The sequence below is a fragment of the Pseudoalteromonas sp. APC 3355 genome (assembly GCF_030407615.1).
GTDB lineage: Bacteria > Pseudomonadota > Gammaproteobacteria > Enterobacterales > Alteromonadaceae > Pseudoalteromonas > Pseudoalteromonas distincta.
The window spans coordinates 173014-230684 of the sequence record NZ_JASDDB010000003.1 but is presented as its reverse complement, the minus strand read 5'-3'; the positions used below and the strand labels follow the sequence as shown (position 1 = coordinate 230684).

At 38.4% G+C, this 57671-nt stretch carries 47 protein-coding genes and 1 pseudogene (1 of these 48 running past the window's edge); 13 read left to right on the top strand and 35 right to left on the bottom strand.

Features of this window, described 5'->3' with window-relative positions:
- Window positions 1-200 precede the first annotated feature (200 nt).
- From QMA08_RS07475 to QMA08_RS07460, 4 genes are all read right to left on the bottom strand, one after another.
- Complete coding sequence (locus QMA08_RS07475; RefSeq protein WP_290174158.1) at window positions 201-1175, bottom strand: transposase; 975 nt, start codon at window positions 1173-1175, stop codon at window positions 201-203.
- Between the two features lie 153 nt (window positions 1176-1328).
- Window positions 1329-2342, bottom strand: coding sequence for a patatin family protein (locus tag QMA08_RS07470; RefSeq protein ID WP_024609084.1), 1014 nt, complete (start codon window positions 2340-2342; stop codon window positions 1329-1331).
- Window positions 2343-2625: 283 nt separating this feature from the next.
- On the bottom strand, window positions 2626-3615 hold the full coding sequence (locus tag QMA08_RS07465) for an LLM class flavin-dependent oxidoreductase (protein ID WP_290174081.1): 990 nt from the start codon (window positions 3613-3615) through the stop codon (window positions 2626-2628).
- A gap of 141 nt (window positions 3616-3756) precedes the next feature.
- Complete coding sequence (locus QMA08_RS07460) at window positions 3757-4500, bottom strand: siderophore-interacting protein (RefSeq protein WP_290174080.1); 744 nt, start codon at window positions 4498-4500, stop codon at window positions 3757-3759.
- 295 nt (window positions 4501-4795) lie between these two features.
- Between QMA08_RS07460 and QMA08_RS07455 the strand changes: the two genes are divergently transcribed.
- The 3 genes from QMA08_RS07455 to QMA08_RS07445 all read left to right on the top strand — a co-directional run bounded on the left by QMA08_RS07455 (window position 4796) and on the right by QMA08_RS07445 (window position 6956).
- Window positions 4796-5215 carry a MarR family winged helix-turn-helix transcriptional regulator gene (locus QMA08_RS07455; protein WP_290174079.1) on the top strand — a complete coding sequence of 140 codons (420 nt, stop codon included), beginning with the start codon at window positions 4796-4798 and terminating at the stop codon, window positions 5213-5215.
- An 80-nt stretch (window positions 5216-5295) separates the two neighbouring features.
- The gene (locus tag QMA08_RS07450) at window positions 5296-5709 is read left to right on the top strand and encodes a S24 family peptidase (RefSeq protein ID WP_010552918.1); all 414 of its coding nucleotides are present in this window, start codon (window positions 5296-5298) and stop codon (window positions 5707-5709) included.
- Entirely contained in the window at window positions 5697-6956 is a 1260-nt protein-coding gene (locus tag QMA08_RS07445; RefSeq protein ID WP_182681936.1) for a Y-family DNA polymerase, read from the top strand. Before QMA08_RS07450 ends, QMA08_RS07445 begins: the two co-directional genes overlap by 13 nt.
- Window positions 6957-6976: 20 nt before the next feature.
- Here the strand turns inward: QMA08_RS07445 and QMA08_RS07440 are convergent, their stop codons facing one another.
- From QMA08_RS07440 to QMA08_RS07420, 5 genes are all read right to left on the bottom strand, one after another.
- Window positions 6977-7438 (bottom strand): hypothetical protein, encoded by a 462-nt coding sequence (locus QMA08_RS07440; RefSeq protein WP_004334802.1) that lies wholly within the window; start codon window positions 7436-7438, stop codon window positions 6977-6979.
- 438 nt (window positions 7439-7876) lie between these two features.
- Entirely contained in the window at window positions 7877-8395 is a 519-nt protein-coding gene (locus QMA08_RS07435; RefSeq protein WP_004334799.1) for a DUF4240 domain-containing protein, read from the bottom strand.
- Entirely contained in the window at window positions 8395-8586 is a 192-nt protein-coding gene (locus QMA08_RS07430; protein ID WP_004334795.1) for a YwbE family protein, read from the bottom strand. The genes QMA08_RS07435 and QMA08_RS07430 overlap by 1 nt, the downstream gene beginning before the upstream one ends.
- 68 nt (window positions 8587-8654) lie before the next feature.
- Window positions 8655-8936 carry a hypothetical protein gene (locus tag QMA08_RS07425; protein WP_039487752.1) on the bottom strand — a complete coding sequence of 94 codons (282 nt, stop codon included), beginning with the start codon at window positions 8934-8936 and terminating at the stop codon, window positions 8655-8657.
- A 15-nt stretch (window positions 8937-8951) separates the two neighbouring features.
- On the bottom strand, window positions 8952-9164 hold the full coding sequence (locus QMA08_RS07420) for a hypothetical protein (protein WP_004334789.1): 213 nt from the start codon (window positions 9162-9164) through the stop codon (window positions 8952-8954).
- 100 nt (window positions 9165-9264) lie between these two features.
- Between QMA08_RS07420 and QMA08_RS07415 the strand changes: the two genes are divergently transcribed.
- The 6 genes from QMA08_RS07415 (at window position 9265) to QMA08_RS07390 (ending at window position 16850) form a co-directional block, all read left to right on the top strand.
- Window positions 9265-10011 (top strand): ion transporter, encoded by a 747-nt coding sequence (locus tag QMA08_RS07415; protein WP_290174078.1) that lies wholly within the window; start codon window positions 9265-9267, stop codon window positions 10009-10011.
- Window positions 9944-11068: a site-specific integrase gene (locus tag QMA08_RS07410; RefSeq protein WP_290174077.1), complete on the top strand. Its 1125-nt coding sequence runs from the start codon at window positions 9944-9946 to the stop codon at window positions 11066-11068. The genes QMA08_RS07415 and QMA08_RS07410 overlap by 68 nt, the downstream gene beginning before the upstream one ends.
- The gene (locus QMA08_RS07405) at window positions 11068-13167 is read left to right on the top strand and encodes a hypothetical protein (protein WP_290174076.1); all 2100 of its coding nucleotides are present in this window, start codon (window positions 11068-11070) and stop codon (window positions 13165-13167) included. The genes QMA08_RS07410 and QMA08_RS07405 overlap by 1 nt, the downstream gene beginning before the upstream one ends.
- An 8-nt stretch (window positions 13168-13175) precedes the next feature.
- On the top strand, window positions 13176-15182 hold the full coding sequence (locus QMA08_RS07400; RefSeq protein ID WP_290174075.1) for a hypothetical protein: 2007 nt from the start codon (window positions 13176-13178) through the stop codon (window positions 15180-15182).
- Window positions 15179-15796: a hypothetical protein gene (locus QMA08_RS07395; RefSeq protein WP_121638551.1), complete on the top strand. Its 618-nt coding sequence runs from the start codon at window positions 15179-15181 to the stop codon at window positions 15794-15796. The genes QMA08_RS07400 and QMA08_RS07395 overlap by 4 nt, the downstream gene beginning before the upstream one ends.
- Before the next feature lie 247 nt (window positions 15797-16043).
- Window positions 16044-16850: an ion transporter gene (locus QMA08_RS07390; RefSeq protein WP_290174074.1), complete on the top strand. Its 807-nt coding sequence runs from the start codon at window positions 16044-16046 to the stop codon at window positions 16848-16850.
- Window positions 16851-17022: 172 nt separating this feature from the next.
- Here QMA08_RS07390 and QMA08_RS07385 read toward each other — a convergent pair whose 3' ends face one another.
- The 15 genes from QMA08_RS07385 to QMA08_RS07315 form a co-directional block, all read right to left on the bottom strand.
- The gene (locus QMA08_RS07385) at window positions 17023-18045 is read right to left on the bottom strand and encodes a PIN domain-containing protein (RefSeq protein ID WP_290174073.1); all 1023 of its coding nucleotides are present in this window, start codon (window positions 18043-18045) and stop codon (window positions 17023-17025) included.
- A gap of 37 nt (window positions 18046-18082) precedes the next feature.
- Complete coding sequence (locus tag QMA08_RS07380) at window positions 18083-18865, bottom strand: SprT family zinc-dependent metalloprotease (protein WP_290174072.1); 783 nt, start codon at window positions 18863-18865, stop codon at window positions 18083-18085.
- A gap of 20 nt (window positions 18866-18885) precedes the next feature.
- Window positions 18886-22194 (bottom strand): HsdR family type I site-specific deoxyribonuclease, encoded by a 3309-nt coding sequence (locus tag QMA08_RS07375; protein WP_290174071.1) that lies wholly within the window; start codon window positions 22192-22194, stop codon window positions 18886-18888.
- Window positions 22191-22814, bottom strand: a complete 624-nt coding sequence (locus QMA08_RS07370) for an SLATT domain-containing protein (RefSeq protein ID WP_290174070.1) — start codon at window positions 22812-22814, stop codon at window positions 22191-22193. The genes QMA08_RS07375 and QMA08_RS07370 overlap by 4 nt, the downstream gene beginning before the upstream one ends.
- A 7-nt stretch (window positions 22815-22821) precedes the next feature.
- Entirely contained in the window at window positions 22822-24102 is a 1281-nt protein-coding gene (locus tag QMA08_RS07365; RefSeq protein ID WP_290174069.1) for a nucleotidyltransferase, read from the bottom strand.
- An 8-nt stretch (window positions 24103-24110) separates the two neighbouring features.
- On the bottom strand, window positions 24111-24344 hold the full coding sequence (locus tag QMA08_RS07360) for a DUF2188 domain-containing protein (RefSeq protein ID WP_290174068.1): 234 nt from the start codon (window positions 24342-24344) through the stop codon (window positions 24111-24113).
- A gap of 15 nt (window positions 24345-24359) precedes the next feature.
- Complete coding sequence (locus tag QMA08_RS07355) at window positions 24360-25613, bottom strand: restriction endonuclease subunit S (RefSeq protein ID WP_290174067.1); 1254 nt, start codon at window positions 25611-25613, stop codon at window positions 24360-24362.
- Window positions 25603-27120 (bottom strand): type I restriction-modification system subunit M, encoded by a 1518-nt coding sequence (locus tag QMA08_RS07350; protein ID WP_290174066.1) that lies wholly within the window; start codon window positions 27118-27120, stop codon window positions 25603-25605. The genes QMA08_RS07355 and QMA08_RS07350 overlap by 11 nt, the downstream gene beginning before the upstream one ends.
- Before the next feature lie 27 nt (window positions 27121-27147).
- Window positions 27148-27732: a restriction endonuclease subunit S gene (locus QMA08_RS07345; RefSeq protein ID WP_290174065.1), complete on the bottom strand. Its 585-nt coding sequence runs from the start codon at window positions 27730-27732 to the stop codon at window positions 27148-27150.
- A 734-nt stretch (window positions 27733-28466) separates the two neighbouring features.
- Window positions 28467-30227: a UvrD-helicase domain-containing protein gene (locus QMA08_RS07340; protein ID WP_290174064.1), complete on the bottom strand. Its 1761-nt coding sequence runs from the start codon at window positions 30225-30227 to the stop codon at window positions 28467-28469.
- Window positions 30227-32170 carry an AAA family ATPase gene (locus QMA08_RS07335; protein WP_290174063.1) on the bottom strand — a complete coding sequence of 648 codons (1944 nt, stop codon included), beginning with the start codon at window positions 32168-32170 and terminating at the stop codon, window positions 30227-30229. Before QMA08_RS07335 ends, QMA08_RS07340 begins: the two co-directional genes overlap by 1 nt.
- 91 nt (window positions 32171-32261) lie before the next feature.
- Window positions 32262-33038: a polymorphic toxin-type HINT domain-containing protein gene (locus QMA08_RS07330; RefSeq protein WP_290174062.1), complete on the bottom strand. Its 777-nt coding sequence runs from the start codon at window positions 33036-33038 to the stop codon at window positions 32262-32264.
- A 51-nt stretch (window positions 33039-33089) separates the two neighbouring features.
- Window positions 33090-36080 (bottom strand): DEAD/DEAH box helicase family protein, encoded by a 2991-nt coding sequence (locus QMA08_RS07325; RefSeq protein WP_290174061.1) that lies wholly within the window; start codon window positions 36078-36080, stop codon window positions 33090-33092.
- A 125-nt stretch (window positions 36081-36205) separates the two neighbouring features.
- Window positions 36206-36685 carry a tyrosine-type recombinase/integrase gene (locus QMA08_RS07320; RefSeq protein WP_290174060.1) on the bottom strand — a complete coding sequence of 160 codons (480 nt, stop codon included), beginning with the start codon at window positions 36683-36685 and terminating at the stop codon, window positions 36206-36208.
- A 458-nt stretch (window positions 36686-37143) separates the two neighbouring features.
- Window positions 37144-37392 carry a helix-turn-helix transcriptional regulator gene (locus QMA08_RS07315; protein WP_290174059.1) on the bottom strand — a complete coding sequence of 83 codons (249 nt, stop codon included), beginning with the start codon at window positions 37390-37392 and terminating at the stop codon, window positions 37144-37146.
- Between the two features lie 141 nt (window positions 37393-37533).
- Between QMA08_RS07315 and QMA08_RS07310 the strand changes: the two genes are divergently transcribed.
- The 4 genes and pseudogenes from QMA08_RS07310 to QMA08_RS07295 all read left to right on the top strand — a co-directional run.
- Window positions 37534-38052 (top strand): hypothetical protein, encoded by a 519-nt coding sequence (locus QMA08_RS07310; protein ID WP_290174058.1) that lies wholly within the window; start codon window positions 37534-37536, stop codon window positions 38050-38052.
- A gap of 3 nt (window positions 38053-38055) precedes the next feature.
- Window positions 38056-39546, top strand: a complete 1491-nt coding sequence (locus QMA08_RS07305) for a DEAD/DEAH box helicase family protein (RefSeq protein ID WP_290174057.1) — start codon at window positions 38056-38058, stop codon at window positions 39544-39546.
- A 16-nt stretch (window positions 39547-39562) separates the two neighbouring features.
- Window positions 39563-39889 carry a hypothetical protein gene (locus QMA08_RS07300; RefSeq protein WP_290174056.1) on the top strand — a complete coding sequence of 109 codons (327 nt, stop codon included), beginning with the start codon at window positions 39563-39565 and terminating at the stop codon, window positions 39887-39889.
- Window positions 39890-40115: 226 nt separating this feature from the next.
- Window positions 40116-40376, top strand: a pseudogene (locus QMA08_RS07295) (ion transporter); the annotation flags it as partial.
- 83 nt (window positions 40377-40459) lie between these two features.
- Here QMA08_RS07295 and QMA08_RS07290 read toward each other — a convergent pair.
- The 11 genes from QMA08_RS07290 to QMA08_RS07240 form a co-directional block, all read right to left on the bottom strand.
- The gene (locus QMA08_RS07290; RefSeq protein ID WP_290174055.1) at window positions 40460-41617 is read right to left on the bottom strand and encodes a DUF748 domain-containing protein; all 1158 of its coding nucleotides are present in this window, start codon (window positions 41615-41617) and stop codon (window positions 40460-40462) included.
- Between the two features lie 229 nt (window positions 41618-41846).
- Window positions 41847-43736 carry a bifunctional diguanylate cyclase/phosphodiesterase gene (locus QMA08_RS07285; RefSeq protein WP_290174054.1) on the bottom strand — a complete coding sequence of 630 codons (1890 nt, stop codon included), beginning with the start codon at window positions 43734-43736 and terminating at the stop codon, window positions 41847-41849.
- 338 nt (window positions 43737-44074) lie between these two features.
- Entirely contained in the window at window positions 44075-45214 is a 1140-nt protein-coding gene (gene asd, locus QMA08_RS07280; RefSeq protein ID WP_004334779.1) for an aspartate-semialdehyde dehydrogenase, read from the bottom strand.
- 203 nt (window positions 45215-45417) lie between these two features.
- Window positions 45418-48114 (bottom strand): TonB-dependent receptor, encoded by a 2697-nt coding sequence (locus QMA08_RS07275; protein WP_290174053.1) that lies wholly within the window; start codon window positions 48112-48114, stop codon window positions 45418-45420.
- 64 nt (window positions 48115-48178) lie between these two features.
- A complete protein-coding gene (locus QMA08_RS07270) occupies window positions 48179-52267 on the bottom strand; it encodes a hypothetical protein (RefSeq protein WP_290174052.1) in 4089 nt (1362 codons plus the stop codon).
- Between the two features lie 296 nt (window positions 52268-52563).
- The gene (locus tag QMA08_RS07265) at window positions 52564-53892 is read right to left on the bottom strand and encodes a hypothetical protein (protein ID WP_290174051.1); all 1329 of its coding nucleotides are present in this window, start codon (window positions 53890-53892) and stop codon (window positions 52564-52566) included.
- 44 nt (window positions 53893-53936) lie between these two features.
- Window positions 53937-54542, bottom strand: coding sequence for an energy transducer TonB (locus tag QMA08_RS07260; RefSeq protein WP_290174157.1), 606 nt, complete (start codon window positions 54540-54542; stop codon window positions 53937-53939).
- A 12-nt stretch (window positions 54543-54554) separates the two neighbouring features.
- Entirely contained in the window at window positions 54555-54968 is a 414-nt protein-coding gene (locus QMA08_RS07255; RefSeq protein ID WP_004334764.1) for a biopolymer transporter ExbD, read from the bottom strand.
- Window positions 54969-55021: 53 nt separating this feature from the next.
- Window positions 55022-55549, bottom strand: a complete 528-nt coding sequence (locus QMA08_RS07250) for a MotA/TolQ/ExbB proton channel family protein (RefSeq protein ID WP_290174050.1) — start codon at window positions 55547-55549, stop codon at window positions 55022-55024.
- A gap of 3 nt (window positions 55550-55552) precedes the next feature.
- The gene (locus QMA08_RS07245; protein WP_039487736.1) at window positions 55553-56920 is read right to left on the bottom strand and encodes a MotA/TolQ/ExbB proton channel family protein; all 1368 of its coding nucleotides are present in this window, start codon (window positions 56918-56920) and stop codon (window positions 55553-55555) included.
- A 10-nt stretch (window positions 56921-56930) separates the two neighbouring features.
- On the bottom strand, window positions 56931-57671 hold the 3' portion of the coding sequence (locus tag QMA08_RS07240; RefSeq protein WP_004334751.1) for a DUF3450 domain-containing protein. Its footprint extends 12 nt past the window's final position; only the last 741 of its 753 coding nucleotides appear in the window; its start codon lies beyond the right edge, outside the window; the stop codon is at window positions 56931-56933.

Below are 57671 nucleotides of genomic sequence, written 5' to 3'. Positions count from 1 at the left end.
TTTAAATGACACCCATTTAAATTTTTTAAAAACTGAGGGACTAAACACTTAAAAATTATTTATTGTGTCTCTTATATCCGGTTAATTCTTTAGCTACATCAACTAATTGATTAGAAGCTTCTGTTTATCTAAATCGCAGATGAGTTAAAACCTTGAGTACATTCAGTCTAAACTTTGATAAGTTGTATTAAATAGTAAAACTAAGCAGTTAAAGCTTGGCTATTTCTGATATTGGGTCGTCGTTTGAAATGTTGATTATTGCAGTAGATTTCTATATTTTCGGCTTTACCAACAGCACCATGAAACATCTTAGTAAAGCGGGTTGTTAGTTTAAGCCAGTTTTTTTCGGTTATGTTTAATGTTTTTAATATAGGCGTTGTACTTTGATTTATATAACCTGGTTTGTCTGCCCTTATACACTTTCCTGTTTGCTCTACTAATTCTAGATAGTTTTTAAACTCAAATGGTAAACCTTTACTTATCTTTTGTGAGAGCTTTCCTACAAATTTAGCTAAAAACTTTGGCTGATTACCTGCTATTGCATGTTCAATTCGTTTTTTAATACTGGTGAATGATGATGTTTGAATGCTCTGTGAAACTTTTGCCCTTATAGGATTTAAGTCAACATACGCCATGCAAGCTAATAGTGCAGGCTCATCCAGTAAAGCTTGAGATTTAAAGCGCCCCTCCCAAAAACGGCCTGTACAACCGTCTTCTTTATTAGCTTGCCTTGCTATATTCTCGTTTAACGAACGCATAAACCAAGAAATATCTTTTAAACGATTTCTAAATTTCACTATACTATGTTTTAGTAACATTTTTTCTATATCTGATAGCGATTCACCGTCAAGATAACGCTTTGATATATTCGTCCCTTTAAATGCTTTATGCCACCTTATACAAACAGCTCTATCTGTAAGCCTATTTGCTTTTTTATCATCTATATAAAGTACTAAATGTGTATGGTTACTCATTACCGCGTAAGCACAAATATCAATACAAAATACCTTCGCCAAAAATAATAAACGTTCCTCTACCCAATCTCTACGATGCTCATAGCTTTTGCCTGTTTGTGTATCAATTCCACATAGGTATGCACGTCTCACACACCGAGAAAGACAGTGATAGTAACGTGTATTGGAGAGGCTTATTTGTCTTTTTCGTGCAGTAGCCACAGGCATTATGCTCACTTTAAAATTTTATAAAGTATAGCCGAGGTTAATAAATGTACAAATTAGGGTGGGTGTCATTTAAATAAAAGGCATTTAAATGAATAATACTGCAACTTTAAGTCGCAGTATTATTCATGATTTGGGTATCCGATTGGCTTAATTGTAACGATACTCGCTTTGTGAGTAGTTATGCGTATTGCTGATCTCAAATTGGCTTTGCTGCGCTAAATAAGACCGACCTGCAGCTAAGCCTAATTTATGATCAAAACGTAAATCGTTATTTGAACTACCTAATAATTTGCTATGCAGTTTTTCGTCTGCAAAAATTTGTATTATTTCCACATCACTTGGTGGATTTGCAATAAACTCAAGCTCATCTAAATACGCTTTTTCGTGCTGTATTAAGTAGTCCAATGTTTTTGGGCAATAACCTGATGCTATAGCAAATGTTCTTAGCTTTTGTACCCATGCAGATTGCGCTTGAAAATTAGCGTCAACCGTTCTTATTACAACAATTTTACGAGCACCTCGGTTGTAAGCTTCACGCACGGGAAGTGGAGCGGCTAAACCGCCGTCTAGATAAAAATCGCTCTGTGCTTGTTCTTCAACAAGATGTGTTTCATTCGCTGCTTTTGCGTTTAACCAAGGTGTTAACTTTACACCTTGTTTGTATAAAAACGGGAGTGCGCTAGAAGCCTTTAACAAATCACGCCATTGACCACTATCACCTGTAGGCGATAAGTAATAAGCTTTTCTGTCTCGTGCGTTTGTTGCTGTTATAAGTAGTTCACGCTCACCTAAACTAGTTTTCGCTGTTTTGAAATCTATAGCTCTGTTTACTTCAGTGGTTTTGTCAAAGTACCAATCTAAATCAACTATATGCTTACCCACTAATCCGCGACCAAGCTGAAAAAAGCGCTTATTACGCGAAAGCCCTCTAATCAGGCGTTTAGCGTAGCCTTTTTGACGCGCTAAGTAGCTAGTTAAGTTTTGCGAACCCGCTGAAGTACCAATGAATAAATCAAAAGGGTCATAGCTTTGCTCTAACCACGCATCAAGTACGCCAGCTGTGAATATCCCTCGCTGCCCGCCACCTTCAGCAATCAGAGCAACTTTTGGCTGCGCTGTTTTGTTAACTGAATTAGCTGTTGCGGTGTTTAGAGAGTTCACGGTGTACCTGCCTTTAATTTTATGATGTCTGGTTTAATAGCTACATTATAAAAAACAAAAGTGATATCTTAAAATTGATTATTTAAATCAGTTCAATTGAAAAAACAGAACGGTATGTAAAGCAAAATATGTACTAAAAATAGCAATCAAATTTACTTTGAATATTTAAATAACAAATACAGACATCACTTAAAGTTAATAAAATGAGTAAACTAATTTAACTTTTGATGATGTCTATAATCTTAACAAGCCCAGAGTGTACGCTTCCTTAACTAACTATATTTTAGTGTTTTATTTCCATTAAAATTTCGAGTGCACGGTGGCGTTTTTCACTATCGAATACATCATTGGTAAATATAAACTCATCAACTTCTAGCTGTTTAGCTATCATCTCTAACTTGTGTTTAATACTTACATGTCCGCCGACTACGCTTAGGCTTAAAAAGTTCTCTACATGGGCGCGCTCTTGTTCGCTCCATAACCCGTCCATGCTTTCAACAGGTGGTTTTAGCCACAGCTCGTTACCGCGTATAAGTTCGAGCACACGTTGCTTAGAAGTAGTCGACAAGTATTGCGCTTCATCGTCGGTGTCTGCTGCCACTAAAGGCAGTGCAAGCATTACGTATGGCTTATCAAGTACGCTTGATGCTTTAAATTCGCGCTTATACAGCGCTATTGCCTCGTGCACAAAACGCGGTGCAAAATGCCCTGCAAATACATACGGTAACCCTTTTTGCGCCGCTAGTTGCGCGCTAAATAAACTCGAGCCTAATAACCAAATAGGAACGTTTGTGTCCTCTCCCGGTATAGCACGTATAGGATGCGTACCATTGTAAGGACCTAACAATGTTTGCAGCTCAGTTACTTCACCTGGGAAGTTTTCTGCGCGACTCATATCGTTATTTAGTGCACGACTCGTTACAGGGTCGCTACCTGGGGCACGCCCTAGTCCTAAATCTATTCGCCCAGGATATAAGCTCTCTAATGTACCAAATTGTTCAGCAACAACTAATGGGGAGTGGTTTGGCAGCATAATACCGCCTGACCCAACGCGTATCTTTTTGGTATTACCTGCAATGTGACCAACCAAAATTGAAGTGGCCGCACAAATTATACCTGGCATATTATGATGCTCAGCAAGCCAAAAACGGTTAAAGCCAAGCTCATCTGCACGTTGGGCGTATTTAGTACTTTTATGAAGAGTGTTAGTAACGCTGTCCCCTTTAATCATGGGGGCAAGTTCTAATAACGAAAAAGGAATGGAATTCAACAAAATAGCAGCTCCTAAAAATGCATGCTAACAATGTATTACATCATTAGCATAAAACACTTAAATGGGTCTGCTATTAGGTCAATTCAAGTTACGCAGTGGTATTAAAGCAAAATAGGTATATGTTATTTTGCTCTAAGGTATTCAAGCAAGCTGTGCATCACGTTGGCGCAGCTCTTTATAGCCTTCTGAATCCACGCCTTTTTTCCAATACCCTGAGGAAACAATATTACCGCGTGGTATATTAAATTGCTCTGTTAACAATGTCTTTGCTTTACGAACAAGCCCAGCTTCCAATGCCATAAATACAATGGGAGGCTCTGCTGTAATGTGCAAATTTTGAAGCGCGCTAAGTAGCGCTTCGTCAGCATTGTCGGTAACAAGCCAATTAACATCGCGGCTTGTTTCTAAATCAATAATGTCTTTTTCGGTGGGTACATGTACAAAGGCATCAATTTTTGAAAATAAAGGTAATTGCTGTATATACCCCTTTATTGCATTTACCGATGTTAAATCCCCTAGCAACACATAATGCGAATGCCCATAATTATCTAGCTTTTTAGGGCCTGGGCCTGCAATACCTACCTCATCACCTACTTTTGCAATTTTAGCCCAGTCAGTTGCCGGACCTTGGTGCATATTTATAACAAAATCAAGTGTTAACGCGCCTGTTTGTGCATCTACATGCCTTATTGTGTAAGATCGCATACACGCTGTTTTTAAGTTAAAATCTACTTCACCATTTTTTGGGATCAGTACTTTTACATAGTTACCAATGTGCTGTGAGGTTAAGTCGTTAAAATCATCAGAGCCTACAACAATGCGTTGTAGGTGTGGTGTGATTTGCTGCGTACTTAATATGTTAGCTTTGCGAATTTGTTTACCCATGCATTACCTCGTTTTACAAAACTTGGACTTTAATACCAACCTGCATAAATCTTTGATCAATTTAACGAATTAAATTGCACTATAACGTTGTTAAAAATTTTTTATTTAGAACAACTAGATACAAAAATTTTAGCCTAGTTCTAGCGTAATTTTCTTAACGTTAAATAGACCCCATATATAAGCAGATTGGTATAATAATTGGCTGCTATAAAAGCAGACATTGCACAACGCCCCATTGGTTGATAAAATCAACTATAGCAAATTAATTGACTTTGTCAACTATATTGAGAGTTTTATGAATACACCTTTATCAAATACGCTATTTGAATTGATGCAAAATTACCGCGTTACAATTCGTGAAGCAATTAACGCAGGCGAACTTGGTATTAATGCTATGCACGTACGCTGCATACATATTATTGCGAGCGTAAATAACTGTACGGCTAACGATATTGTTACTAAAACGCAGCGCGACAAAGCGCAAATAGCACGTTTAATTAAAGATCTTATTGGCTTAAATTTAATAAATAAACAGGCAAGTGAGCACGATAAGCGCTGCTTTATTTTGTCGCTCACAGAGCAAGGCAAAGTTCTTTTTGATAAGTTATTAGCCTCAGAGCAGAAAATAAATAATCAAATGTGTAAAAACTTAAATCCTCAGCAAATCAAAGACTTTTTAGATGTTGCACAACAAATGATCAAAAACATGGATTGATCAGCCATACATTCTTGGCATAACTTACACAAAACGCATATACTGTACACTTATACAGTATATTCGTTTTAGGTTGTATTATGTTTGTCATTCCCATTTATATAGAAGCAGGCGTGTGTGGTTTTGAATCCCCCGCAGCGCAGTACACCGAGCTAGGTGTAACCCTTGATGAGCTTTTAATAAAGCATCCAGATGCTACGTTTATTGGTATTGCATCGGGTAACTCTATGCAAGAAGTCGGAATTTTTGAAGGGGACTTATTAGTTATTGACCGTGCAGAGCCTGCAGAAAATGGTGACGTTATTGTTGCTAACTTAAATGGTCTTTTTGTATGCAAGCTGCTTGATAAAACCAATGCACGGCTGCTTTCAGCGTCTTCTTTACATAAGCCTGTACAACTCACCTCTGCAGACGAGTTTCAGCTCGAAGGCGTAGTAACGCTATCAATAAGAATGCACAGGCAAAGCCCAGAGTTATTAAAATGTATGCCTTAGTTGATGCTGTGTCGTTTTATGCCAGTGCCGAAAAAGTATTTGACCCTGCTATTCGATCCAAACCCGTGGTTGTACTTACCAATAACGATGGCTGTGTATGCGCTATTTGCCCTATTGCTCGGCGCTTAAATATTCCTAAATTTGGCCCGTACTTTAAAGTTAAGCATTTACTTGAGCAAAACAACGTTGTTATTCGCTCTAGCAATTACGAGCTTTATGCTGATTTAAGCGACAAAATGATGAACATCATCGCTCGCTTTTGCGATACACAGCACATATACAGTATTGATGAATCGTTTTTGCACTTTGATGGCTACACATCATTAATTAAAGACTGGCATGAATACGGTCATACAATAAGGCGCACAGTATGGCGCGAAACAAAACTTCCTGTAGGTGTTGGTTTTGGCCCGACCCCTACTTTAGCAAAAGCCGCTAACCATGCCGCTAAAAAGCTCAGTGGTTTTAATGGTGTAGCAGTAATAAATAGCGAACAAACTCGCCAAGCTATTTTACAAAGAATGAGCTGCGAAGATGTCTGGGGAATAGGCCGGCGGCTAGCTAAAAAACTTAAAATAATGAATATACACACCGCCTGGGATCTTGCTCAGCAAAACCCTAGAGCAATGCGCCGTGCATTTAGTGTGGTTGTTGAACGCACAGTAAGCGAGCTTAACGGGATAACATGCTTAAACTGGGATGATGTACGACAAGACAAGCGGGAGATTTATTCGACCCGTAGTTTTGGAGAGCGCATATGTGAGCCAACAGCACTTAAAACAGCGCTAATTAACCATGTAACCACAGTGGCTAATAAATTAAGAGCGCAACGTTCGCTCACTCACCAGCTTTATATTTTTGCAGCCAGTGGCGCGCACGAAAATAAATATTATAAAAAATCGTTTGTGTATAAGTTCCCCTCACCCACTAACGACACCTGCGTGATGGCTAATGCTGTATCTGAGGTATTTAATAAGATTTACCAACCCGGTATACGGTTTTATAAATGTGGTGTAGGCGCGGTAGAGCTAATATCAGAACAGTTTCAGCAAAATGACTTATTTAATAAAAGCCCTGATAATCCAAAACTTATGCAATGCTTAGACACAATTAACAATCGATACGGAAAAGGAATGCTAAGCCTTGCAAGTAGTAAATTAAATGACCGGTGGCACATGAACCGTGATTTTTTGTCGCCGCAGTACACTACGCGTTGGCGCGATATCCCTAAAATATACTGCGAATGATTTGCTACTTACTAGATGCTTTATTTACTCTCATCTGCTTTTTTAAATGTGCACTCTACATTGGGTTCGCTCAATGTGTATTTGAGTGTGTTATCAGCTAAAAATTTGATACTTTGACTGATTGTTTTTTCGTTTGCTGGGCTTTCACAACGACTCATTCTTAAGCCGTTTTCAAGGCCATCACTTTTATATTTAAGCGTGCTGGTTATAAAGCAAAAGTTTGGTTTTTTAATGGTTCGGGTACCATTGTGGAGCGATCCAAATACAATTTGCTCACCAAGTTTAAAACCCGCACTTAAATCACTTTCATCTGTCAAACTCAAATTGCTGTTAACGCATAACCCTGAGTTGCTCGACACAACTTCGTAGGCACCTAATTTTGACTTTAAAAGCGGTATAAATCGTGTTTTATTACTCGGCTCAGAAAAAGCATTTGCACTTGTAAAAGCGACAGTTAATAAAGCGAGTGTTAAATATTTCATTTCGTGGGTGTATCCTCGTGAGTCAGCGTGTTAAATAATAGCAAAATGCCTAATCACTTAGCTTTTATAACTTTTAACAACTATAACAGAGATTTACTATAAAAGGAGAGAAGTCGTATTCAGGAACCAAGACACGAGCAGCTAAGGGAGCTTTGCTCGACTATACTGATTCTTACATGTGTGTAAGCCAGTAAGATAACGCAAGAGCAATTACCGTTCCCATTAGGTTACAAACCTCGTGCCGCAAATAAATCCCTTAGATTGAACACATTTAAATCCACAAAGATTCCTCCTAGATACTGCATTACAAACCATTTTGCTGTTAAGTACTTTAGTTAATACGTACTTAAACAACAAAACGATTTATATCAATGCGCTTACTTGTAGGGAAATTGAACTCATTAAATTGTTTAAATAGCGCACAAATTACTGTTTGTTTTATTGCCAGTACTTTGCAAATAATAAAGGGTAGCTTTGCTTTAAGAACTTAGGTTTGTCTTTAAAACGTTTACCTTTAGGTTCATCACTGCCTGATGGAATAAACGGTAATTCGTCTTCGCTGCGTTCTTCAAATAATAAACCGGCTATTAAATCATACTCATCAATATACGGGTAAGGCTGCTCGTTTAAGTAATAAACAGGTGTACACTGCGCTAACGAATCAGCATTTTCTAAAGCGTTTTCGAATACTGTTTTACCGCGCGAAATTAACCAACATCTAAACTCGCTAAAACCGTAATCGTCGTTACATCCAGCCATCACAAAAGCGGCACCAAACAAATCCCAGGTAAAACATTTACGCATATGTATGCCAAAGTGTTTATCAAAATCAATAAGGTGCTGATCGCTTAAATCATTAAGTTTAGTTTTTAGGTTATCGCTCACACTTTGCGGATCGAGCCCTAAATCAGGCGTTGTTACCAAATCCCAAAAAGCCTGCTCTGTTAACGTTGCCATTATAAAATCTCTTTTACTCGGCCAACTTGACCATCTTCTAAACGTACTTTAATACCGTGTGGGTGATTTGGTGATTTTGTTAAAAGGCGCTCAACCACACCCTCAGTTAATGTGCCGCTGCGTTGATCTTCTTTTAATACAATATTTACTGTGGTACCTGGTGAAATTTGCGAACGCGAAGGAACAGCCATAATTTAAACCCTAAAAATAATTTATCTAATTATAACGTCCATGTGATGTCATACCAACTAAACCGCTGTTAATTGGCTAAAAATGAGATGTGTGCTGGTTTTGCGTTCAACTTAATAGCTGCTAGCTGGCTAAGTATAATCTGCGTTAACTCATCAAGTTGCGGTTTTGCATCTTCACGGGCTATCTCATCAATAAAGTAACATTGTACTTTTAACGTGTTTACTTCGTTATTTAAATCAACTGTATGCGTTAGATAATCAAAACCAATTACCATTTCTTTTATTGCTTCGCATGCATTAGTAAGCGCTAAGCGAATTTGCTTATCGCGCTGTTTTTGAGTTTTAGTCATAAATATAAAGGTTACTTATTTAGTCTGAGCTTGTTGCTGTTTTTTAAACTCTTCGTAGTTAGAGTCTTGTTTATCTAGGCATTCGTAATATTCTTTGTCAGCTTTATAGTTACACTCATCAAGGCGCGCCGATTGTAATTCATGAAAACGTGCATCAGAGCTGCAGCCAGCCAAAACACATGATCCAATAATAAGTAATGCGCTGCTTTTTAGTTTATTGATAAACATTAAATTTCCTTACACTTTCTATATCGAAAAAGCGTTAAATTATTACGATACTATTGTATATTAGCGCCATAAAATCTTAATATCCAAAGGATCTATTACTATGATGTCGCAGTTACAAAAGTTGTTTCAGCGTATAGACAATAGCAAGATATTTCAATCATTTGTTATAGCTGTAATTATTGTTTCTGCCCTTACAGTAGGTGCACACACTTACTCACTACATCCTACCGTAGAGCTTGCTCTAAATTGGATGGACGTTGGCATTACTGCATTCTTTTTAATTGAACTAATAATCCGCTTTGTTGCAAGCAAAGGCATTAAAGACTTCTTTTCTAAGGGATGGAATATATTTGACACTATCATAGTATTGGGCAGTTTATACCCTGCTGCTGGCTCTACAATGTTAATAGCTAGGCTGTTGCGCATATTTAGAGTGTTACGATTGGTTTCGATGATCCCAGAGCTGCGCTTATTGGTTAACTCATTGCTCAAAGCCATTCCGCAAATGGGTTATATAGCCCTGCTCATGTTTGTTATTTTTTATATATACGCTGCAATGGGTAGCATGATGTTTGCTGAAATCAACCCTGTTCTTTGGCAAGACGTCTCAATATCAATGCTTACCTTGTTTAGAATAGCAACGTTTGAAGATTGGACCGATTATATACTATTGTCTTTTCTTGTGCTTTATGTTGACAATAGGCTTTTCTTTGGTCTACATTTTTTATGTCAACAAAAGAATAGGTTATATAAATTAATTGCTAGTAGAGAGGAAGATAGTGAGAGTCGTCCAAGTAAAAGGGATAAAATACGCGGGGGGTGGGATCAACCTAAGTACAGTTGTTGATGATGATGGTATTCCCTTATTAGCACCTTCCTTATATCTTCTTCATGTCGCTAGAAACGGTAGAACTTCCGATAACAGAACCACAACGAAATCCTATGCACAAGTCTTGAAAGACTTCTTTGAAGTATTAAAAGCTTCTGATGAACTAAGCTATGCGGATGTGACGGACGCCCATATGACCGCCTATTTCAATGCTTATCGCGGGCAAAAAAGAGGCAATAAAAAAAGTACGATAGAATATCATGCCACAGTTTTAAACAATTTCTACGCTTACATGAAAAAGATAGGTATATCGGATGCAATTGATTATTTGTCTTTTACTTACGATGACAGTGAAGCACAGAGAAACGTTAAAGATCTTCTAATGGGAGAAATACTCACTATCTACATGGATGAAAAGGAGTTTAAAGATAAAGTATTAGCACAAGTGAAAGCTCAGAATCCATTCATAAGAGAGCGTGACGAATTAGCACTGAAACTTGGCTATTATGCTGGATTTAGAACCCATGAACTAGTTTCGTACAACAATTTGTATGCCCCTTCCTTAAGACGTCAGTTCCCAGAAAAGGATAAGGACGATATACGAGCAGATGAACTAGAAATTATAGGTAAGGCCAAAAAGTTGCGAACAGTTCACATATCGCCTGAACTTGTATCTGGGATCAACAAATTCTTATGGGGTAGAGGTAAGAGCCTCAAAGGGAGTTTGATGGCGAAAGCTAATGGAAAACCGCTTACGGACATAAATTATGGCAGCAGATTGTTTTCACGCATAAAGACCGCTAATTTGGCTGAATTAAATAGCAATAAGAATAACTGGAAAGCTAGGGTTTTCCACTCTCTTAGAAAATGCTACGCAACCAATAGCGTTAGCTTTTGTTACGATGAAAATAAAGATCCTATGGTGTTTATCCCTCAGTGGCTAGGCCATAGCGATGAAGGGACAACAAAAGTCTACATATTCTATGATGCAGTAATATCTAATCGCATCGACGTAATGAATACGCTGTCATTAAACAATTCAGAATATGCTCAAAAATATAAGAGCAAATCCTAATGAAGCTAGTCGTAGATAATACCGGAAAAGATGAGAAGCATGTAATTTTAGTTGATGGCAAAGTTAAATGGGAACTGCCGGATGACATGCATTTTCAAAACTTTTTATTACTTTATATAGACTACACGAAACGTAAGAGTTTTCGCGATCTGTCTCATGAAACCAAGCTTAATATAACAAGGGTATTAGTAACTTTTCTTAACTACACGATTGTATTAATAAGGAAGTATGGCGCTGTGCCATCTGATATATTCTCCCGATATACCTATCATATTAAAAGCACGACCAATAAAACTGGTAATACGTTAAACAGCACTGTTACTGCCATGATTTACATTTTAAAATTATATGGTGGTCAAAAGGAAAAAGTGTATGACTGTGAATACTGGATTCCAGAATTTTATGTAATGATCACTAAAGCTCCAACCTTTACGTGGGAAGAACCCAACCCAAAGCAATCTTTATCAACTAAGTATGATCTAGGGTTTACTAGCACAGAAATGGTTGAATCCTTATTGCTGCTATGTTGCTACATCATCAATACGTTTGATGAGAAGCGTAAGTTGTTGTTGCAAAACAGCAGTCTAGAAAAAGCGGTTTTGGAATCGTTTCAAATAAGTTCAAACAACTATCCGACATACGCCCTAATATCCGATCTGAATCACCCAAAATATAACGTGTCAAGAAGGCTTTATGGAGAACTCGCGAGGGCAATTATTGCTACTGATGATAACTGGCTAATCGAAAGGTTTATGCATGACAATCCCTACCCAGATGAATTTTTACCAGATGAATCTGATATCAAGATTAGACGTAAGGAATGGCTAAAGCGATGGGTCAACAAACGTACAGGGCATATTAAAACCCTAGTTACGATAAATAAAAAGAAGTATAGGATTCAAACCATGAAAACCTATTGCATGAACGACTTACACGGATTGAGCCATGAAGTTGTTTTTGCCATGCAATGTATCTTAGGTTGCCATAGAATTCAAAGTTCCGGCGTAGATAGAATGAACCTCAATGATGTTATTTCAAACAATAAGGGCGTGCAATTTAAATATTTTAAAGGTCGAGGCAAAAAGAAATATGCTACGCCAGTATTAAACAAGGGCACCCTGCCCTACAAAACTGTTCAGATATTTTTAGAACACTTCAAACAGCAACACTCAGGCGTCAACCCGAAGCTTATTCAATACCATAAGTTGCGTGGCAAAACCGATGGTAAAGGCCAGATTGGTGCAAAGAAAGAGGGACGTTTAGATCATTTTTTTATTGATTTGCTCGATGAAAATACCGAAGTGCATAAACACATGAAAGCCGAGCTTAAGGAGGAAGCTGCACCAATTCTAGCTTTTCTTAAAAAGATCTTAGCAAATAATTTGATGGCTATGAAAAATTCTCCTTCTTATGGTGGCGACAAGAAAATGCCCCATGTTTCTTTAAATATTGATTTAATCGCAAGAGCACGCATCGAGATCGAAGATGGGAAAAGTGGTGCCGCTGAGCCAAAAGAAAACTCAGAATATGACAAACCCACCTTTGAAGAAAAGGCCGAGAAAGAGGTTGGTGCTATGCTGACAGCACACAGTCTCGAAACTAAACAAAGTACGTATGAAAATCGTTCACGCAGCCCAGAAAAAATCAAATCAATGCGTCGTTTTGCGGCACAAGTTGGTGATGCGATGGAGCAAGATGCGCGCGCTGTTGAAGAGCTATTTAATAAAACTAAAGTGCTCAATCTGAAGGCCGTTGCGAAGTTACTCGGTATTGAAGATACGATTAAAGAACAAAAGGATTTGTATGGCATCATAAACCAGGAACTAGGTGACGTAATAGGCGATATTGGAGACGTTGACATTGACGGTAAACGTATCGTAATTCAAACACCGTTAACAGCGGCGCTTATTTTGTCAAAAATTAAACATATTGAAAATGAAATACCAAGATTAAAACTAGATAGCGAAAAGAAAACATTAAAAGCTCAATTGCACCGAGCATACCTCGACATGCTATTAGCAGAGTTCTCTAGCTCGATAATCAAGGAAGGTGAACTAATGTCTAAAAAGTATAATTTTCCTTTTTCATCAATGGTATAGGATAGAAAATGTTTAATACAAATGTAAAAAAAACTCTTGTCCCTGATACTCCTTTATTAAACGACCAGTCGCAAGATGTATTTTATTTATTTTCTTATCCGAAAAACCTAAGTGAAGAAAGTAAAGTTCATGAAATTGATTTTACCGATGCACGACATAAGGTATCAAAAGAGGACTTCGGTCTTCTGAAAGCTTTGTGGATTGAAATGTCCGGTGGAGTTGACCCTGTAACACGGGAAATCACAGGAAAACTAAATACAATCAGGGCATATGCTTCTAATTTGATGAGGCTCTTTGTATGGAAAGAGTCTCATTACCCTGATACACCATTGAGGCAATGGACTGAAGCACACTGTCGAGAATTTATCGTTGATGTTTTGTTCAATCGTATTGCTTTTCACACCGAAGGTAGCAGGGCAGAAAAAAACAATGCTACTAAAGAAATTGTTGGTAGAGGCCCTGTTGAAAGTGCATGTGAAATTTTGAGGAAATCTCAACGACTTTATGCTCTGGGTTTAGTTCATGATGGGTTGGCCTCTTCATTACCTGCTAGCTTCATTCAGGACACTGTTGAAGAGCATCTAGTAGCTAATGGAATTAACTTTTCAAAATGGATAGACGGTGAAGGTTGGAGTTCAATTCCATTCGCGGCACATATGTTTAATTTGGCGCACGCGATTAACGTTATAGAAAGTAATGACTGTCGTATTTTGAGAGCATTTTTCAAACATCAGCAAAGCGAGTTATGTGTTTCTCACAACACTTTGTTTTTTTCAGGTAGATATGACAAACCCAGCTCTTATGATGATTATTGTGCATCGCCAGATGTTACATCTTCTATTGGTGAAAAGAGAAAGACAAAGAGAAAGCGAAAGAAAGAATTTATTCTTAAATACAGCACTTTAAAACGAGCACTTGAACAGGCGGCTGGTAAGCCTGTCAACACATTTCCGTATACTTGGGAGGAGATGACAAAAATATATCGTAAAGTCTTTAATGCTTGTTTAACAATAATTGTGGCACTAACAGGAGCAAGAATAAGCGAGATGAAAAACTTTTTTGCAGACGATTATCAGCAGGAAAGTGATGGTGTCTGGACATTTAAGAGCGATATAGTTAAAACCAATCATGGTGTTCCTGCTTTAAGGAGTATGGGGGGATTAGTCGCTAAGGCAGCAGATGTAATGTGTGATATGTCCTACATCCCTAAACGTAATCGCCCTGACGGGAAGCGCTTCCCTATTTTTTCGATGACACATCAACCTAGATTCTCAAATGGCACTAACGCAAGTGTTGCAAGTGAGAACACCTTAAGAACTAGCCTTCAAGATAATTATAACGATGCAATTGATAAATTTGGCGAGGAGTTAGCTGAACTTTGTGAAAAAGTTCACCCCCATATGTTTCGCCATACGTTCGCTGAATTTGCGATTCGTCGCTTTGATGGCCGTGTTTTTGAAGCTATAAGGCAGCACTTTAAGCATACATATCAGAGTAAATACACAAAAGAATATGTCGGTGGGAAAGATAGAGAGTCCATAAAGAAAGGTGCTGAGCGACGCTACATCAGAGAACTGATAGAGAGAATGGCTTTGGATGTTAATGATTCATTTTCAGGAAGCTTGGCTTTGGCTATTCAGCGAAAGGTCAAAGATTGTATGGTAATTGAACCATCTGAAGTGGAGGCAGTTTTGACAGAGTTTGAAGAAAAAATTGTGGATATTACCGTTCATGAATATGGCATGTGCATGGTGTACACTGAAACTCAGTCTTTATCAAAATGCTTAGATAAGGAAACTGGCTTACCGCAAATTGAAAATGGTTGTTTCGAGCTTTGCTCAGGATGTGTTCATTATGTTAGCAGTGCTAATAGTCACAGAGAAGAGATCATTCGTATTGTTTTGTCACATAAAGACTTTCTTGAAAAATTTCCTTTTAAAACTAAAGCACACAAGCTGAGTGAAGCAGCGGTCAGAAATAGCGAAAAAATCTTAAAGCAAATGAGGCGAACATGATTAATCTAAATGACTTTTCTATCGAAAATGAAGATGACCCCCAATTAGATACTGAACTTCCTGACTACCCTGGTGATACCTCCTGGATGAACGAGCTGACGCCTAAACAAAGTGCGGTAGTCAAGAAAGTTACAGCTAGGTTTATTGAGGCTAGAGATACAATCATGGCCTCTGAAAAACCAAAGAGTTTGAAGATACGTGAACGAACAATTATAGCTACCAAACTTGCTGAAATGGCAGTGGTTGATAAGTCAAATATCAGAAAAGATAGAATGGATATTATGCCCTTCAAAAAATATCTTGAACACTACAATGATACGCTGAACGCTATCTGGCAACAACGTTGCAATACTTGCAATTCAGGACGACGGCTATCAAGAAAGGAGCTTGAAGTTAAAAAAGGTGAATTGGAACTGAAGTATGAGCAAGAGTTAAACAAGAACTTAGTTGAATATTTTCAAGCTGCTTTGCATTCGGAGGTGGCTCAAAATCAGATTGAGACAGCGCAAAAGCTTAGAGAGCTGAAGATCGATTATGAAAAAGCACAACAAACAATAGCTAATTTACGCTCTCAACTGCGAGAAATGACTATGCAGGTAAACAGAAAAAATTAAGAATTAGTTAGTTTATGCGTCGAGATTAAAGGAAAGTAAATCTAAAAAGCTCATATTTTCTAGGCATTTATATTAAATTCTTTTGACAAACATATCACATATTCTTGAACTAAATATTAATAAATCCCCCTTAAAAAGTGATTGAAAATTTCGAGTCAACATAAAAAAATAATTGCTAGTCCAATATAGGTCATTACTTCTATATAATTAACAAAATTTACTAGCTTAGATAAAAGTTGAACACTTAATGTACGAAAACATAAAAATAAAGCTGAATAAGCTCAAAAATAACAAAGCATTTGAATTATCAGTTGTAGCTGTAATCATTATCTCGGCACTAGAGATTGGGGCAAAAACATTTCAACTGCCCGACAGTGCTATTTCAGTAACTCATATTTTAGATATATTCATAACATTATTCTTCCTCTTTGAGATTTCAGTTCGATTTATAGCTGATGATGATAAACGTAACTTTTTTAAAAAGGGCTGGAACATATTCGACACCTTAGTTGTTTTAATCAGTTTGATACCTATTAATGATAGTGAAATGGCTCTTCTAGCTAGATTAATTCGCGTATTTAGAGTTCTTAGGATGATATCGGTAGTACCCGAATTACGAGTTCTAATTAACTCATTGATCAAAGCTCTACCTCAACTAGGCTATGTCATATTATTAATGTTTATTATTTTCTATATATATGCGGCCATCGGTAGTTTTATATTTAACGAAATTAATCCTAAATTATGGGGTGATATTGCAATATCTATGTTGACTCTTTTCAGAATAATGACATTCGAGGACTGGACTGATATTCAATATGAAACGATGGAAGTGTATCCAATGTCATGGATATTCTACTTATCTTTTATCTTCTTCACAGCGTTTGCTTTCTTAAATATGGTGATTGGCATTGTTGTTAATGTAATGGAAGACGAACACGCTAAAATGCGCCAAGAAACACAAGAGGCTTCAAACATTCCAACAATTGTAGATTTACATAAGGAAATTCACGAATTAAAGCAAATAATTAAACGTAACTTTCCAGACTCTTAATCAAAAAAATACAGGCTGTAGGTATGAGCTAGTACAACTAAATAGAAAATTTTAGATGTAGTAGCTCATGTGTAAAAGCGCAAACGATGCTAGCTCAGACTTGATCTTGCAGTTACCTATTTTGATATAGTGCTTGTCAGTTCAAGTACCGCTAATTTTTGCGAATACACATTTATGTATCCAGCATATCCCATTCGTCTCCCAGTACCCATCTTAATGCCGATAACTTGCCATTTATCATTCCCCATTCAAAGTCATCTTTTGGAATAAGGTCTGAATATTCCTTTTCTACTAATTTAGCAGAGGACTTTGCCCGTACTAAAACATCTTCGTGTATGACTCTAGAACCTGAAGCATCTGAATCAGAAGGTACTATTTCTATTTCACCTGAGCTAATTCTATTCAGTAAATTTAAATGTCGGTTGTACCAGATTTTCCTATCAAACTCTGTCATGTAGTCCAATATTTCAGAAAGAGATCTAGTTTCGTTTCCTTCCCAATTTTGCTCAAATTCATATTCCTCCAATAAAGCGTCATCGATTTTATTAACTGCGGAAACTAGATCTAGAAAGTAATAAGAATAGTCATCAAAAATATCAGAAAAATCTTCATGAGGTCGGCGTCTATCTGTAGCGCTAAATTCAGTGTAGTTTCCTGAAATAAAATAAAAATTACTATCTTCTAAATAATCATCATTGCTTTGAATACTTCTTTTAAAAGTACCAAATGACTCAATCAATAATGCATCAGCGAAGTTGTTCTTAGAGTTATGAAACGGCGCTTTTTTTTCCAGTGCTCTTTGTACTACTTTGAGTTTGATATCATCCGTAATTTCAAACTGAATACATTTATCCATAAAACTAATCAACCTGTTAGCTATTCTGTCGGTTACATCAGACATTATTGGAAGTTTTGCATTTATCTCATTTAGCTCAGTTAAAATTGCTACTTGGTTGGCAGTACCATACTCATTAACTACATGCTTAACTTGCTTAAATTCATGGTCAAGCCGTTGACGAGCACTTTTAACAACGCGCTCTTTATTTCTGAGAAACTCATCTTTTACTAGTTGCGGAACTACAAAATGCACATCACCGCTTTCATGAAGATCTTCTAATGCTGTAACAATATAATTTGCATTTCGATCTTTGGCTAAATTTAGCCAAACACACGTATCAATAAAAAAATAATTCAATTTTTAACTCCATTTTAAATCGTTTTGCTAGCTAAATTCACTCATTCAAATACAACTCCGCCATGCCATCTAACTTAGCCTTAACTTCTTTCCAATTAGGCATCACTTGCGTTAATAAGCGCCAGAATTTATCGCTGTGGTTGTGCTCAGCAATATGGCAAAGCTCGTGTAAAATCACGTAATCTATGCACTCCTTTGGAGCTTTAACAAGGTGTGGGTTTAGCATCAAGTTGCCCTTAGTTGAGCAGCTTCCCCATTGTTTAGCCATCGCCATAATGCGAAACGAAGGTAACCCGTCTACCCATGATGCTTTGGGTAACATTGCTTGTAACCTTTCATGAAAAATAGCGTTGGCACGCTGGATGTACCACTTATCTAAAAGTGCTTTAATTTTAACAACCCGATCATCAAAATCTTTTTTCAAGGTGACCGTTAGTTTGCCTTGGTGAAGCTTCACACTTGGTACTTGTTCAGCGTCAACAATTACCTTTAAAACATAGCGTCTACCGAGATAAAACTGAGTTTCACCGCTAATGTATTTCCGTGGCATTACATACTCATGTTGAGCAGAAAACTCACAAATGCTTTCCCAGATCCATCGAGCACGCTTTAGCATAGCCTCTCGAATTGAATCTGGTGTCGCGTCATGCGGTACAGTTGCAACTACACGTTGGTCAGGGTGCACTTTTATGATGACTTTTCGTGCCTTTGGCTTGGCATCATTTTTTTCAAAGGTACGGCGAATGATGTCATAGTTAATAACCTCGTCACCGTAAATGAACACGCCTTGTTCTTGCGTAGTTTTTTTAATTTCACTCATTTAAAACAACAGCTTCATTATCATTGACGAGAAAGCCCTAATCGCGTGATCTTCAGCACTTCTTCAATAAGCTTTTGAGCATTCTCAATACCAAAATCCGCGAATAGCATAGGTAGTAGTTTTACGTGGATAGCGTTTTCAATTTCACTAGGATTTATTGAATACTCTGCTACAGCAGTCTTAACTACTTCGTCAATATCGAAGGCATATTTCACAAGTTTATCTTCATCAATATCACTGCCAGTGTGATCGTCTTTTTCGAATAATTGTTTAAATAATCCAAAATAAGCCTGCGCATGTTTGTTTAGCTTGCCATCTTTATCAGTAAACGCACTCGGCATACCTTCAACCTTGCGTTCTTTCACCTCTTGCTCAAAGTCGGCAAATAGCATGTATTGCTTCACAGGCGCATCAAACATGGCCTTTGTTTCATCTATCGCTTTTTTGAGTAAATTCGAGAAATACTCTTGTGCATACGGATCATCAGCTAAGTCTTGCTCGATCATTTTAGTGATACGGCCTGTGATCTTATCTGTTTGATTTCGAGCCTCGTCGTCAGTTAGATCTTCAGGTTTCACATCTTTGCCCAAATTACCAACGAGGTATGCACCATCAGGCTCTTTTACTTCAATGCCTGCAATATGTTTATCTAACAACTGACGCACGTCTTCAGCATATTCGTCGTAGTTTACTGTTTCATTAGCAAGTTCACGAACCTGTTTCCTTAAGCTAACAAACATTTTTAGTGTTTCTTTATAGTGATCACGTTTGTTATCAAAACTCTTATCATCGAAGAAACTCGCCGATTGCAAAGCTACTTTCATACAGTTAGAAAAAGCTGTTAAGGCAGCGTAAAACTCATCTCGTTTTTTAAGGTTTTTATCTAAAAGCTGACCTTGAACATCTTCAATCTTAGGTGCAAGTGCCTGACATAAAGCAGCAGGATCTTTTTTGTTAGCAACACCGTCAAAAATAGCCCACAGATCGTTGTACAAACCTGGTAGTTTTTTATATTCGGTATCCATCCGGTTATATAAACCTTTAAGATCATCAACATCAAAACCATTTTGATTACGGTCAGCAAGTTCTTGATACTTCTCAATCGTCATATCAAGCTCTTTCAAAATGCCACGATAATCAATTAAGTAGCCGAACTGCTTTTTACTGTGTAAGCGGTTTACACGAGCAATAGCCTGTATCAAGTTGTGCTCTTTTAACGGCTTGTCGATATACAGTACGGTATTTTTAGGCTCATCAAAACCAGTTAGCAGTTTATCTACAACAATCATGATGTCAGGGCCATCATCACGGCCATAGTCTTTGATTATTGCCTTGGTGTATTCTTTTTCATCTTGCCCATAAGTTTCGGCAACATTATTCTTCCACCAGTTTTGAACAATATCTTTACTTTCTTGATCAACTGCCTCGTGCCCCTCTCGCGTATCAGGAGGAGACATTGCAACAACTGATGTTACTTTGCCTATTTTATCTAAAAGCTCTTTATAGCGAATTGCAGAGCCTTTAGAGTCACATGCTAGCTGGCCTTTTAAACCTTGCTGCTTAAAATTTTGGAAATGATCAGAAATATCGTGTGCAATTAGCTCAATTCGACCTTCTGTTTGATAGATCTGACCTTTCTGAGAAAACTTCTTCTTTAAATCGGTTCTTTGTTTTTCTGTAAGCTTTTCAGTAATGCGGTCAAACCAGGCATCAATAGCTTTGTCATTCACATTAAGGTCAGCAATACGTTCTTCATAAAGCAGCGGTGTTACCGTTTTATCTTCAACCGCTTGCTGCATGGTATAAGAGTGAATAATCGAGCCAAATTTGTTTTCAGTTTTATCATCTTTTAGCAACGGCGTACCAGTGAAAGCAATAAACGCTGCCTTAGGTAAGGTTTGCAGCATACGAATGTTGTTTTCACCGTTTTGGCTTCGGTGGCCTTCATCAACCAAAACTAAAATATTCGGGCTGTCGTTATAGCATTCGTCATATTTAACCGCTGAACCAAACTTATTAATGATTGAGAAGATAACTCGCTCATTACCTTTACCAATTTGTTCCGCTAAGCGTTTGCCCGAAGTTGCCATAGCATCTTTTTTATCGCGCTCGGTGAGTACACCACCTGAGGCAAAAGTGCGGCTCAACTGTTCTTCTAGGTCAACTCGGTCAGTGACAATAATTACGCGACACTTTGAAAGCTCTTTTAACCAGATCAATGCTTTTGATAAGAACACCATAGTAAATGACTTACCACTTCCAGTGGTGTGCCAAATTACACCGCCATTACGTGCACCTGGGCGCTCACCTGTTTCATCAAAGCTGGTAATGCGCTCTATCAGTGCTTTAATACCAAACACCTGCTGATAACGCGCTACAATCTTACCAGCTTTTTGATCAAACAAAGTGTATAAACGGGCCATCTCAAGAAGGCGATTTGGTCTCAATAAACTAACAATTAGTCTGTCTTGATCTGTTACAGCGAGGTCGCCTCCTGCCAATAAAGTTAAATATTCGTCTTTGGCAGCGGCTGGGCGGTGGTTGAAAATAGCATCCAACTGCTCGGTGCTTAACCTTGCATTTTTTAACCGAATAAACTCGGCTTCAATGATTTTTTCTTCTTTCCATTTCGCCCAAAATTTTTCAGGTGTGCCGCAGGTTGCGTACAAGCCCTCATGCCCATTCACTGCGAGCAGCAATTGGCTATAAGCAAACAGGTGCGGGATTTCTTTTTGGCCTTGGTTACGGATCTGTTGTGAAACCGCTTCACTTAACGTAGATTTCCCTTCAGTTGAAGAGTCAGGGCGCTTTGCTTCAATCACAACCCAAGGTAAGCCATTAACAAAGCATACAATATCGGGAATACGGTTTCCCGTGCCTTCACTGTTTTGCACCACCATTTCTTCAGTAAAATGGAAAAAGTTATTTGAAGGTGTTTGCCAATCGATTAGCTGAATAGTTGGTGATGCTTTCTTACCATCAATAAACTCAGTTACTCCAATGCCATACATCATGGCGTTGTAGAGCTTTTCATTAGCCCCTTTTAAACCCTCGTTCATTGCAGGGCTGAGGTCATGGATGATTTTATCAACGGCGGCATCTGAGAGCTTATGATCTTTACCTGCAAACGGAAACGTTTGTTTGCTCAAAAACTCGCGCATAACAGGCAACAACATCACTTGTCCTGTTGATTTATTTATTAAAGAGTTACCTCTAGCTTTTTCACAGCCACTAGGCGGAATAAATGAGTATCCAAGCTTACTTAGTAGAGTAAGAGCTGGAATTTTTGAGCTAAACTCTTCCTTAAAATTAGCTATAAGGGTTGTCATTCATTAGCTCCTTTGCTTTGGTTTTGGCTAAGTTCGCAGATATAACCAAGTAACTCCGCATAATTGAATGCCGCATAAAATAAAGCAGTAGCTAAAACAAGCCACAGTGTAAGTGGAACTTTATCTCTGAAAAATCCAAACTTTCGATATTCCTCAATCCAACCTGTTTGTTGTTCCCAAAAGAACTTGTAGTGAGCAACCCAAGTAGCAAACATTATGTGGTGTGATGAGCAGCCCTTACTAAACTTATTTTCAATTAAACTCAGCCTATCTGAAAAATCAGTAAGCTCACCAGAGGCTGATTTGACTTCATTGTTAAGACGTTTTAAGTCATAAAATAAATTAGTTAACTCATCCCCTTTGATTTTATAGAGTATCTTGTCACTATTTCGATTATTTACATAAAGACCAACAATACCTAGGATCAACAATGTGCTTGATATCCCTTTTGTTGATAAACCTTCAAAAGCTAATGCGTAGATGCCAAAAGCCATAGATACAAAGTTTATTAAGCCTGGTATTTTTTCAATTATTCCATAGCTGGCAAAATGAAGTTTCGCTGTATAGCCCACGTTGTATCCAGTTTCAGCAATGTGTTTTAATAAATCGTTCTTTTCCATAGTTTCCTCACTGAATAGGTACATCAATTCTATCTTTGGCTACAACCACTCCATTTTGAATGGCGAAGCATTCAAGTATATGTTCACCTTTAAATGTGGTCGTTTCTCTTCTTTTTCTAAATCCATCATCTCTAAATATTTGCCCTCGGACACAATCTCTTCGCTCCGCTTCAGCGCCTCGGTTTAACACTTTCCATTTAATGATGTATTCGCCAGGAACATTAATCTGGTCAACCATGAAATCTAATCTTTTATTGGCTAACAAAGGAATTCGGCTTGCAAGCATTTGGGTAAGTGAATTTGACCTAAAGCCGTTTTGTGATACTTCGCATTCAATTTTAAGAGAGTAGCGTATATCGATTGGGTGTAAGTCCTCAATAAACTGCTCAGTATTTTTAAAGGCACTGAGAGATTTACTTTTTTGTACCGTATGAGCTGCTGCTGGAAAATTTCTACCAAAAACTTTTTTCCATTTCTTATTAGCGGAGTCTTGTTCACCAGCTTTTATCGCATCAAGGCATAACTCATAAGCATCTTGGGCTGCGCTTTGGAATTTTTCTTTGACTTTTACTTGTTGTCGGCTGCCTAGTGCGAGGTAGTAATCCTTGTCAGGCTCATCTGCTAAGTATTTGAAGAAATCTCGGCACATCCAATCATAATAGGTATAACTTTTATAATCGTAATCAGCAGTCGAGTTGAGGAAGTTGTGAGCAAGGGTGTCTATTAATAAGCCGCCCATGCCAACACCATGTTTGTTTCTCCACGCTCTCGCCATCTTACAAAGCCTACGCAAGTTCTTATTTTTTTGATCGACAAAATCCTTCATTGCATTGATTTCTTCGCGAGGCTTTGTGATCTTCCAACTTCCGCCATTATATGTGTCGGGGTACTTGAAGCTTCCATCGTCTTGTTCAAAAACAGGCTGAACCTCGACCATAAAGTTAGTATAGGTAACTTGAACAACTAATCGGTCAACCTTTACTTTAGTGTTTGGGTATCGGGTTTTGATTGCGTCCTTAGTGTCTGTCAGTAGCTTAGATTGATCATTCTTATAATCATCCCATTTGGTAATAGGCATGATATAAAGCATGTCCAAATCAGAAATGCCCTTAATACCCGTCCACCGACCATATGAGCCAACTTGCAGCGTATTCGCCGTTTTAGATTCAGTATCTCTAAACTTTTTGTTTAATGAGCTGGTGATTTCTCCATACCTTAAGCTGATGGTTGATGAATTATCAACTTGTAAGTTGCTAAGAAAGTCTTTGAACATTTCTGATATAGTCATTTGTATCCTTACTTCTTATCCGTTGGCGGGTGCGAGTCGTTACCATAGCTGTTGCCAGCCCTGATTTTACCGTTTCGTCCGTGTACTTTTGTATCTGATTGCTGGTTTCTAGCAATATCTTCAGCTAAAGCAATCGCTTCTTTTTGAGTGTTAGTTACTTTTGTGGCTTTACTATTGCCTGCACCTGTAACTGCCCAACCATCAGGATGCTTTACTACGTGTTGGTTTTTTCCACTAGTCATAAAGCTGCTTCCTCATTAATCATTAATTTTTACTCTGCGCTTGCCTGTTAACAACTGCTGCATCAGGGCTTTCTTTTCTTGCTTTAGGTCAGCTAGTTGTTGTTCAAGTAGTTCGATTTCTTTGTCTGCGTTGGTTAGCACTGAGGCTACTTTTTGTTGTTCTTTAATAGTAGGTATTGAGAATTTAACTGATTCAAATGTCTTTTGAGTAAAGAACCCTCTTGCACTTCCTTGTTGAGATAGTAGGTACTTTGCAACCACTTGATAAATCACATGCCTTAAGAATATTTGACATAATCGTTTACTATCCTTTGACCTCAAAGACCACATATTTTGATTTAGCAAAGCTGGTAAAGTATTATCAGAAACAAATCCAAGTTTCCCAGCAGTAGCTCCAACCATAACCAATAGAATATCGTTTTCTATAAGCTCATACTTTTTGTATTCATAAGCTGTTTCAGCGGGAATATACACGCAGTCAGATAAATCTATTTTTCCTGATGAGTCGATATTTGTAACCCTAACGATTTTGTAGCCACTTTCAGAATATTGAGTGCTTTTAAAAGCAAAACCTCTGCCTGTTGATACAATATCACCCAACTTAACCTCTTCCCACTCACCCTCAAACGCTTTGCCTGAATCATCAAGTAGGCGCTTTCTTTGGGTATGAGCGCGAGTGAGCAGTTGTTGCATCAGCGCTTTTTTCTGCTGCTTGCCATTGTCGATTAGGCGCTCAGTGGTGCGAATCGCTTTATCCCAAGTCGATAGGATTTTGGAAATTTTACGTTGTTCGACAAGCGGTGGAATTAAAACAGGAAATTCTTTTAACTGGGTCGAATTAATACTTGCAAGGTTCGTGCTACGTTTTGCGCAACTCAAAAAGTATGTCTTGCCATAATGACTGCCAGACAGTGCTGCAAGATAATATGGCTCTAAGTATTTTGAATCCACTCGCACTGCAAAAACATGGTTCTGATTCAAGCAAGGCTGTATTTGACCTTGCCAAACATCTCCACGCCCCAATTTGTCGAAGTCACCTCCTTCTGTCATCAATACGTCTCCAGACTTAAGGGAGTACCGCTCTAACTGGTGGCGCTCAATAGCAATAGTTTTAACTTCTGTTAAATCGATATGACCGTCTTGGACATTTGCCACTCTTAAGTAAGGAACCTCAATTGGGTCTTTAAGTCCTTTTTTGCCCTTCGCTACACCTGTTCGAATTTCAGCAACATTGACTAATGGTTTTCGTTTCCATCCACTAGGCACCATAGCCCAACTCCTTTAAATATTCTTCCATTTCGACTTCAAGAGTTTTTAGCTCATTTTGTAGTTGTACACGCTCATTGCGCACCGCCACTAAATCAATCTCAGCTTCTTCTTCAAAGGTATCAACGTATCGAGGAATGTTTAGGTTAAAGTCGTTTTCTTTAATTTCATCAAAAGTTGCTAAATAAGCGTATTTATCAACAGTCTCTCGCGCTTTATAGGTCTCGATAATTTTCTGAATATTGTCTTCAATTAGCTGGTTTTGATTTTTACCTGACTTAAACTCACGACTGGCATCGATGAACATTACATTGTTATCGGTTTTGTGCTTTTTGAAGATAAGAATCGCCGCTGGAATACCCGTACCGAAGAATAACTTTTCTGGTAAACCTATTACGGCATCTAGTAGGTTCTCTTCTATAAGTTGTGTACGGATTTTACCTTCAGATGAAGCACGGAATAGTACGCCATGAGGAACTACCACACCCATGCGTCCTGACTCTGGCTTAAGAGTTTCAATCATATGGCTGATGAACGCGTAGTCGCCTTTGGTTTTAGGGGGCACACCACGGCGGAAACGGCCAAATTCATCATTTGCAGCACCTTCGTAGCCCCATTTATCGAGTGAGAATGGAGGGTTGGCAGTTACAATATCGAAGTGAAGTAAACCAGTACCTTCTTTGTCTAACAGCATAGGGTGGCGAATGGTATCGCCCCATTCAATACGGTGGTTATCTTCACCATGTAGGAACATGTTCATTTTAGCGAGCGCCCAAGTAGAGCCAATAGCTTCTTGACCGTATAGTGCATACTTTTTAGAACCTGAGTTCTTACTTACCATAGCGCCACACTTCATTAATAGTGAGCCTGAACCACATGCTGGGTCACAAATTTCATCCCCTTCTTTTGGCTCTAAAATAGCTGCGAGTAAGTCTGATACTTCAGGAGGTGTGTAGAATTCACCAGCCGACTTACCGCTGCTTGCAGCAAAGTGTTTGATTAAATATTCGTAAGCGTTACCAATGATATCGAGAGAGCCAATTCGACTTGGGCGCAAGTTAAGAATGTCTTTGCCAAAGTCTTCTAGTAAGTGGCGAAGAATATCGTTCTTTTGTTTCTCTTGGCCTAGTTTGTCTGTGTTAAAGCTAATATCTTGGAAGACATTATTCAGCTTAGTGCCGTTCGCTTCTTGAATAGCGTGAAGTGCTTGGTCAATACGCTGGCCGTTACCTGCTTTATGACGGTCCTCGTATAGATCATAAAAACTAGCGCCTGTTGGTAATACAAAGCGTTGCTTTGCCATCATTGCGTGAATTAATTCAGGTTTGTCTCCATATTGCTCTACAAGCTTGTCATATTCATCTTGGTACACATCAGAGATGTACTTTAAGAACAACATGGTTAAAATAAAATCTTTATAAATAGAAGGGTCTACTGTTCCTCTAAAGGTATCGCAGGCATTCCATACCGCCTTATTAATAGCGTCTTGGTTAATTTGTGTTGTTACCATCTTTTGAGTCCTTAATTTAAATTCTGCCTAGCCCTGATTATCAGAGCCTAGTAATTCTTTAGCAATGCCTTGCATCTGTTTTGCCCTGTTTTCAATTAGAGCACTTAGCACCTGTTTTTCTTGTTTAATTTTGTTATCAAACCCAACGATAGCCTGCTGTTTTTCTAGGGTTGGAATAACAAGTGGGGTTGCTTCTAATACAGCTCGCCTAATACTCATTTGTGAACTTCCTTCAGCAGAGTTAGTAAAGTACCGCTGTGCATCATCTTGGTTTAGCTGCCAAGCTACAAATTCAGGTAACACTGATTTATCAGTTACTTGAATTAAAAAGTAATGTGGGGCACAAACCGTTGGTTTATCAATCTCGCCAACACAACCTGCTAAGTTACGAGCACCACGAGCCGCAAACAGCACATCGCCTTTTTGTAACCAATCAGGTATTTTACGCCCTAAAATATTTGTGCGAATGAGTTGATGCCACTGAATGATCCCATCGTTATCAATATCCCTGATCTGCACCGCATAAGCGTTACCTTCCTTGTCTTCATGTATCTTTCCCCTAAAAGGGTGGCCTGCTTTCACAATCGCAATATCAGATAATGTTTTATTCATTCTTAATTGCACCATATAAATGATGCATAAAAGATAACGAAGGATGATTATTTAGTCAATAACTATTTTGCATCTTTTCGATGGTGCAATTATTTGCTGTTTTTGAAAAGGGCTGAATTTCTTATGGATTAAGCTTTAACTATTATAAATTCCGGTGACCCTGAACCATAGTTCCACTCTATTGAACCATAAGACGGTTATTTTATCGGAACACAAAAAATGACTATTAGGAGCATAGAGTTTTAAAAACGAGTTTAGATTGGCTACCGAGCAGTAGCCACCGTTAATAAATTCGTTAAGACTTACCGATTATCTATCGTCTATCTAAATCCCTATTTTTCTTTACGACGGTTGAAAGCATCTTTGTCACCTTCAAATATTTTGGCAACTAAAGCTTGGATTGATTTCTGATCAATAGATCACTGATTTGAATTGACTAATGTCGCGTTGTCAGCAGAAGCCTCTAGTACACCAACCCATTCTGCATCGCCAAAAACTGGAATATTGGCGTTATGAGTTGCAAAAATGAATTGTCTCGTAAATTTAGCACTTTTGACTTATGTAACTATCCGACCTGCAATGAATCCGTTGTTCAGATTATCTCCATGTAGATTCTGCACCAAATAGACTGCGCGTCCGTAAAAAACAGACCACACGTCCGCACAATTGGTACACTCGACGTTCTATGCTACAAGTGGTGCTATGTAATTTGAGTTTGCATAGCGGAGCCAAAATCACACGACCTTGAAGCCAACCTTTTCAAGTTCTTCTTTCTCCTTAGCCTTTAGTTTCTTTACGGCCCAAATTAGGTAGTGCTGAGGGCGTGATGAAGCAACGTAAGCGAATCGTGCTGCTTCACTTTCTGGGTCACTAAGCCAACTCACCCAATGCGAGCCAGGCTGCCCTCCTGATTTAGCCGTGGATACCACAATCGTCACATCATGGGTTTCTCCTTTAGCACCGTGAATTGTTGATTTACTTAACGATATTGTTGTTTTAGCTGTAGAGCCTAAGAAAGAGATTACTTCTTTTTTTGCTAGCCCAACAGGAGAAGTAAGATTGACTTTATTTAATGGAGTCAAAGCTGTAGAAATAGCTTCAGTACAAAAGTCTAAATTTATAAGAGTTCGAACTAAAGTCTTTGATAGTTTCACCCAATCTGACCATGATGTTTTCATATCCTGAAGACCATGTTCAGATAAATACTCCAACGATTTACACAAGAACCTTCGCCAAGCAAGGTTAGAGTCTACAGATTGTGGGCAGTTAAAGCTTCTTGGCTTGCAACTTTCCTTTAGGTGGTAGCGAATGAATTCGGAGAACAATTCCAATGAATTGTTTAATGCTTCCATATTGTTGGGGTTAAACTGTTTTATCGCTAAGGCTAATTGTTGTATGTTATTTAATTTAGTCGCTGATGTTTGGAACTTACGTAGAATAGAATGTCCTCTTGATACGATGACATTATGCTTAAACCCATTACACCTTTCTTCAAAAGTTTTTATAAGCTCTGTAGGGCATTTGTCGTACTGGATGACCAAACATCTTGGTTCAAGCCAAGATATATTTCCAGTTATATTGTCTCGGCCAGTAATCATAGAACACAAATTCACGATATTTTGACAACTACGAAAGTTTCTACTGAGCTTTAACGAAGTGAATTTATTGGTTTTAACAAACTGTTTAACTTTGTCTGGTTCTACATCTCGAAAACCATATATTGCTTGATGTAAGTCCCCTATAAAGTGAAGCTGAGCACCATTGTCAGCAAGAGCTTGAAGGATAGCTAATTGCTCTTCAGAAAGATCTTGGCATTCATCAATTATTATCAGAGGGTATCTTTTTACTAGTAAGCCAACGAAATGTTTGAGATTGTCATCACTTAATGCATTAAGTGCTAGGTATTCAATGTCTCTATAAGTTGCAAACCCTCCTTCAAGCATTTTTATTTTAGCTTTCAATAAGTCTCGTTCTTGCCAGCCTTCGAGAGCGAGTGCGTTCAACGTTCTATTTTTCACTGAATCACCAGTTTCAAATATTATTTCATTACTACCGTTGAAAGAAAATTGATGTGCAAATACTTTTCCTCTACCACCATACTGGTATTGCGTTTGGTAACCTAGATGTCCTGACGGCTCTACGATCCTGATAGATGAGTCATTACCATCACCTGCAAACCCAGTCAGTTCTGTCGCAAGTGGATTAACAATGTTTTGATATATAAAGCTATCAAATGTACCTAGAAAGTGAGGGTACATACTATTACCTGGAGAGAGATATTTAGATATACGTTTTGTCAGTTCATCTGTTGCACTGTTAGAAAATGAAAGTACAGCTATGCCTGTGGTTCCTGCATTCCAAGATTTGAGTTCTTGGGCGACTTTAGCTGCAACAACCTCTGTTTTTCCACTGCCAGGACAGGCTTCAAGAAATACGTGCTCCTTTATACTTGAGTTAATATACTCAAGCTGCTCACCTGTAAACTCAATAGCCATTATGCTTCCTTAACTTTATCTAGTGAGCAAGCCCATAGAATGGCATCTTTAATATAACTAGGGACTGAAAAGGCTAAATGCTTCTTCTCAATTCTATCAGTAAGGATTTGAGCAAACATTCCCTTGCCAACATTATCGTCGTCAATTCTCTTTAGGATTTCAAGAGAAGCTGACGCTTTATCTTCAACGGGTTGTTTAGTCCAGTCCTTCAAAGCTATTTCGTTTAGTTTATCAATTACTGTACTTTTTCCTTTTTTGGGCTTAGGCCATAATGAAGATAAAATCTCTGCCATTAATGCAGCATTGTTACCTTCCATAGCTAAGTCATACTCTAATGTTTTGTATTTACTTAGAAATAGGCGTGCATTAGTAGAGCTATTAATTGATTCGACCAGTTTAATCGCGTGGTTAGTTCCGCTTTTCATATTCCCGTCATAAGGCATGAAGTCCTCGTCAACTTCTTTAAACTCCCCGTCTTTTTCAGGATCGATAACTTTAACCTTTACCGTTTTAGGAGGATCTAAATCCGTCACTCCAGCACATCGAACAGGAACGTTTTCTCCATTTATATCTTCATCTTCAACATTTTCTTTAATATTGCAGTAAAGCTGCATGAAGTGTTTAAAGTAAATACCATTCAAGTTTATGGTTGATACACCTAGATCTTCTAAACTCCTTTTTCCATCTTCCTGCTCATATAGAACCACTTTTGCCAATGTCGGCAGAATCATTTGCTCAGCAATACCTTCTACAAGTATAACGCCACTCGCAAACAGGAGGTTTGACTTAGTTACATCTAACCATCGGTTTACGAACTGGGAACTATTTGTAGGTAGTCCACAAAACCTCAACGGGGTAGCTATTGGTTTAGTGGATTTGGACAAGTGAATAATAGAATCTAGCTCTACAGAAGAAGCAAGGACTGTGGAGTGTGTAGTAACGATCACTTGTACATTTTTGTTCTCTTCAGCAACTGATTTTAGGTGGTTTAGCAGCCTGACCTGTAGCTGCGGATGTAAGTGCGCCTCAGGTTCTTCAATGAGCAGTAGTTTAAATAATGGTTGTGTGTCTTCCTCTTCATGCAGTGTTAGTTCAGCAAGAATTGACGCTATGTATAGCAGGTTGTTATAGCCCAAACTATTTTGACTTAAGCTACGAAACAAGCTTTGATCTTCGACTGAAAAGTCAGGGAAGAATAAAAGGGTTAAGCTTTCAGCAATTTTTGTAAAATTGCTCTCGGCAAATTGAATACTTGTTTTCTGACCAAAATGCAGACCTATGGCCTGTGTTAACTGCTCAGTTATTAGCTCATTGGCAGATTTGATAGTTAATTTTTTATCAGCGGCTAAACTTTCATTAAATTCTTTGAGCTTTTCTTCAAGTGGATGTGGTTTTTCTTCTTTTTGGCATTGTCTTAGCTCATTACGGTTCAACGCCTTTAATAGCTTAGATAGGCGTGATTGACGACCATTGGTTAACTTTGCTTCAGCATCCCTTAACGGAGGTAAATATATACATTGAATTAGGTCTAGTAATTCAGGATCGAATTGGGAGCTTTTTGAATTGCCACCCCATATGCTCTTCTTAAACCTACCTCGAATTTCTTTGTTCTCTGCCTGTAAATTTAAAAGTGCAATATCACCTGCACCTACCCAAGGTAACAAAGCGACTTTATCGTCAACATCAAGACCATCAAATTCTGAATTAATTGAAAAAGAAGAGGCAGGTTTTGCTTCGGCACTAAATGAGTAAGAAAAATCGTCGCTTGTAACTGTGTACCTGCCAGACTCAGAGTCATGAAACAGTTGCCGAATCGCACTAATAATCGCAGTTTTTCCAGCTCCGTTCTCGCCTACGATTACGTTTAATCCATCTGATAGCTTGATGTTGAATTCATTCTCAAAGCATCGAAAGCCTTTTACCCTTAGGTTACTTAAATACATATATCTTTCAGTCCTTTTTTCAATAAGATACGTATATTAAACAAATTTATGATTAGTGCATATTCCGGTCTACCTGAATCATTGCGCATTTTTATTCGAACAACCAATAATTTTCATCTGAGCCAAGCTGATAATGAGACTGGAATACCCCTTGAAGCTGGGCTGTTCTGGTAATATCTTTTCTATTCGACTTTCTTAACAGTTCTACAATTATTGGCTTGCCAAGATTATCTACAAATTTGTCTCCAATCTTTAAGTCTATAGTATCGACCCAACCTTTTCCTAAAACAAAAAATGGATGGTTTGAAGTAGCTTCAATTGTCTGATAATTGCCATCTAAGGAAGTAAAACCAATCTCATAAATTTCCTTATCTTCAACAACCCAAGTGTGAGCAACAGGTTTCCATTCAGATAATCCTGTTTCGACGTTTTTCGCCCAAACTAAATCACCAACAGAAATATCTTCTATAGACTTGTGTCCATCTTTTGTTAAAACTTCTGTACCCGCAACAAAACAACTCAATGGACAAGGGCTATTCTTACCACCTCCCTTCATAACACTTGCTAAACGTTTAGCTTTCTGAAATGTCTTAGCTGGATTTAAGGCACCCACAGTAGCATCAGTTACAGCACCACCAAGATTCAATGAGCCAGTTTCCGCATAATTAAGTGCAGCTCCCAAAGCAACATCAGCTACGAATTTAACAGCGAAATTTAGAAACTCACCATTTGGATCAGTGTATTTATACGGGTTATTGTTCACGTATAAATAGCGGTTGAATGACATGACAGGGTTTTGAGGTGTCCAACCAACAGGATCATTCGAATAAAAACGACCTATGACTGGATCATAGTATCGTGCCTGCATATAGATTAGTTACATGTACGATTCCTCAAAGTTTCAACACTAACCATTACATCATTGATTAATAACAACCCTTAGCTTAACTCCACTTACCTCATCAATATAAGCTGCCGTGGCTCCTAGAACTGATAGTTGATCATCGGATACTTGAGCTTTTGATATAGCTGGCTGAACGATAGCTACACTAAGCCTGAAAGTTGAATACCTTGCTACCTTTGCAAAGTGAATCAAATCTTCGTACTTGCCTTTATCAATTCGTGAAGCCTTTCCTTGATTGAGCCTAGTACGCTCGCGATCCATCAATCGCAAGATTAACTTTTCTTTATCACCAAACCACTTAATACTTTTTTCAGCTTGCCCCGCCACTTGATATACGTCGTCAACCCTTGCTCCAGGACGTGCTACCCCATTTTTCTTTGAACAATACTTACAGTGAAAAAGATCAATGACGAGTTCTTTGTCACCGTTGTTTTTTATCGCTACGATATCAGCCACTTCACCTGCACCGTCATCATCAAAAACTAAATCATAACGGTGTTTCAATTTCTGAATTGTATGATATTGAATAGAGTGAGTTAATTTGGCCGTCGTCTGTGACTCAACAGATATATCAACTCCAACCCAATCCCAGTCTTCTGTATTATTGACATCATATAAATAGGCATAGTCTTCATTTGGGTAATACCTAAACCCACCATCAATAACGGATGTATCACACATAAATATGGTTGGAGGATATTCATCAAAGAAGTCAGATAATTGCTGAACTTGCTCACCGACTTTGATATCAAGATTGTCTTGCGAAACGAAGCTGACCTCACCTTTTCCTGTAATTATTACTTCGATTGGGCTAACTGCATACTGACTCTTTAGAACCAAGCTTAATCTCTTAGGGTCGTTATTTTGCACCTCCGCTATCAATAGCTCGCAATTAATTAAGCTATCTTCCCAATTAGCTGATTTTATAGTGACTTTAGATTCATTTTTTCTTAGCAGCTCTACAGGCCATTCTACAGACAAAGGGGAAATTTCAGGATATTCTTCCAACTCTTCCGTCTGCATTGCCGTTTTCATGACTTCGTTAGTATCAATGGTCTCATCTAGAATTTTTGCTCCGACTCCCTTGCACCAAATAATCCATTTGTCCAAAGAATCACTATCCATCGCCCAAACTTTACCTTTATGGGAGCAACCTATACTTACTAGCTCACCATTTTCGTACCCTTTACCAAAAATATTAGATTTTGTAGCTCTATTTGCTTCTATATCTGGAATCTGCTCGTTAATCTCGGTGCCTGTATGCATTGAATAACGTAGACCTTTTTTATTTTTATTTAGACCTACATTTTGGAGCTTCAGGCGTTTAAGCCCAGCTAAAGATCTAAATACATGCTCCCCTTGCACTTGAGTTGCATTTTCAGCTACTAACTTGATCAATCTTTTCACCAAACCATCTTTAGCTGAAGAGTGGATAAATAGGAGGTTTGTGTTCCTGTCATAAAAGGCTATATACAAGTCCCAAGACTCATCGAATAGTTCTTTTGAGCTTGTCCATCCAACTGGCAAATAGGATTTAACAGAGAAAACTAATGTATTCTTTTCATCGTTAAGAACTGAATCCACTATCTGAAATTGCTTATTCGCAAACCTTTGAAATCGCTCTGGCTGCCAAGTAGCTACGCGCATCCTATAAACAGTCGTGCTTATGCTAGGTGTCAGACCTAAATCAAGTAGCTTACTTGGAGTCGAAAATTCAGCTCGAAACTCTTGATAGTCTTTCTCATCTTTGATTTTGCGAGAGCTGATGTCGCTTATAACGTTGTTCCAGTCGGAATCTTCTTTGTACAACTCCCCCAAGCATTCATTAACATTGGGGTTAGCTATGTTTGCCACGAACTTTGCATCACCAACATCTTGGGTAGTCCGTGTAAAGCGACCTGTGAATTGAAGCATAATGTTTATGCTCTTATGCGGGTCGTGAATCGCCGATATCTTTAACTGTGGCAAATCAAAGCCTTCACCTAGCATATCAACACAAACAATGATTCTGTGTTCTCTATTTCTTATTGCTTGTAAGACTTCAGCTTTCTTTTTCACCTTACTGTTGATTAAGACTGGCTTTAAATCCTCTTCATTAGCGTATAACTCAAAAATGTCTTTGGCTCTTTTGATGGTACTAGCCCTAGCCATTACAATATGATCTAACCCAGCAGCCAGATCTGCTCTCAGTAGTTCAATAGCTTTCTCTGCAATCGCCTGATCAGATTGCTCCTCAACAAACTCCCTTACGGGGTGAAACTCAATTGGTTTGAAGTAGCCTTCATCTTGCGCTTTTTTAAGAGGGTAATTAAATATAATTTTTCCCTCAACTCTTGAACCATCACTTCTAAAAGGAGTAGCAGTAAATTGAAATACGGATTTATCTTTGAATTGTGATTTTACTCTTGCCCATGTTGCAGCAGTGATATGATGAGCTTCATCCACAACGAGGTGTGTGCACGCTTCAGTCAACTTTACAAAGTATTCACTTTTGAATTTAGTCAGTGCCGATGCAGATGCGACTATGACGTTTGATTTCAATAACTCGTCTAAATGTTCGTGATCATCAACACCATGTTTTATTGTGGCAACAATTGGGTTGAGAGTATTATCTGTAATTAACCCAAGTTCTCGAAGAAGACCTAATTGGACGAACTTATTCTTCGTTTGTTCTCGCAATGCGTCAGAGGGAACTATAACTAGGGTTCTTTTAAAATGGCCTGCTACCACAATGGACAATATGGTTTCAGTTTTCCCTGTACCCGTCGGCATGACTATAGTCGCAGCTGTTGCGTTATCAGAACGTTCGTACCCTAACGCCGAAAAAATCCCCCCTATTTGTGGGGGTCTCAAGCCACTTACCTGATTGGCTACATTTTCTTCTTTGAACAAAAAATTAGATTGGCACCATGAAGAGTGAATCGATTCAGGAGTATGCTGGTCAGCATTAATTGGTAACCAGATTACCGTACTATTTTTAACTTTTACTTCTTTCAACTGTTCCATCAAATTATTTCCCTACTAACCATCAATAATCGCTTGATTTTTAAACTCTTAATTTACCACTCAGCGAACAAATTATCTACAAAAGAGACGATAGCCTCGTAGATATACTTCCAGCAACATATTAGTTAAAACAAGCCACTATCACTTTGTGCAGATGTATGGGTGTCAGAATACACGGCACTCAGTTTAGCTCTACTAACATGGGGGTATATTTGAGTGGTGGATATGTCGGCGAGTCCAAGTAATTCTTGGACATGTCTTAGGCCTGCATCATTTTCAAGCATCTCGCTCGCTGTTGAGTGTCGATACAGGTGACAAGCTCCAGGGCGTTCGATGCCAGCTAACTTGACGTATTGAGATGCCATATCAGAAAGTTTGCCTAATTTATAACGTTTACCATTGTTGTTAAGAAACAATGAGTTACCAGAGCCAATAAAGGCGAACATTGGCCTAATCTTGCCAATATATAGAACTAGCCACTCCAATGCTCGTTTACTGATGGGTATTAGCCTTTCTCGCTTCCCTTTGCCATGTACTCGAATTAGCTCGTTCTGAAAGTCAACATTGAGCTTTATGAGTTCCCCTCTGCGTATCCCATTGAACACATCCCAAAATGGCCGATTAAACAAAGGATTAAAAGTATGAAACCTTATTTGGCTGTTAAAAAACTCAATAACACTCGGATATACGCAAACAAAAGGCAATTCCTTATTTAGGCATTGCTGTTAGTCACAGTTTCTTACTTACGTTTAACAAGTAAATACCTGTAATTGAATTTTGTCTGGATGATCTAGAAAGGTAAAATAATTGTCTTTTTTTGATTTAATTTTCAATCAGTGTTCTAACTACTTTGGTTTGAGAGTTCCAACTAGAACGTTTCGCTGTTCCAGATAGGGAAGATCTGATGGTTCAATTAACCGGACTATACATTTGTGATTGAGTGAATAGTGAATAGTGAATAGTGAATAGTGAATAATGATGATTAGTGGTTCATTTTAGGAAATATCAAAACTCAAAGCGTGAGGATAACATTCAAATATGAATTTTAGTCACTGCATAAAAGTTATTTTATTTTTACGCCATTAACCTCTGGAAGTATTTCTGAGAGCGGGCATTCAAGTGCTGCGGCTAACGCATAGACTTTAGCAAGTGTGATTTTATAAGAACCGCTTTCTATTTTACTTAAGTAACTTCTATCGAGATTAGCTTTACCGCAAAGGTCTTCTTGTTTCATACCTATTTTAGCTCTGGCTGCTCTTAAATTTCTTCCAAATTGAATAGCTAAATCATTATCAAAATTTTCGTCACTCACTTGTGGTTTCCTTCAAATAAAAGGATATATGTTCCCACGTTGTCAACTGTAAATGTATAGAGTATACTCCACACTAAGTTGCATATACTCCACATTTGGTAGCATATACTCTAAATTTAGGTGCTTGAATTGGATTCATAAATGGATAGGTCAACCTTTAATCAGATAATAGTTTTAAAAAACATAGATCACTTCTCGGCTGTCGAAATTAGAACTGCTTATCTTTCAATTAAAAGGGATGAGGGGTTAGATCCTGCTTCTGTGCGACGTTTTGTATATGAAGAGCTTTTAAAATTAATTAAAAGAGGTTGGTTGAAAAAGAGAACATCAGCTAAGAAAGGGGTTACTCGTTATATAAAAACTGAACAATTTAATCATGATTATCTAAAAGATTTAACTAGATCTAAAGAGATTATAAATTTAGGCGATGCTGATGAGTCAAACTATTTTAAAACGTTAGCTAACCGCTTGAATCAGTATAATTCTGAGCTTCTTGAAGGTTTAGGTGCTGTTAATGAATATATTGCGCTTAAAGATATTTACCCTGAAAGATATGCCGCATTAAAGGAACGCTACATGGCAGTTCAGGAAAACAACCATATCTTAAAAGGAAAGATTTCAGTTTTAAACGAACTTATTAAATCAACAAAAGAGAAGTAATAAATGAAACTAAGAAATTGGCAGTCAGAGTGCATTCACTTTGCAATTTCTAAATATAAATCACTAAAGCATTTTTTAGCACTTGCTACTCCTGGTGCTGGCAAAACAGTGATGGCCTCTGTATTAGCTAAATTGATGTATGACCAAGGTGACATTGATCTTGTACTTTGCTTTTCTCCTTCATCAATCGTCGCGCATGACTTTAGTGAAGCGTTAGGTGAACAATTCGACGCACATTTTGACGGCACCATTGGCGCATTGGGCAATTCATTCACTTATCAGGCATTGGGCACACTAGACAATAAGGTATGGCGCTTATTTGAAAAGTATCGCGTGTTCGTGATCTTTGATGAGATCCATCACTGTGCTGGTTCAAATATAAAAGATGCTAACGCTTGGGGTAAGCCAATCATAACAACGATTAAAGAAAAAGCGGCTTACACAATCGCGTTAACTGGCACACCGTGGCGATCCGATGCGCTACCAATCGCACTTGCGGAATACTGTAATGAGTCAGAGCAAATACAATGTGATTACGTATATGGCTTAAAACAAGCTATTACTGACAATGTATGTCGTATCCCTCAAGTCGTTGCTTTAGACAACGATCAGATAACCGTTGTAGAAGGTAGTGAAACAAGCCATTTCACCAGCTTTTTAGAACTGCTTTCACAATCAATTATTCCATATTCTGAGATTGTGACTAACACAAGCGTGATAGAGCAACTATTGATCCACTCTAGTCATAAGCTTAATAAACTTCGATGTTTCAATAAAGAAGCTGGGGGGCTAATAGTGGCCTCTTCAATTGCCCACGCATGGCAAATACAGCTAATAATGAAGCAGGCTATTGGAGAAAGCGCACTTGTTGTTACTAGTGATGAAGGTAATGCAAATGGTCTCATTCGATCTTTCAGGTTTAGCCAAGATAAATGGATTATCAGTGTTGGAATGATCTCAGAAGGCACGAACATACCCCGTCTTCAGGTATGCTGCTATTTATCTAACGTAAAAACTGAAATGAATTACCGACAAGTAATGGGACGCTTGCTACGCATTACCAATGCGCCTAACCAACAGGCATTTTTGTTTATGCCCGCCGAACCAAAGCTTGTTGAGTATGCTTATCGAGTGGCCCAAGACATCCCTGATGAATTAGCAAAAGTAAAATTCGCTCAGATGGATGAAGAGATAATTACGGAGGCTCATCATGCCTTAGATGATGCTGATATAGGTATTGATGATGAAATCTCTACTGATATAGAAGCAGCTAAAGCAATTATAAGTATTGGAGATACATTAATGCATACCGAGGAAAGCCCAACCTCTTTTACAGATCTACTACCAAGTGAAATAGCCATATCAACCGATAAGATCATGGGGATATTTGGTAAGTTTAACCACAAAGAGCTTGAAATTGACGGCTTCGATCAACTGATCATCTCCGAGCAATCAATGACAAAACTCAACAAGCTTAGCTCTGAAGTGTTTTAGAAAAATTGGTGTATTTATGATTCACAAACCTCACGGCTGGGTAATTTTAAAATTCACTAATGAAGGCGATGTGTTTTTTAAAATCTTTGCAAGTTGGCGCGGTGGCTATTTAGATGGCGATTCTTGGAGACTCAGCTCTGGTTCTAATAAGCCTCCCGCTTTATCTGATTGTGGAAAGTATTGGATTTGGGCTCAAGAATCTGGTTCGTGTTATCACCTTTCAGATCATGGTGAAGATGGATATTCATTTTATACCGCTCAAATACTAGCAGATATTATTCTTCAATCTGATGAAAAAAATATTCTAATAGAAAGAATCAAGTTATCTTCGATATTAAATTAACTTAGTCTTTCGTTTAAAGGCTTGTTATTTGATATAAGCGCTCAGAAGTAGAGAGACTGATTTTTGTCAACAAAATATCTTCTTGGGTATTTAGTTGTCATCATTTTTAAGTGACTTGTCAACAAAAAGTAAAGTTGACAAGGCAGGTTTGGTGGTGTTTTGTGTTTTGGTGTAGGAAATAAAAGGGATTAGAACCCACCCACCCATTACGTCAACAAAAAACAACACATATAAAACATACATAATGTACGAAACAATGGCGGTGTACGAATTAAGCTGGATTTATTACCTTACGTTTATATTCTTAACTGCATTTGTATTTTTAAACATGATGGTAGGTGCAATACTTGAGGTAATGAGTGAGGAGCACCGAAATGCCCGAGAAGAGCTTGCGGATAACGATTCTCTACCTGCAACACAAGGTCAGATAAATGAGCTACAAGTTCAAATTGCAGAGCTTAAAGCGCTATTAAGTAAAGACAAATAGAAGCCTCTAAACTAAGTAACACCAACATCAATGATGTTGGTGTTACTTTGAGTTAAACGTTTAATTTGGGAAATATAAATACATTAATTACTTTTATTACTTTTATTACTTTTATTACTTTTATAACTTAAAGATTCATCACTCTTTGGATCTTCAAAAGAAATAACATTATCCACTTTCATTTTAAACGCATCAAAAAAAGCATTTTTTAAAACCGAAATAACAGCTTGAAAAGTCGAAACATCCGTATTATCTAATTGCCCCTCTATAGGAATGCGTGCAGCAACCAGTTTAGACTCATCGTTTTCAAGTATAGAGCCCAGTAAATCTACACTGCCTTCAAATATAGCAGTAAAGATACCGTCATCATCTTTTTCTATATCTTCTCGCCAAGAAAATACACTCAGGTTTTGAACACCCGCTTTTACATAACCATTTAAGTTATTATCTTTAGCCACAAGTTCCATTGCGCCATCAATGCCCCCCGCTTCAATATCAAACGGTGTATACACTTTAAATACAGTGTCGAGATTTTTAACTGAGAAGCGCTGTACCTCTGCGTTAAAATCAAAATTAGCGTGTTTACTAAAAGGGTCTAGTTTGCCATCAAGCTTTAATGCGGCCTCCCCCATTAACGCCCCCTCTACATTTAGAGTAGTCACAAGTGTTTTTGATAGGTTTTGCGCATTCGTTATATTTTCAATTTTGGCATTAATATTTGATATAAAAGTGGGTTTTTCACCGCTATTGGTTGAGTTAACTAAGGTTAACTTGCCTTGCTCAATTATTAAGGTATCAATAGAAAACAGTACTAAGTCATTAGCCAGCCCCACCCAAGTGGTTTCATCTTTTACTTGTTTATTTTGCTCAGAAGCATTGGGGTCTTTATCGTAAATAACTATCTCAGGACGCGTAAAAGCCATATTTGTGACTAAATTCCCTTTTAAAAGGGCTGACCACGCAAGTGAAAAATCGAGAGTTTGAATACTCAGTAAAGGCTTAGGAGCTGAAGTTGCATCAACAGCGTAAATTTCAACGTCGTCAATAGCGTAGGCACCGCGATATAAAAACAAATCTACATCACCAACATGCCCCGTAACACCTTGCGTATGTTTTAGCTGATAATTTACGTACTGCTGAAGCGCATAAGGTGCGGCTATTCTGGCAATAATAAGGACTAATAAAATAACCGCAAATGAGTTAAACCATTTGCTATGAAATACATTAGAAACCGAGCTCATTGTAATTTCCTTTACCTAATACTTTCAAATGAGCATTTTAAACATGTAAGAATTACGCAAAATTGTAACAACACTACGTAAATCGTATTTAAAATACATCGTTAATAGCCTGAGTGAAGTTAAAGTGGCTAATTTAAGTATTAACAGCAAAGGTTATACCAATTTAAAATTGCTACAAAAAATTGGGTTTATGCAGCAATGCTTAACTAAATAAAAACAGCGAGCACCTTTAATATATCAAGGATAGTGCTTGATCAAATCTAACTGGTTTACTGAATATAAAACCTTGGTATTTATCAATTTCTAAGCTTTGTAATAACGTTAACTGAGCTGGATTTTCTACGCCCTCAGCTATTACTTGGCAACCAATCATATGCGACATGTTAGTTACCGCAGAAACAATACTTTTATCTTTTGAGCACTCACAAATATTATCAATATAAGATTTGTCTATTTTAATGTAATCAACTGACAGCTCTTTTAAAACCGATATAGAAGAAAACCCAGTACCAAAGTCATCAATAGAAATACGCACACCGGTATTTTTTATGGCCGTAATCACTTTTGACAAATACGGTAAATTTTTAATCATGACTGTTTCTGTTATTTCTAAATGCACATTGTATGGTTTAACTGCGTATCTATTTAAAAGCGCAACTAAAAAATCTAAAAAGTTATGGTTTTCTAGTTGCAACACCGACACATTAATCGACAATCCAATCTTACTATTTACGGCATTTAGCTTACTTAAGCTCGCAATGGCTTGCTCTAGTACAAATTCGCCGAGTATATTAATTTTTCCATATCGCTCTGCAATATCTATAAATTCTGAAGGGGGAATAAATTCATCATTAAACTGCCAACGAAGTAGTACTTCAAACGTAGTTATTTCATTTGTGCTTATATCAACAATAGGTTGATAGCACAGATGAAAGTCACCTTTTTCTACGCACTCTTTAATTGAGCTGCGAAGTACTTCTTCTCTTTTAAGCGATTCATGCATTCGCTCGTCAAATACTGATATTTCATTACGGCTTTTCTTACCTTCATACATAGCTACATCAGCGTATTTAATCGCCTCTGCAAGATTAAAATTTTCGCGCGTAAAATACAGCCCAACCTTAAAAGAGGGGTTTACTTGATAGCTATCCATGCTTACTGTTTTCGTTAAGGTTTTAACTAATCTAAAAACACAGTCAAAAAGTTCATCTTCGGTGTTAGTGCGAGAATAAAAAATAAACTCATCACCTCCCCATCGACAAGCAATAAAGTCGCCTTGGGTTTGTGCTTCAACTAATCGTTTACCTGTTTGGGCCAGCACAAAATCACCAAAATCGTGACCGTATTTATCGTTGATGATTTTAAAGTCATCCATATCTAAAAATAAAACAGCTTTAATATCATCATTTTGATTGGCTAAATCAAGTTCAACATTAGAAACAAAGCTCCCCCTGTTAAACAATTTAGTTAGGTTGTCTTTTTGCTCTAAAGAAATTATTTGTTCGGTACGAAGTTGCACTTCGTTTTCTAAGTTTTCAATAAATTGATCTAACTTAAGTTCATTATTAATTGATGACTTTACATCTTTTGCACTACGTGAAGCCGTTATAAAACACAAAATAAACCATAAAACGAGCCCTAAAACACCTAGTACATTCTCATCTTCAATAGGCTGTAAAAGTAATAAAATACTAAAAGGAACCAATAAGCAGGTTATATACGACAAGGAGGAACGAATATCAGAAGCTAAAACGTTTACACCGCCACCAGCAAGGGAGCTAAAAACAACCAGTGATACAAATTTTTCCTGCATTTGCATGTTTTCATAAAACAAAATAGGAAAAGCAGCCCATGTTAAAGCCGTTAATAATAAACCTATAAAATACAGATGATATTTAAAAGCATGGGTGTTGTTAACAAATACATGGCTTGCTATTCGAAGTAATGAAATAAATGATAACGTAAAAAGCCAGTAAAGCTTTTCTTGCGAGGCGCTGTGGTTAATACTGCTAAAAATAAGAAAACAAGAAACAACCGTGTTTATAGCAATTGCAGAACTAAAATAGGAGCTAACAAATGCTAATCGCTTATTGGCAAAGTTATTTGTGTGAGAGGTCATTAATGTTACTTGAATAGGCTGTTGCACAATGTAAACAGTTTACTTAAGTTCAATAATAAACAAAAGTGAACATTCATAAAAAAGTATTGTTTTAGCCTCTTAAGCGGTTTTATAAGCCATTAAACTAAAAAGGGCTGGCAAATTGCCAACCCCTTTTGTTAATACTGATTATATATTATACCAATTCGCTTAATTAAGTGATCTATTTAGAGGGAAGAAAATCGTGTCGATAACAAGGCAAAAATTTCTTTATTTAGTTGTTCTATATCAAAAATATTTAACGTAGTTAACGTCAGATTTAACCCCTCAAATTAATTAAGTATTATTGCGAATTGGTATTACTCACCATCAACAATTATGCGTAACATACGACGAAGTGGCTCTGCCGCGCCCCATAAAAGCTGATCGCCTACTGTAAATGCGCTAATGTATTTTGGTCCCATCGCTAATTTACGAATACGCCCAACAGGAATGCTTAAAGTGCCCGTTACTTTAACCGGTGTTAAATCTGTGGCACTAATTTCACGCTCGTTTGGAATTACCTTAACCCACTCATTATGAGACGCTAAAATTTCTTCAATTTTTTCTACGCTAATATCTTCACGTAATTTAATGGTCATCGCTTGTGAATGACAACGCATAGCGCCAATACGTACACATAAACCATCAATAGGTACTGGTTGCTTAGAAGAGCCTAAAATTTTATTCGCTTCTACTTGCGCTTTCCATTCTTCTTTAGACTGACCGCTTGGCATAGGTACGTCAATCCACGGGATTAAACTGCCCGCTAATGGCACACCAAATTGATCTTGTGGTAAGTCTTTAGACGCCATTGTTTCACTGACTATTTTATCAATTTCTAAAATAGCAGAGCTTGGGTTATCTAATTGCTCAGCAACACTTGCATGAATAGCGCCCATTTGTGCAATAAGCTCTTTCATATTTCGTGCACCAGCACCAGAGGCTGCTTGGTAAGTCATTGGGCTTACCCATTCAATTAGGTCTTGCTCAAATAAACCGCCTAATGCAAGTAGCATTAGCGATACTGTACAGTTACCACCAACAAACGTTTTAACGCCTTGCTCTAAGCCTTGTTCAATAACATCTTTGTTTACGGGATCTAGCACTATTATGCTGTCCTCACTCATACGCAGTGCTGAAGCTGCATCAATCCAGTAACCATCCCAACCCGACTCTCGAAGTTTTGGATATACCGCATTGGTGTAGTCACCGCCTTGGCAAGTAACAATAATATCCATTTTAGCAAGTTCGCTAATGTCACTTGCATCTAGCAATGGTTTTGCGTCGCCTGCAATATCAGGGCCGAGTTGCCCCGCTTGTGAGGTGGTGAAAAAGGTGGTGTCGATATGGGCAAAATCACTTTGCTGCTGCATACGTTCTAATAACACAGAGCCAACCATGCCACGCCAACCGACTAATCCTACTTTTTTCATTGTTTGTTCCACTGTTTGATTCATAAAAGATGCCTTAATACATTAAAAATTAAATTCATTGCGTGAGATTTAATTTTCATTAACGTCAAAATAACACCACCAGCGCGCTAAAACTAGTGAATAAAGTAGAACTTAAATATTTTTCATAGTCATAAAAAAGCCCTGTATTAAATACAGGGCTAATAGGTAATTAGGTTTTATTATATCCCCCTTCCTTGGGTAGAAAATTAAAACTCGTAGCTAAAGCTTAAACTAAACTCAGTGCCTTCTTCTTGACGCCAAAGTGTTAAGTTTTCTTGTTCAATTTCTTTTTCTTGGCCAAGTATATTTTTAACTTTAAAATTAACTTTAGTATTAAAGTTAGGGAAGTAAGAATAAACTAAATCAAGAGAATGAAATGACTTTTCTTCTGCGTCTTCGTTACCACGCGTACCTGGTACGATTATGCGCGGCCCAAACACGTTATAAACAACTGAGGTAGAATGAAAACCATCAGCAGAGTCATAACCCATTTGTAAGTTTGCTACCCATTCAGAATGACCAACTAAACGACGTTTATTATTAGTAACAATGTTAGAAACAGAGTCTGCTTCCAACGCCTCTTTTAGTTGTTGTTCAAATAATGAATCAACCTCATCAGCATCGTTTATGCCAAGCTCAACACTTGAATCCGATAGAGTAACGTTACCTGATAAAAATATGGCAGATAAATCATTATGAATAAAACTAAAGTCAGTTAAAAAGTCTACCTCAATACCTGTTAGTTCACCCGACTGCGCATTTGCTGTTAGTAATTGCGGAGCAGCTCCACCAACACCCGCTAACTCAACCATTTCAATTGGGTTTTCAATATCTTTATAAAACAAAGCAACTGATAGATTGTTTCCTGAAGGCATGTACCACTCAAACCTAAAGTCAGCATTTTTTAGCTTAGAGCTTTGAAGTGTAGGCGAGCCTCGCACTAAAAACTCTGTTAGTGGGTCAACATAATAAGTTGAGCTTACATCACGCATATCTGGGCGAATCGTCGTTTCACTTAAGTTTAAGCGAAACTGCATTTCTTCATCCATAATATAAGTAATTGCTAAAGAAGGAAAAAAGTTATCTTCTTTTATTGCAACTTCGCTCACTTCTTCAATTGTTCCATCAAAGAAATTAGTATGAGCCTGAAAAGGCACTGATATTTGAGAAAAGTCTTCCCAACGAATACCACCGGTTATACGCCATGTGTTTTCGTAGAAAAAGTCGGCCATAAAATAATAAGCGTCTAATTTATGTGCAGCGCTGTACTTATCACCATCTGCGGTACCATCATCAAAAATACCAGAGCCTGTAATACTTGTATAAAACTCACTATTAGCTAAATTTTCGTCAGAAAAAATTTGGTCTATGTTTGAGCCAAATGTATATTCATCTGTTATACCACGGTGCGTAATACCAAATTGAATATTACTTGCATCACGTTTTTTTTCAGAAAAATCGCCACCCACCTTAAGTTCTAACTCATAGCCATCACCATAAAACGGGATGCCCATATTCCAACCATACGTATCTACGTCATCATGCAAAGTTTGATAATCACGCGTTACGTTAGTAGCAGCAACATCTTGTAACTGTTCTGATTCAAAAACACCATCATTTAAGTTAGTTTGAAAAACAACATCTAATGCACCTGGAGCATCTCTGTTGGCGCGGCTTGTACCTGCATACCAATCAAAAAATAAATTTTCTAATTCAGGAAAATTATGCGTCCCTTTGAGCTGCGTAGAGAACATTTCACGCTCTTCATACATAACGTCAACACGGCGTAACTCAGTAACACCTTCTTCTGACTCGTTAGCATCGAAAAAGTCACGATTACGCACTCTGTCACTCATATCATGAAGAGCTATATTCGTTAGTTCAAATTTATGGTTATTATTAAATTCATAACCTAAATTTAATGTGCCACTCCAACGAACGGTTTGTTCAGTAGATATGCCATCATAAGTTTGTGCAAAACATTTATCTTCGCAGCCTAAACTACCTAAATTTGTACCGCTTTGCTCTTTAACTACTTCCCATTCATTGTCATAGGAAACAGCTGCAAGAACGCCAAAAGTACCTACTTCAGACTCAAACCTATCGCCTAGTGCTACTGAAAAATTCATGCCTGGATCAACGTCTTTCTCAGTAGGCCCAACTTGCCAATCTAGAGATTGTAGGAGCGCTTGGCGCTGCTCAAGCGTAGTACTGCTGTCACCTTCAAGTCCTGCATCACTTTTAAGCGCTGTAGAAATTAATGAAGGTAAAGCACGTGTACCATCATCGCGCCCCATCCAATCATCATCACCACCACTGTAAAAATAACCGGTGTCACTGTTAGAGGTGTTATATGAAGTACCTAACTGAATTTTAAACAAAAAATCAGAAGGAATAGATTTGGTGCGTATATTTACATTACCACCACCAAAGTGCGCTGGCATATCAGGAGAAAACGATTTCTGCACACTTAAGCTTTCAATAATATCCGATGGAAATAAATCCAGTGGAACAACTGATCGAGTGGGATCTGGGCTTGGAACATACATGCTATTAAGTTGGGTACTTGAATAACGTTCACCCAAACCACGAACATAAATATATTTACCATCGACTAAGGTTAAACCTGTCACACGACGAAGCGCTGAAGCTGCATCGCCATCACCTGTGCGTGATATTTGATCAGCACCCATAATATCAGCAACAAATGCCTGATTTTGACGCTCTTGTAGTACTGCGCCTGCACTACCTTTTAGTCGCTGGCCAACAGCAACTACTTCTTCTATTTCTTGCTCTTCGGCTTCGACTGCTATAGCTGTGTTTACTGATAGCCCCATAATTGCAGCCATAACTGCGCAATTTAGTTTACATAGAACAAGAGAAGAGGGTTTAAAAGATTTCATTTTTATACTCCGAAACAAAACAAGACATTAGCCGAGCTTTCGCTCGGCTATAATGTGGTTTGGATTAAAGACCTACCTTAACCCAACCTGCTGTCCAGTCTGTTTGTGCATCCATTGCACCAATGTAATCTACTGAATCAAAGTAACTATCTAGGCTTGAAGAATCAAAACCATTACCTAACAGTAATGACTCAGCCGAAGGCATATATCCGTTATCTGCTAAACCAAGGTCTGTGGCTGCTTGCACAGAGTTACCTGTTTGACCTAAGAACCAAGACTCAACATTACCAGTACCAATAGCTTGTGTACCAAAGTTATTTGCCGTTTCACATGCAACAACTGAGTGAGTAACAGTTAATGTACCATCCTCTGCGCGAGGAGCTGAATCTGAACCTACACGTAAACAATTTGAATAATCTGCCCCGCCTGTCACAACCACGTTTTTAAGCATACCCGCAGTGCCTGCACGTAGACGTATACCGTTAACCCCAACATTACCAATAATAGTAACATTAGAAATTGTAGGCATTGTGAGTGGCGTTGCACTTGAATCAAACTCAGAGTTATCCGCCTCAATTGCATTATCACCTGTTGAGTCAGCTTGCTTGATAAGTACGTATTGCGCTTTACCCGTCCAACCAAATGACCAATCTAGTGAGTCATCACCAATATTAGTTAAAACCAGGTGACTGATGTTTGCAGTACCACCGAAAAATTCAACACCATCGTCCAGATTTTCATGAACGTGAATGTAATCAAGCTCTGTTTGACTACCAACACCAGCAAGCGTAATGCCGTTTAACTCATCTCCGTTACCAAGCGTTTTACCTGCTTGTTTAACTGCCACGTATTTTAAAGTACCTGAGTTATCTTCTGGGTCATTACCACCAAATTGGCCAGCGTCACCTTCAGCAGACACACCACAGTTTGCAAGCTCATCAGCGGTAGCTTCGCCTTCTTGATCGCCACACGAGTTAGCCGGTGCATTACCTAAAAGCACTAAACCGCCCCATTGACCAATAGTCGTTTCGCCACCAGTAACATCTTCAATAGACGTCATAGTAATTGGCTGAGTTGCACTGCCCACAGCCTCTATTTTAGAACCACGGCGAACAACTAAAAAGTCATCACCCGACTCGCCAATAAGCGTAGTACCAAATTGAACATATAAAGTCGTTTCATCAGCGCGGTCATTACCTACGGCTGTACGGCCTTTTAGAATCCAATGTGCATCGTTAGTTAATGTTACGTCTGAAGTGAATACAACATCAGAAGTTAACTGATAAACTGGCTTGTCTGTGATTTCAGGAAAGCTTGCTGATACATCAGTAGCAAAACCCTGCTCTAAGGCGTTTTGAATATCATCAGGAAAACTTGGCGTTATAGCAACTGTCCAACCATCCATCCAGTTATTATCGCCATCAAACGCACCAATATAATCTGTTTTAGTAAAGAACGAATCAAGGTCTGACGAATCAACACCCGAACCTAATAATGGTGAGCTAGATTTAGGTGTAAAGCCATCGGTTGCTAAACTAAGGGCAGCAGCTGTAAGCGTTTGGTTACCTGTTTGGCCTTCAAACCAAGATTGGACGTTACCACCACCAATTGCTTCACTACCAAAGTTATTATCTTCACTACATGCCACTACTGAGTTTTCAATAGAAAGCTCTCCAGATTCTGCATTTGCTACAGAGTCAGAACCCACACGTAAACAGTTTGAGTAACCTTCAGGCCCTGTAATTACTACATTACGTAGTACGCCCGCTGTACCTGCACGTAAACGAACACCGTTAGTACCATCAGCACCCACAATTGTTACGTTAGAAATTAGTGGTTTTGTTAAAGGTGTAGCATTTGAATCAAATTCTGAGTTATCCGCTTCAATAGCGTTATCACCACCAACAGCACTTTGTTGAATATAAATATTTTGCGCACGACCTGTCCAACCAAACGACCAATCAAATGCATCATCACCAATGTCAGTAAGTACTATGTTACGAACATTTACAGTACCACCAAAAAACTCAACGCCATCATCAAGATTTTGATGAACTTGGATATATTCTACTTTTGTTGCAGAGCCTACACCCGCAAATGAAATACCATTAAGCTCATCACCGTTACCAAGAGTTTTACCTGCGTGCTTAACGACAATATAACGAAGAACACCTGAGTTATCATCGATAATATCACCACCAAACTGACCAGCGTCACCTTCTGCAGATACACCACAGTTAGCAAGTTCTTCAGCTGTCGTTTCGCCAGTTTGATCGCCACACGAGTTAGCGGGTGCATTACCTAATAATACTAAGCCGCCCCATTGACCAATTGTTGTTTCAGCGCCTGTTACATCTTCAATAGATGTCATTGTAATCGGTGCAGTTGCATTACCATTTGCGTTAATTTGCGAACCACGACGAACAACTAAAAAGTCATCACCTGATTCACCAATTAATGTCGTGCCGGCTTGAACATAAAGTGTTGTAGCGTCTGCACGGTCATTACCTACTGCAGTACGGCCATTTAAAATCCAATGTGCGTCATTTGTAAGTGTTACATCCGCTGTAAACGTTGTATCTTCAGCTAAGCGATATACTGGCTTATCTGTAATTTCTGGAAATTCGCTAGATACGTCTGAGGCTAAACCTTGTGATAGCGCATTATCAATATCAGTAGGAAAGCCGCCATTGATACCAACAGTCCAACCTTCCATCCAATTAGTTGAGCCATCAAATGCACCAATTTGAGTATTTGCAATAAGTGGCGAGCCAGCAAGTGGTGTATAACCGTTGTCATCTAGCATTAAATCAGCTGGGGTAAGTGTTTGGTTAGCGTCTTGGCCTTCAAACCAAGATTGTACATCGCCACCGTTAATAACTTCGCTGCCAAAGTTATTCGCTGCAGTTTGACAAGCAACTATAGAGTTTGTAATCGTAAGTGTGCCATCCTCTGCACGAGGTACTGAATCAGAGCCTACACGTAAGCAGTTTTCATAAGTAGCTGGGCCCGTTACAAATACATTTTTAAGAACCCCAGCAGTACCCGCACGTAAACGAATGCCGTTATTGCCCTCAGCACCCACAATTGTAACGTTTGAAATAGTAGGTAGTGTTAATGGTGTTGCTCTTGAATCAAATTCAGAGTTATCAGCTTCGATAGCGTTATCGCCTACGTTAGCCGCTTGCTGAATATAAACGTTTGTAGCTGAGCCCGTCCAACCAAAAGACCAATCTAGCGAATCGTCGCCAATATTTGTAAGTACAACATTGCTTACATTAACTGTGCCACCAAAGAACTCGATACCATCATCAAGATTTTCATGTACTTGAATATAATCAACCGTAGTTGCAGAGCCAACACCGGCAAACGTAATACCATTTAACTCATCACCATTACCTAACGTTTTACCGGCTTGCTTTACAAGTACATACTTTAAAGTACCTGAATTATCATCACTGATATCGCCACCAAACTGACCTGCATCACCTTCAGCCGACACACCACAACTAGCAAGTTCATCAGCTGTTGCTTCACCTTCTTGGTCGCCGCAAGAATTTGCTGGCGCGTTACCTAATAATACTAAACCGCCCCACTGACCAATCGTTGTTTCTTGAGCTGTAACATCTTGAATTGAGGTCATTGTAATGGGCTGACTTACAGTCCCTACCGATTCAATTTGTGAACCGCGACGAACAACTAGGAAGTCATCTCCTGTTTCGCCAATAATCGTTGTACCTTGCTGAATATAAAGCTTGGCATTATCTGCGCGATCATTACCAACCGCAGTACGGCCATTTAAGATCCAGTGTGCGTCGTTCGTTAATGATACATCAGTAGTAAACACAGTATCTGCAGCTAAGCGATAAACGGGCTTATCTGTAATAGATGTAAACTCACTAGAAACATCAGTTGCTAAACCTTGAGTTAGTGCATTATCAATATCAGTAGGAAAGCCAGTGGTAGCATTTTGTGAATCATCACGTGATGACGTTTCACCACTTGTATCGTCACCGCCTTCAATAACGTTGGTTACTGTATCACCTTCATTAATAGTTGTGTCGCCTTCAGATACTACTAAGTCTCCACCACAACCAGCTAAAGATACTGCAGTTGCAATCAAACTTACTTTGAATAAGTCAGATAATTTCATTGTTCACTCCGTTAAAGTATTTAATTATTTTTTAGGTGCTCAAATAAACTCAAGTCACCATAAAACACTTAAATAATGCTTTAAGGTCACTTGAGTTTAGCTGCGGTTACAATACGGGAGACTTATGACAAAGTAGTTACAGTTTAATAACCATAAGATGACAAAAGTAACTTATTTAAAATCAAACAATTGGATGCTTTTAGAGACGATAAAAACCGCCCTGAGGCGGTTTTAGTATTGCGATTATGAACTGGTTTTACACGCGTTACTTGTTAATTAGTAAAGCGCTTTAAAATTTACAGTAAAGCTGTTCTAAGTGTTTCTGCATGCACTTTTTCGCGCTTTACATATTTGATCCACTGCTGTGCTAAACGCTGAGATTTTTTATGTTTTTCTGCCTGCTCAAACGCTAAAATTGATGCATCAAAATTTTGCATGTTGTACTGCGCCATACCCAGTGCAACAAATGCATTTGATTCAAAATCAAGACCACCTTTATCAAGTGCTTTACGCGCTGCGTCGGCGGCTTCTTCATATTGCTCTGTATTAACAAATACTTCGGCTAAACGTTGATCGTATTTACCGTGCTCAGATAAATCAGCAGCTTTTGCAAAGTAGGTAATAGATTTTTCATCTTCTTTAGCTTGGATCATCGCCTCGGCAACAAAAGCGTAGTTTTTTGCTGTTTTTTCAGCAATATCTTTATCAATGGCATCGCTCATCACTTTTGCAGCTTTAAACGCTAAACCATTGTATAAATACACTTGCGCTAATTGGCGTAAATCAGATTTAGAGGTTAAAAATCCTTGCTGGTAAGCGGCTTCAATTACCGCCAACTGTTGTTTTTCCCTACCTGTTTCACCATACATACCCGATAACTGCACCCAATACTCAGGCTTATTATAAAGCTTTACCATGCGCTCAAGCACTTCAACAACTTTGTCAGTTTGATTAAGCGAGTAATACATTGCACGCTGTAGTACTAACCAGTTTTCTTTAGGTGTTTTGCCTTCGCTGTCGCTTAAAGCAATCACTTGAGATATGTACTCAAGCCCTTTTTTATAATCTTTTAACTGATAGTATGTTTGGGCTCTTAACAAGTAATAGCCTTCTGTTTTAGGCTGAGTGTTAATACTGTCCCAGTCATCTAAAAAAGAGATAACTTTAGTGTAATCACTATTAGCCATAGCCAGTTGAGCCAAGCTAAATGTAGTGCTTAAACGAAGTGACTCTGGAATGGCTTCCTCTGCTACCACTTTTTCAAACGAGGCAATCGCTTTTGGTAAGTCGTTTTCGTTGTAATAAATAAACCCGTAAAAGTTATGCATCATTGCCACTTCGTACGAGTTCATGCTTGCAGCTCGCTCTTGAATGCTATCAAGCGCTTCAAGGCCTGCTTTAACATCACCATCGTCTGCAAGCTTTTGGGCACGAGCAAGCTGGCTATAAACCTTTTCACGCAGTGCTGGTACACGTTTCGTTTTTTGTTCTTGCTCTGCATGTGCCGTAGCTACATGTAGCCCTGGAATTAGGCTTAGAGCACTTGGTGCAACAATACTTGTACTGATCGCAGCGGTACAAAATAGTGTTAACTTTAAAAGTTTAGCTGTAGGTAGTAATTTCATAATCGCCTCGCATTTCTGTCCGTTTACCCGTGGTTAATTACTAATTAACCGCTAATTTGGAAAGATATTTTGTTCTGAACACCCGCAACTTCAACGGCTTCACCGTTTACTACGCGCGGTTTATATTTAAATTTAAGGGCTGCATCCATCGCGGCTCTATCAAAGAGTGACTGAGGCTCTGCTTTTACTACTTGTGGGTCGCGTACAGTACCTTGTTTTGTTACTGTAAATTCAACAATAACGTAGCCTTCTATGCCACGTGATAACGCACGGCGCGGATAAACAGGGGCCACCTTAACAATCGGTAAGTATTCACCATCACTTGTTTCAAGTGCTAACCCGCCGGCTAAATTTACATCCGCATCTACATTGGCACCAAAGTCAAAGTTGTTAGCATTTGCTGTAGCATCACTATTTTGCATTTGCGGTGATTCCATTGGTGGTGGCGGCTCTTTTGGTGTTGGTGGCTTTTGTGGCTTACGCTCTTTTTTTTGTACGGTTTCTTCTTTTTTCAAGCGAACAAAATCAAGTACGTTACCCTTTACCGGATCCGTCATAGCGCCTTCACCGCCAGTGATCAGTGCCTGCATGCCTAAAAACAACATAAAGGTCACTACACCGGCTATCACTAATGCAACTAAATATCGCAACATAACTAGCCCTTAAGACGCATCTTGTGCGGCAATTGATACATCAAATGCGCCCGCCGCGCGCGAGGCATCCATCACCTTAATTAACATTTCGGTAGTGGCTTTTTTATCTGCTTGAATCACAACGCTACCTTGTGGATTTTCTGCTTTTAAACGCTCGATATTGGCTTGTACTGCGCGTACATCAATTTGACGTTTATTAATCCAAATCTCGCCTGTATCAGAAATAGCCACTAAAATATTAGCACGCTCTTTTTTAACCGCTGTTGCGGCTTCTGGGCGGTTTACATCAATACCGGCTTCTTTAACAAAAGAGGCAGTTACAATAAAGAAAATAAGCATGATAAATACAACGTCTAGCATTGGGGTCATGTTTATTTCTTCAGCTTCGTCTTCTTGAAATAGGTTTCCTAACGGGGCTCTCATTTTTATTCTCCTAGGATGAGCGGCTTTATATAAGCCGCTCATCAAAATTTTGCTTAATGGTCTAAAACCATGCTGTCTTGTAGTAGTTCTACTTCGCGCTTAGCTTTTCGTTGTAAGTACGTTGAGGCAAATACCCCAGATAACGCACCTACCATGCCTGCCATTGTCGGGATAGTTGCTTTAGATACCCCCGATGCCATTGAACGCGCACTCCCTGTGCCGGTAATTGCCATTACATCAAACACTTCTATCATACCCGTCACCGTGCCTAACAAACCAAGTAGTGGACACAAAGCAACCATCACGTTAATTAAAGAAAGATTGGTGTTTAAGCGCATACCAGCTCGCGATATCATCGATTCGCGTATTTGCTCTGCATTCCAGCTATCTCGTTCTGCACGGTTAATCCAATTGGCTTTAAGAGCGTGTTTATAGCTTCTAAAACCATTAAAAAAGTAAATAAATCGCTCGAGTATCAATAACCACATCGCGAAGATTAACACCCCGATGACCAAGAGAACTTGGCCACCGGTGTCGAGAAAATCACGGATAGCATTGATTGAGTCAATCAATAGCACCATGGTTTATGCTCCCTTCTCGCTTCGCTCTGCAATAATACCGGCGCTCTGCTCTTGAATAGTTAACAAGATATTTTTAGCGCGCGTATTAAGTAAGGTGTATAAAAATACCGTTGGTATGGCGACCACTAAGCCCAATACCGTTGTTACTAGCGCTTGAGAAATACCACCCGCCATAAGCTTAGGATCCCCAGTACCAAATAAGGTGATTGCTTGGAATGTGTTGATCATGCCGGTTACCGTACCTAGTAAACCTAACAGCGGCGCAACAACAGAGATGATTTTGATAAGTGTTAAATTACGCGTCACTTTTGGCATTTCACGTAAAATAGCTTCACTTAATTTAAGCTCCAGTGTGTCGTGTGAAACACTTGGAAATTGATCTTTTACTTTCATTACGCGTCCAAGCGGATTGTCATCACGTGCAACAGTATCTTTAAGCTGACGACGAATTTTACCGCCCATAATCAATAGTGAGAAAAAACGCTCAAGTGATATAAGAAGTGCAATAACACCTACGCCTAAAATCACATAACCCACTGTGCCACCTTGGTGAACACGCTCTTGGGTATCCGGTGCTTGTACTAATAAACCAAGTATAGAGCCACCTGTTGGGTCAAGTGCAAATTGCACCACGCCACTTTTAGTGCTTTGTAGCTCTTCTGCTGTTGCAGTAAAGCGCGATACAGGTTGGCGAGTTAATTCACTCAAAGAATTAGTCGAAGGATTAAACTCTAAATACTTACCGTTTGATATAAGGTTAAATGCGCCCACTCGCACAACTTCTTGCTGTGCTTTAGTACCGCCTTCAACAATAACACTTGCGTTAAAACGACTTACTTTACCTTGCTCGGTCATTTCGCGTTGTAATTCAAACCATACTTTTTCAATATCTTCTATTGAAGCAAGTTTTGAAGTTGAGCCCATCTTTTGAGCTAGGTCATCCATAAACGTACTGCGCCCAGCAATCTGAGCAGATACTATTGATGTCGCAAATTTATTACTAGAATCCCCTGCAACTTGTTGAAGAACGCCAAACAACTCTTTAAGCGAACCCATTCGTTTAGAAAGCGTGTCTGTTAAGTTAGCAAGTTTTACTTCGTTTTCTTCAAATTGCGTTTCTAGACGTTCAGATTCCACCAGCATTTGATTGCGCTTTGCTTGGGTATTTTTAAGCATTTGTACTTGCTCACTTTGGCGAGCAGCAAACTCTTGTTCACGTTGTTTATTTTGCTCGCTTTGAGCTGATTTACCATTTTCAAGCGTTTTAAGTAATGAATCTAAGTTCATTGGCTCTGCCGCTATACTTGCACCAGTAATGCTTAGGCTTGCAGCAAAAAGAGCTATTTTTGTCATTTGAGTAAACAATTTCATTTTCAACCTCTTATTCTGCTGCATGTACTGGCAGAGTTAACATATCTGGGGCAAGTTGTTTACGCGCAATGCGTAAACCTTTATTAATTTGGCTTATTGTAGAGTCTGGTAATGCTTCAAATGACTTTGTATCTGCATTCCAACTACCTGCTTTTTTGCCATCGCGTGTTAAGTAAATAAGCTCTAAACGGCCAATGCGTAAAAAATCAACTTCACGCTCTTTGTCATCCACATTTAAAAGTGCGGTATAAGCTTCAATAGTGCGCCCGTAGTCTACTTCTACTTGATACGCTTCAAGTACACGGCGGAATTTTTCACTTGAGTTAATATCAGCACGATTCATCATTTCTTTTAAAGACGTAACGCGCTTAGTGCGCTCATCAGCTAAAAATGGAATATCTAAAGATACAAACTGCTCAAGACCTTCAATCATTCTAAGCATTAGCGGCGTAATTTGACGTTCAATAATAGAAACCTGATCCATTGACAGGTTTAAAGATTCCATCTCTTCTATTTGATTATTTAATTGTTTAGTTAGCTGGGCGTTGTATACAGCTAAACCATCAATCTCTTTATTGAGGGTTTTAAATTGCTGTAAACGTCCTTGCATTGAATCTGCAATCTTGTCTATTTTTGTTTGTGATTGCGCAGCTGATTTATTAATTTCACTGCTTTTATCAATAACCTTATCTAAATCGTTTGCGTGTACTGCTGCACTTGCGGCCACAATACCAGCTAAGATTAATGGTTT

What these genes read in the sequence shown, in the direction of transcription:
- QMA08_RS07290 (WP_290174055.1), bottom strand. Translation starts at nt 41,617, where the DNA reads ATGAGCTCGGTTTCTAATGTATTTCATAGCAAATGGTTTAACTCATTT.
- QMA08_RS07445 (WP_182681936.1), top strand. Translation starts at nt 5,697, where the DNA reads ATGTATGCCTTAGTTGATGCTGTGTCGTTTTATGCCAGTGCCGAAAAA.
- QMA08_RS07360 (WP_290174068.1), bottom strand. Translation starts at nt 24,344, where the DNA reads ATGACTAGTGGAAAAAACCAACACGTAGTAAAGCATCCTGATGGTTGG.
- QMA08_RS07365 (WP_290174069.1), bottom strand. Translation starts at nt 24,102, where the DNA reads ATGACTATATCAGAAATGTTCAAAGACTTTCTTAGCAACTTACAAGTT.
- QMA08_RS07405 (WP_290174076.1), top strand. Translation starts at nt 11,068, where the DNA reads ATGAAGCTAGTCGTAGATAATACCGGAAAAGATGAGAAGCATGTAATT.
- QMA08_RS07345 (WP_290174065.1), bottom strand. Translation starts at nt 27,732, where the DNA reads ATGAATAAAACATTATCTGATATTGCGATTGTGAAAGCAGGCCACCCT.
- QMA08_RS07340 (WP_290174064.1), bottom strand. Translation starts at nt 30,227, where the DNA reads ATGGCTATTGAGTTTACAGGTGAGCAGCTTGAGTATATTAACTCAAGT.
- QMA08_RS07350 (WP_290174066.1), bottom strand. Translation starts at nt 27,120, where the DNA reads ATGGTAACAACACAAATTAACCAAGACGCTATTAATAAGGCGGTATGG.
- QMA08_RS07425 (WP_039487752.1), bottom strand. Translation starts at nt 8,936, where the DNA reads ATGACTAAAACTCAAAAACAGCGCGATAAGCAAATTCGCTTAGCGCTT.
- QMA08_RS07245 (WP_039487736.1), bottom strand. Translation starts at nt 56,920, where the DNA reads ATGAAATTGTTTACTCAAATGACAAAAATAGCTCTTTTTGCTGCAAGC.
- QMA08_RS07285 (WP_290174054.1), bottom strand. Translation starts at nt 43,736, where the DNA reads ATGACCTCTCACACAAATAACTTTGCCAATAAGCGATTAGCATTTGTT.
- QMA08_RS07300 (WP_290174056.1), top strand. Translation starts at nt 39,563, where the DNA reads ATGATTCACAAACCTCACGGCTGGGTAATTTTAAAATTCACTAATGAA.
- QMA08_RS07305 (WP_290174057.1), top strand. Translation starts at nt 38,056, where the DNA reads ATGAAACTAAGAAATTGGCAGTCAGAGTGCATTCACTTTGCAATTTCT.
- QMA08_RS07270 (WP_290174052.1), bottom strand. Translation starts at nt 52,267, where the DNA reads ATGAAATTATCTGACTTATTCAAAGTAAGTTTGATTGCAACTGCAGTA.
- QMA08_RS07255 (WP_004334764.1), bottom strand. Translation starts at nt 54,968, where the DNA reads ATGAGAGCCCCGTTAGGAAACCTATTTCAAGAAGACGAAGCTGAAGAA.
- QMA08_RS07265 (WP_290174051.1), bottom strand. Translation starts at nt 53,892, where the DNA reads ATGAAATTACTACCTACAGCTAAACTTTTAAAGTTAACACTATTTTGT.
- QMA08_RS07370 (WP_290174070.1), bottom strand. Translation starts at nt 22,814, where the DNA reads ATGGAAAAGAACGATTTATTAAAACACATTGCTGAAACTGGATACAAC.
- QMA08_RS07310 (WP_290174058.1), top strand. Translation starts at nt 37,534, where the DNA reads ATGGATAGGTCAACCTTTAATCAGATAATAGTTTTAAAAAACATAGAT.
- QMA08_RS07440 (WP_004334802.1), bottom strand. Translation starts at nt 7,438, where the DNA reads ATGAAATATTTAACACTCGCTTTATTAACTGTCGCTTTTACAAGTGCA.
- QMA08_RS07430 (WP_004334795.1), bottom strand. Translation starts at nt 8,586, where the DNA reads ATGGCTGTTCCTTCGCGTTCGCAAATTTCACCAGGTACCACAGTAAAT.
- QMA08_RS07375 (WP_290174071.1), bottom strand. Translation starts at nt 22,194, where the DNA reads ATGACAACCCTTATAGCTAATTTTAAGGAAGAGTTTAGCTCAAAAATT.
- QMA08_RS07420 (WP_004334789.1), bottom strand. Translation starts at nt 9,164, where the DNA reads ATGTTTATCAATAAACTAAAAAGCAGCGCATTACTTATTATTGGATCA.
- QMA08_RS07250 (WP_290174050.1), bottom strand. Translation starts at nt 55,549, where the DNA reads ATGGTGCTATTGATTGACTCAATCAATGCTATCCGTGATTTTCTCGAC.
- QMA08_RS07325 (WP_290174061.1), bottom strand. Translation starts at nt 36,080, where the DNA reads ATGGAACAGTTGAAAGAAGTAAAAGTTAAAAATAGTACGGTAATCTGG.
- QMA08_RS07355 (WP_290174067.1), bottom strand. Translation starts at nt 25,613, where the DNA reads ATGGTGCCTAGTGGATGGAAACGAAAACCATTAGTCAATGTTGCTGAA.
- QMA08_RS07460 (WP_290174080.1), bottom strand. Translation starts at nt 4,500, where the DNA reads ATGGGTAAACAAATTCGCAAAGCTAACATATTAAGTACGCAGCAAATC.
- QMA08_RS07330 (WP_290174062.1), bottom strand. Translation starts at nt 33,038, where the DNA reads ATGCAGGCACGATACTATGATCCAGTCATAGGTCGTTTTTATTCGAAT.
- QMA08_RS07395 (WP_121638551.1), top strand. Translation starts at nt 15,179, where the DNA reads ATGATTAATCTAAATGACTTTTCTATCGAAAATGAAGATGACCCCCAA.
- QMA08_RS07390 (WP_290174074.1), top strand. Translation starts at nt 16,044, where the DNA reads ATGTACGAAAACATAAAAATAAAGCTGAATAAGCTCAAAAATAACAAA.
- QMA08_RS07400 (WP_290174075.1), top strand. Translation starts at nt 13,176, where the DNA reads ATGTTTAATACAAATGTAAAAAAAACTCTTGTCCCTGATACTCCTTTA.
- QMA08_RS07455 (WP_290174079.1), top strand. Translation starts at nt 4,796, where the DNA reads ATGAATACACCTTTATCAAATACGCTATTTGAATTGATGCAAAATTAC.
- QMA08_RS07450 (WP_010552918.1), top strand. Translation starts at nt 5,296, where the DNA reads ATGTTTGTCATTCCCATTTATATAGAAGCAGGCGTGTGTGGTTTTGAA.
- QMA08_RS07335 (WP_290174063.1), bottom strand. Translation starts at nt 32,170, where the DNA reads ATGTATTTAAGTAACCTAAGGGTAAAAGGCTTTCGATGCTTTGAGAAT.
- QMA08_RS07275 (WP_290174053.1), bottom strand. Translation starts at nt 48,114, where the DNA reads ATGAAATCTTTTAAACCCTCTTCTCTTGTTCTATGTAAACTAAATTGC.
- QMA08_RS07415 (WP_290174078.1), top strand. Translation starts at nt 9,265, where the DNA reads ATGATGTCGCAGTTACAAAAGTTGTTTCAGCGTATAGACAATAGCAAG.
- QMA08_RS07435 (WP_004334799.1), bottom strand. Translation starts at nt 8,395, where the DNA reads ATGGCAACGTTAACAGAGCAGGCTTTTTGGGATTTGGTAACAACGCCT.
- asd (WP_004334779.1), bottom strand. Translation starts at nt 45,214, where the DNA reads ATGAATCAAACAGTGGAACAAACAATGAAAAAAGTAGGATTAGTCGGT.
- QMA08_RS07380 (WP_290174072.1), bottom strand. Translation starts at nt 18,865, where the DNA reads ATGAGTGAAATTAAAAAAACTACGCAAGAACAAGGCGTGTTCATTTAC.